The sequence below is a fragment of the Streptomyces sp. NPDC052012 genome (genome assembly GCF_040689265.1).
Classification (GTDB): Bacteria; Actinomycetota; Actinomycetes; order Streptomycetales; family Streptomycetaceae; genus Streptomyces.
In genome coordinates, this window is record NZ_JBFAXA010000033.1 from 1 (window position 1) to 56,599 (window position 56,599).

Consider the following 56,599-nt stretch of genomic DNA (forward strand, 5'->3'; position numbering starts at 1 on the left):
CTGGGCGGGTCCGGGGGGGCTTGGGTCGCGCCTCGGGGGGGGGGGTGTGTCGGGGCCGGGGCGGTGGTGTCCGTCCTCGGTCTGGCGCGGAATCGGTCACTCGAGAAGCGGTGGTGTTGACGCGCCAGCCGCTGCGGGCGGACACCACCGCCCCGTCCCCTTCCCGCCGTGGGCGAGTGCCGCCGCCCACGTCGTTGACGTGGGCGGCGGGTCCGCTACGGGTGGAAGCGCAGGATCTGCGGGTCGTGGTCGCTGATCTGGTCGTGGAACTCCGCGTTGATGTGCACGCTGTCGTACGAGAAGCGGCGGATCGACGGGCTGATCAGGATCTGGTCCAGGACCTGGCTGTTGCCCTGGTAGACGTACGAGTAACGCTCGCTCCTGGGCAGCGACTTGACCGCCGACCAGAGGGTGCCCTTGCCTTCGAGGATCTCGGTGGTCTCGGAGAACTCGAAGTCGTTGATGTCGCCGAGGACGACGACGTCCGCGTTCTTCTGGGTCTTGAGGATCTTCGCGGTGAAGTCGTGGACCGCCTTGGCCTGGAGGTGGCGCTGGGTCTCCGAGGTGCGCGACGGCGGCTGGTTGTGACTGGTGAGGCTCTGGTCGCCGCCCTTCGAGGCGAAGTGGTTGGCGATCAGGATGACCGTGCGGCCCCGGAAGGTGAACTCGCCGGCGAGCGGCTTGCGGCTGTTGGCGAAGGCTTCGGAGGCCGGGTCGATCCGGCCGGGGGAGAGGGTGAGCGCGGCCTTGCCGTGGGTCCTGGTGACGTCGACCGGCGTGGTCGCGTCGCCGCCGGGGCGGTCCACGAAGGAGACGCGGTCGGGGTTGAAGAGGAAGGCCTGGCGGATGTTGCCGCCGGGCTCGCCGCCGTCCGACTTGTCGGCCGGGTCGATCGATCGCCAGTCGTAGCGCGGGCCGCCGGCCGCCTCGATGGCGTCGATGAGCTTCGCCATGGTTCGGTCGGCTGCCACCGTGCCGTCGTCGGTGGCGCCGTTGTTGTCCTGGATCTCCTCCAGGGACACGATGTCGGGCGACTGCAGGTTGTTCACGATCGCGGCGGCGTGGGCGGCGAAGGTGTCGTCGCTCGGGTCGAGGTTCTCGACGTTGTACGTGGCGACGGACAGTTCGCGGCTGGTCTGCTCGCGAGTCGTCTCGCGCTGGAGGCCGCGGGATTCCAGGGCGCCCAGCTCGGCGGCGACCAGGGTGTAGCCGCCGTACTGGTTGAAGTCCAGGGGGCCGGTGGTGGTGCCGGTGAGGGTGTCACCGACGTTCGCGTCCGGGAAGTCGGCGGCGCGGCCCAGGGACTGGATCTGCAGGCGGCCGGTGTTCTGGGAGTCGTAGGAGCCGTAGACCGTGCCACCCCGGCGGTTGCGGTTCTCCCACGGCTTCACCGTGACCCAGAGCTCCGTGTACGGGTCGGTCGCGCCGACCACACGGGCGTCGGACACCTGGACGTTCATGCCCTCCAGGGACTCGTAGTGGTCCAGGGCGTAGGTGCTGGGCTCGAGGGTGAGGTTGTTGATCGAGCCGTCGGGGGTGGGCGTGTAGGCCGAGGGGACGCTGCGGGCGTCGATTCTCGTGGGGGCCGGGAGCGCGTTGCCGGACGAGGTGACCGTGAAGGTGGGGCGGGTGATCTCCGTCAGGGACTGGTTGCCGGAGGAGGTGCCGCCGGGGACGTATTCGGTGACGGTGCCCGAGACCGTCACGGCGTCGCCCACGGCCACGCCCTTGGGGGTCGAGCCGGTGAAGACGAAGACGCCCTCGCTGGTGGCCGGGTCGGCGTCCGGGTTCGGGTCCTGGATCCAGAAGCCGCGGGAGGAACCGTAGGTGCGGATGCCGGTGACGATTCCGGTCACGTCGGTGACCTGCTGCCCCGCGTACGGGGATATGCGGGTGTCGCCCTGGAGGTCATGGATGCGTACGGAGTCGGCGTGCGCCGGGGTGGGCAGGACGAGGGGCGCCGCTGTGCACACCGCGGCGACGGTGAGCGCGGCGAGACGGGAGGACGACTTGCTCGGCAACGTGGATCCCTCCGGGGACGTGTGGAGCGCCGGGACGAGGGTGGTGACGCGCGTAGAAATCGGGCGGTCCAGTCGATTTCTACGCGCGTCAATCTCCAGCCAGGCCAGGGCACTTGTCAAGGTTTCGGCCATGTACGGTCGCTGAAGAGGAGATGAAGCGGGCGGCATGGGTGGAAATCCGTCTAGGCTGAGCGGCTGAGTCGTAGAAGGCGCCCTAGGAGAACCAGCCGATGTCAGACAGCTCCCCCCTGCCTCCGGTGCGCCTGCACCCCGAAGCGGAGCTGGCGCGCGACGCGCTGTCCACGCCGTTGCTCTCCCGGGCCGCCCGGCTCGCCCGCTGGGCCGGGCCCGAGGTCAGGGTCGACGCCGGGGGTGCGCTTGCCGACGAGCAGTTGCCCGCCGCGGCCGAGGCGCTGGGGCTGACCGGGGAGGACGCCGCCGCCGAGGCCAGTGAGGCGTGGCGGGTCGCCGTGGACACCGGGCTCGTCGAGGTCGTGGACGAGGAGGAGGGCACCGTCCGGGCGGGCGCCGATCTGGCGCTGCTCACCGGCGGATCGCCGCAGGACGTGCTGGGCGTGTGGCTCGCCGCGCTGGAGGCCGTGCTCGCCGACGCCAGTACCCCCGATCTGGGCGGGCTGGTCGACGCCATCGCCGAGGGAGAGGGGTCGGGAGTCCTCGATCTGGACTCGCTCGACTGGGATCCGGAGGCCGAGGCGGAGTTCCTCGACGGGGTGCTCGGCAACCTGTACCTGATGACCGTCGGTGACCCGGGGCCCGCCCCCACGCCGGTGCCGCTGCCCGCGCTGGCCGCGTCCGTGCTCGTGCCCGACGACATGGCGGAGCCCACCAACGACGTGCTGGAGCAGGTGTCCGACGCGATGATGCGGCTGGACGAGCAGTTCCGGCTGCTGGAGCCGGTCGGGCTGGTGGACTACCAGCCCGTCGACGAGGCGCTCATGGCCGACGCCGAGGAGGAGCCCCTCGACGACACCGACGTAACCCGCTACGGCATGGTGCGGCTGACCCCGCTCGGCCTGTACGGGCTGCGCGCCCGGCTGCTGGAGGCCGGTTTCGACGCGCCGGCCGTCGGAGACCTCGCGGACAAGGGCGCCGACGCGCTGCTCGACGGGACCGCCGTGTTTCCGCCGGCGGCGGCCCACGCGGAGACCGAGCAGTGGCTCGCCCGGCGTGAACCGCTCGCCGCCGCACGGGAGTTGCTGGCCGCGGCGCGCGGCGCGGACGAGGGTGCTCCGCTGCGGCGGCTGCGCTGTCAGCAGGCGCTGTCGCTGGTCGGCGGTTCCGCCGAGCCCGCGCTGCGGGAGGTGCTGGACGACCCCGAGCTCGGCGGGCTCGCCCGGGTCTGGCTGACCGAGCACGGCGCGAGCGACGTGCCGCCGCCGACCGAGTCGATGATCTTCTGGCTGACCATCGACACGGTGGCTGCGCAGCTTGCCGCCGAGGGCAACTCCGAGGAGCTTCAGGCGCTGGTGGAGGGGTTGGCCCGTCAGCACAGCGGGTTCTTCGCGACCGCGTGGCGGGTGGAGCATCCGGCCACGGCGGATGTGCTGGAGGCGATGGGGCGGCTGCACCCGGACAAGAAGGTGGCGAAGGAGGCTCGGAAGGCTGCGTTCAAGGCGCGGTCACAACAGGGGGGTTGAGGTTCGTAGCGCGGTGCGGGTGCGCTGTGACTTGCCGCGCCCGCGCGGCGGAGCCGCATACGGATACAGTCCCGCGCCCCTTTGGGTGGTGTTCAACTGGTGTTCAGCCGTGGGCGGGAGCGTGGCGGCGCACCAGGCCGCCGTCCTCGACAGGAGACACCCATGTCGTTCACCCGTAGGGACTTCGCCAGAACGTCTGTGATCGCCGGGGCCGGGGTCGCGCTGGCGGGAAGTGTCGCGGCCCTCGGGTCCGCGCCCCACGCCCTCGCGACCGCCGAGACCGAGACCTCGGGAGACGAGAAGGCGGCTGAGGGCGTCGGCTACGGGCCTCTGCTGCCCGACCCGAAGGGGCTGCTCGCCCTGCCGGCGGGGTTCACGTACCGGGTGCTCACCCACAGCGGCAAGACGAAGCTCGAGTCGGGGGAGTTCACGCCCGGCTCGCACGACGGCACCGCCGCCTTTCCCGGGCCCCGCGGCAGCACCCTCCTGGTGAACAACCACGAGATGGACGGGCCCCGCTCCGAGTCCGAGCACCCGGTGCCGCTCGCCGACGGCCTCGTCTACGACCCGGCCGCGCCCGGCGGCTGCACGGTCGTCGAGGTGCGCCGCGACGGCAGCGTCGCCGAGTGGGTCGGCATCGCCGGCACCGCCAACAACTGCGCGGGTGGCAGCACCCCGTGGGGGACCTGGCTCACCTGCGAGGAGAACGCCGACCGGGCCGGTGAGAACGGCATGACCAAGGACCACGGCTACGTGTTCGAGGTCGACCCCGCCGACCGGCGCGCCAACCGCGACCCCAAGCCGCTGAAGTTCTTCGGCCGCTACGAGCACGAGGCCGTCGTCATCGACCCCAAGCGCGGCCACGCCTACCTCACCGAGGACGCCGACGAACCCAACGGGCTGTTCTACCGCTGGACCCCGCCCCACGGCTTCCGCCACGGCCCCGGACGCCTGCGCACCCTCGCCGACGACGCGGGTGTCCTCCAGGCGCCCAAGTGCTACGACTCCGGGGGCCGTTTCGTCGACGACCTCTCGCGGGCCACGAAGACCGGCACGGTGTACGGCGTCGACTGGGTCGACGTACCCGACCGGGACGCCAGGGCCACGTCGGTGCGGGAGCAGTTCGGGGACGGCGAGGTCACCCGGGCCCGCAAGCTGGAGGGCATGTGGTGGGGCGACGGCGGGGCGTACCTCGTCTCCTCCTACGCCCGTGAGGAGAGCCCCGCCCAGCACGACGGGCAGGTGTGGTTCTACGACCCCAAGCGCCGCACCCTGACCCTGAAGGTCCGCTTCGGCGTCAACCCCGACCCGTCGAAGGACGGAGCACCGGACGGGCCCGACAACATCACCGTCTCCCCGTACGGCGGTCTGGTCATCGCCGAGGACGGCGAGGGCGTCCAGCACCTGTTCGGCGCCACCGACAGCGGGCGTACCTATCCGATCGCCCGGAACGAACTGAACATCGGCAGCGAGGAGGAGCCCGAGTTCAGCGAATTCACCGGCGTCACCTTCTCGCCCGACGGAAAGACCCTGTACGCCAACATCCAGGACCCCGGCATCATGCTCGCCATCAACGGGCCGTGGAAGCGGCAGAAGCGCCGGTGAGTCATTCGCTCGCTCGTCCCGGGGCCGACCTCCCAGAGTGATGAACGTGCAGGTACGCAGGCAGGACCTACTTCCACTCATAACGGGGCGGCCGCGGGTTCGAGTCCCGCCACCGGCACAACTCGCCCGTGGAGCTCAGGGTTAGAGCACCTTGTCGGTTCCGCCGACCTCGATCTCTGGACACCAGTACATCACGCACCTCCCGGTGCGCCGGCGGCGGTTACTTCCTTGTCACGGATTCCCGGCCGCCGCCCACTTGATCTCGGGAGGCGCGGCACAAGGTGGGTGTCCGGTGCGCGGGCAGCGGATGGGGCGGAAGCGGAAGACGCGTCCGGCATTCGGTCCGCACTCCGGTGCGGCCGGGGTCTTTCCGTCGCCCCCATTGACATCTAACATTTCAGTCCATGGAGGCCCTTCAGCCCGTGCGCCGCACCCTGCTCAGGGACCGTGCCTACGAGGCGATCCGCGACGCCATCGTGGCCGGGGACATCGAACCCGGAGCGGTGGTGCGGGACGCCGAGCTCGCCGAGCGACTGGGGCTGTCCCGGGCACCGGTGCGCGAGGCGTTCGCGCGGCTCGTGGACGAGGGGCTGCTGGAGAGCAAGCCGCAGAGCTACACCCGGGTGACGCCGCTGGTGGCCGCCGACGTCCGGGACGCCGCCGCCGTGGTCGGCGCCATGCACGAGCTGGTCACGCGGGTCGCGGTGCCGCGGCTGTTCGCCGCCGACATCGAGGCGATGCGGGCCGCCAACGAACGGTTCGCCGCCGCCGTCCGGGCCGGTGACGTGGACGGCGCCCTGCGCGCCGACGACGACCTGCACGACGTGCTGGTGCGGGTGAGCGGCAACCGGGCCGCCGCCGCGACCGTCGCCCGCTACACCCCCCTCATCCGCCGACTGGAGCGCCGGCGCTTCGGTGAGGGCGGCAGCTGCCGTTCGGCGGGACTGCACGAGCGGCTGATCGAGGCCTGCGCGGCCGGTGACGTGGACGAGGCGGTCCGGGTCACGGCGGAGATCTGGCGGGGGCTCGAAGAACTCGCCGACTGAGAACCGACCCCGGGAGGACCCGTGTCCCTTGCATCCCTTTCCTCGTACGAGCGTTACCCGCTGCTCTTCGGGCCCTCGCCCGTGCATCCGCTGGAGCGGCTGACCGACCGTCTCGGCGGGGCCTCGCTGTGGGCCAAGCGCGAGGACTGCAACTCCGGGGTGGCCTACGGCGGGAACAAGACCCGCAAGCTGGAGTACCTGGTCGCCGACGCGCTCGCGCAGGGCTGCGACACGCTCGTGTCCATCGGCGGAGTGCAGTCCAACCACACCCGCCAGGTCGCCGCGGTCGCCGCCCGCGCCGGGCTCAAGTGCGTGCTGGTGCAGGAGAGCTGGGTGGACTGGCCGGACGCTGTGTACGACAAGGTCGGCAACATCCTCATCAGCCGGCTCGCCGGGGCCGACGTACGGCTCGTGCGGGCCGGGTTCGGCATCGGGTTCAAGGAGAGCTGGGAGCAGGCGCTCAGGGAGGTCGAGGAGTCCGGCGGCAAGCCGTACGCCATCCCGGCCGGCGCCTCCGACCATCCGCTCGGCGGGCTCGGGTTCGCCGGCTGGGCCTACGAGGTCGCCGAGCAGGAGCGGGAGCTGGGCGTCTTCTTCGACACCGTGATCGTGTGCTCGGTGACCGGATCCACCCAGGCCGGCATGGTCGCCGGGTTCCGGGCGCTGGAGGAGGCGGGCGGCAGGCAGCGGCGCGTGATCGGCATCGACGCCTCCGCCAAGCCCGTCGCCACGCGTGAGCAGATCGCGCGGATCGCCCAGGGCACCGGCCGGCTCATCGGCGTACGGCGGGAGCTGACCGAGGCGGACGTGGAGCTGGACGAGCGCTATCACGCGGGGGTGTACGGGATCCCGGACGAGACGACGCTGGAGGCAATGCGGCTCGCGGCACGGACGGAGGGGATGGTCACCGACCCCGTCTACGAGGGGAAGTCCATGGCCGGGCTGATCGATCTCGTGTCGCGCGGGGAGATCGGACGGGAGTCGACCGTGCTGTACGCGCATCTGGGCGGGCAGCCGGCGCTGAACGCGTACAGTGCGCTGTTCTGAGCGGGGGTGCGCCGGCGCCTCGGTAGGCTACGGACGGGAGTTCCCGGCCGAGGAGTGACGGATGGCGCAGGTCAGGTCCATGCGCGCGGACGCTCGGCGCAATCGTGAGCGGTTGCTGAAGGCTGCGGTGGAGGCGTTCGCCGCGCAGGGCGAGGGCGCCTCGCTCGACGACATCGCCAAGCAGGCGGGCGTCGGCTCCGGCACGCTCTACCGGCACTTCCCCACCCGGCGAGCGCTGCTGGAGGCCGCCTACGCCGACCGGATCGACGCGATCGCGGCGCGGGCCGGTGAGCTGGCGCAGCGGCTGCCGCCGGGTGAGGCGCTGGTGGAGTGGCTGGACGAACTCGGTGTGGGCATGATCCGGGTGCGGGGGCTGCGGGCGTTGCTGAGCTCGTCGGTCGGGGGTGACGGCGGGCCCGCGGAGAGCTCCTCTTCCTCCTCCGATTGCTGCGGCCCGTTGAGGAGTGCTGTGGCGCGGCTGGTGGGGGCGGCGCAGGAGGCGGGGGTGCTGCGCAGGGACGTCGAGCCGATCGACGTACTGCGGCTGGTGCACGGGGTGGCGATGGCGTGCGAGGCGGTCGACGGCGAGGAGGCTCAGGCGCTGCTTCGCCGCTATGTCGGGTTGCTGATGGAGGGGCTGCGGGGCTGAGCCGCCGCCGGCGCCCCCGCGACGGGGGCGCCCTGCGGGTCGTGGCCGGGTGTCAGAGCGCCTGGGCGGCCGGCTTGACCATCCCCCTCACCGTGCGGGACTTCACGAAGTCGCCCATCGCCGTCATCTCCCACTCACCGGAGAACTGGCGGATGAGCTTGGCCATCATCACGCCCGTCTGCGGTTCGGCGCCGGTGAGGTCGAAGCGGACGAGTTCCTCGCCGGTGGTGCCGTCCAGGAGGCGGCAGTAGGCCTTGGCGACCTCGGTGAACTTCTGGCCGGAGAAACTGTTGACCGTGAAGACCAGGCCGGTGACGTCCTGGGGGAGACGGCCGAGGTCGACCGTGATCACCTCGTCGTCGCCGCCGCCCTCGCCGGTGAGGTTGTCGCCGGAGTGGCGGATCGCGCCGTTGATGATCTGGAGCTTGCCGAAGTAGCAGCTGTCGATGTGATTGCGCTGGGGGCCGTAGGCGATGACCGAGGCGTCGAGGTCGATGTCCTTGCCGCGGTAGGCGGGCTCCCAGCCGAGGCCCATCTTGACCTGGGAGAGCAGCGGGCGGCCGCCCTTCATCAGGGAGACGGTCTGGTTCTTCTGGAGGCTGACGCGGCCCTTGTCGAGGTTGATCTTTCCGGTGGAGGCCGCCGGGGCGGCGGGGGTGGTGGGGGCCGGGGGTGCCTGCGGGGTGGACATCGGCGGGGCCGGCGGGGTCACCGGGGGCTGCATGGCGGGCGGGGGCGGGGTGGCCGGCTGGGCCGGGGCGGTGGGCTGGGCCGGGGCTGCCGGCTCCTCGACCGTGACGCCGAAGTCCGTGGCGATGCCGGCGAGGCCGTTGGCGTAGCCCTGGCCCACGGCGCGGGCCTTCCACTGGCCGTTGCGGAGATAGATCTCGACGATGACGAGGGCCGTCTCCGAGCCGAGCTGCGGGGGTGTGAAGGTGGCGAGGACGGAGTTGTCGTCGGCGCTGCGGAGGGTCGCCGTGGGTTCGATGCCCTGGAAGGTCTGGCCGGGGGCGTCGGGGCTCGCCGTGACGACGATCTTCTCGATGCCGGGTGGGAGGGCCGTGGTGTCGACCGTGATGGCGTCGGGAGTGGTGCCGCCGCCGGAGCGGTACGTCACGCCGGGGCCGGTGGGCTGGTTGTAGAAGATGAAGTCGTCGTCGGAGCGCACCTTGCCGTCGGCGGTGAGCAGCAGGCCCGAGACGTCCAGCCGCACCGGGGCGGTGACGTCCACCGTCACTCGGGCGGTGGGGAGGGGGATGTTCGAGCCGGGGGTCATAGCTGTCATGCCGGGTGAACGAGCGGGGCGGTTTTGCCGTTCCCTTACCTGCGCGCCTGTGGTCCGATCGGGGCAGGGGAGCGCCGCCGCCGACCCCGCCAGGGGCTCCGCCCCTGGACCCCGACCTGTGCCCACCCGCCACCCGACCCGGTTGGTCGAGAGGTGACCGATCGGGGGGAGGGTGGGCTCGGTGGGTGGGTCATGGGGTTACCACGATCTTTCGGCCCACTCCTGCGGCGAAGCGGTTCAGGGCCTCCGGGTACTGGGACAGGGGGATGCGGTCGCTGATGAAGATGTCGGGGTCCAGGATGCCCGTGGCGAAGAGTTCGGCCGCTCGTTCGAAGCTGTGCAGGACCGCCATGGAGCCGGTGATCGTGATCTCCTGGTTGTAGATGCGGTACGGGTCGATGGTGACCCGGGTCGCGTAGTCCGCCACGCCGAACTGGAGGAACGTGCCCGCCTTGGCCACGCGGTCCAGGCCGTCCTGGATCGCCGCCGCGTTGCCCGTCGCGTCGATGACCAGGTCCCAGCCCTGGGGGCGGTTCAGTTCGTCGGCGGTGGCCGCCGAGGAGGAGACGCCCAGCTGGATCGCCGTTTCCAGGCGGGCGGGGTTGATGTCCACCATGTCCACGCTCGCCGCGCCCGTGCGCTTGGCGAGCTCCAGCATCATCAGTCCCATCGTTCCCGAGCCGTAGATCAGGACGTGTGCCCCGAGGCGGGACTGAAGGACGTCGTAGCCGCGGATCGCGCAGGACAGCGGTTCCACCAGGGCCGCGTCCTCGGTGCGGACGTGGTCGGGGAGTTTGACGCAGTTCGCCACCGGGGCGACCGCGTACTGGGCCGCGCCGCCCGCCGTCGTCACGCCGATCGCCGCCCAGCGTTCGCACAGGTTGTTGTGGCCGGTGCGGCAGTAGCGGCACTCGTAGCAGTACAACGACGGGTCCACGGCCACTCGGTCGCCCACCGACAGCTCCGTGACCTGCGTGCCCACTCCGACCACCGCGCCCGCGAACTCGTGGCCCGGCACGATCGGCAGCTTCGGGGCGAACTCGCCCTGCAGGATGTGGAGGTCGGTGCCGCACAGGCCGCACGCCGCGACCTCCACGACCACCTCGCGGGGGCCAGGCGTCGGGTCGGGGACCTCGGCGACGACGGCGCGGCCCACGGACTCGATGACGGCGGCCTTCATTTCACGGCTCCCAACGACAGGCCCTGGACGAGTTTGTCCTGGGCGGCGAACCCCGCGGCGAGCACCGGCAGGGAGATGACGAGCGACGCGGCGCACACCTTCGCCAGGAACAGGCCCTGGCTGGTGATGAAGCCGGTCAGGAAGACGGGGGCCGTCTCGGCGACGACGCCCGTCAGGACCCGGGCGAACAGCAGTTCGTTCCAGCTGAAGATGAAGCAGATCAACGACGTTGCCGCGATGCCGGGGAGGGCGATGGGGGCGACGACCCGGGCCAGGATCGTCGGCAGCCTCGCTCCGTCCACCCGTGCCGCCTCGATGATCGCCACCGGCACCTCCGCGAGGAACGACTGCATCATCCACACCGCGATCGGCAGGTTCATGGAGGTGTAGAGGATGACGAGGAGCCAGATGTTGTCCAGCAGGCCGGCGTTCTTCGCGAACAGGTAGATCGGCAGCAGGCCCGCGACCACCGGCAGCATCTTGGTGGACAGGAAGAAGAACAGGACGTCGGTCCACTTCTTCACCGGGCGGATGGACAGGGCGTACGCCGCCGGGAGGGCCAGCAGGAGCACCAGCACCGTGGACGCGATCGAGGCCACCGCCGAGTTGATCAGGGCCGGCCAGGGGCTCGCACCGCCGCCCGCGCCGAAGAACTCGCGGTAGCCGTCCAGGGTGAGAGCGGCCGCGAAAGAGGGCGGGTTGGTGGCCGCGTCCTCCTCGGAGTGGAAGGAGGTCAGCGCCATCCAGGCGACGGGCAGGAAGAACGCGATCCCGGCCAGCCAGGCCAGCAGGCCGAGGCCCGCACCCTTACGGCGGACGCGTACGGCGATGCTGCTCATGCGCGGGACACCTCCTCGCGGAACAGGGACGACACCACGCGCAGGGCGAAGGTCGCGATGACGATCGAGCCGATGACGACCAGGACGCCGGCCGCCGAGGCGAGGCCGTTCTCGTGGGCCTGGTAGAAGGTCTGGTAGACGGTGTAGGGCAGGTTGGCGGTGCCCAGGCCGCCGGACGTGATCGTGAAGACCGCGTCGAAGTTCTGCACGATGTAGATCGAGCCGAGCAGCGCCCCGAGTTCGAGGTAGCGGCGCAGGTGGGGCAGCGTGAGGTGGCGGAAGATCTGCCAGTCGCTCGCGCCGTCGACCCGGGCCGCCTCGATCTGCTGCTGGTCCCGGCTCTGCAGGCCGGCCAGCAGGATCAGCATCATGAACGGCGTCCACTGCCACACGAGCGCGGCCTCGACGGCGAGCAGCGGGGTGCTGGAGATCCAGTCGGGCTGCGGGCCGCCGACGTAGTGCAGCAGGCCGTTGAGCAGGCCGTACTCGGGGTTGTAGAGGACGTGCTTCCACAGCAGCGCCGCCGCCACCGGGACGACCAGGAACGGGGCGATGAGCAGGGTGCGGACCACGCCCCGGCCGCGGAACCTCCGGTCCAGGAGCAGGGCGAGCAGCAGGCCGAGGACCAGGCTGGCCAGGACGACGGCCACGGTCAGCACGATCGTCGTCCACACCGACCGGCGCAGGTCCGGATCGGTGAGGACCTCCTGGTAGTTCTCGAGGCCGGCGAAGTGCCGGGCGTCGGGATAGAGGGAGTTCCAGTCGAAGAACGAGATCACCAGGGTGGCCACGAAGGGCAGCTGGGTGACCACGATCATGAAGACCAGGGCGGGCATCAGCGGGGCGCGGGTGGCCCAGGCGCGCAGCCGTGCGGAGGGGCGGCGGCCGGTGGTGAGCGGTTCCGGGGCGGCCACGGGGGCCGTTGTCGTCGCGGTCATCGTCCCTCGTACTCCTCGGAGATCTCTTCTGCGAGCTGCTGGGACTTCTTCAGGGCCGCATCGACGGACTGGCGTCCGGCGATGGCCGCGCTGATCTCCTGGGAGACCTTGGTGCCGAGGTCGGTGAACTCGGGGATGCCGACGAACTGGATGCCGGGCGCGGGGCGCGGCTGCACGCCGGGGTCCTCGGGCCGGGCCTGCTCGATGGCCTTCTTGGTCATCTCCTGGAAGGCGGCGGCCTCGGCGCGGTAGGCGGGGTTGGCGTAGGTGGAGGCGCGTTTGCCTGCCGGGACGTCGGACCAGCCGATCTCGTCGCCGACGAGCTGCTCGTACTCCTTGCTGGAGGCCCAGGAGACGAACTTCCAGGCGTCGTCGGCGTTGCGGGATGCGTTCTGGATGCCCCAGGCCCAGGTGTAGAGCCAGCCGGAGGACTCGGTCTTCTCGACGGGGGCGGGGGCGTAGCCGACCTTGCCCTTGACGGGGGAGTTCGCGGACTCGAGGGAGCCGGCCGCGGAGGTGGCGTCGTACCACATGGCGACCTTCCCCTGGGTCATGTTGTTCAGGCACTCGGCGAAACCGGCCTGGGCGGCGCCGGACTCGCCGTGCTCGCGCACGAGGTCGACATAGAACTTTGTCGCCTCCTTCCACTCGGGGGAGTCGAGGCGGGCGTTCCAGTCCTGGTCGAACCAGGTGCCGCCGAAGGTGTTGACGACGGTCGTCAGCGGGGCCATGACCTCGCCCCAGCCGGGCAGGCCGCGCAGGCAGATGCCCTTCATGCCGGGTTCGGCGCCGTCCGCCTTCGCGGCGAGGTCGGCGACCTGCCGCCAGGTGGGGCGGGCGGGCATCGTCAGGCCCTTCGCCGCGAAGACGTCCTTGCGGTACATCAGGAAGGACGACTCGCCGTAGAAGGGCTGGCCGTAGAGCTTGCCGTCCTCGCCGGTGAGGGACTGCCGCATCGGCCCCAGGACGTCCTGCTCGTCGTACGCCGGGTCCTCGGCGACGTAGGAGTTCATCTCCTTCAGCCAGCCGTTCCTGGCGTAGATCGGTATCTCGTAGTTGGACAGGGTGGCCACGTCGTACTGGCCCGCCTGGTTGGCGAAGTCCTGGCTGATCTTGTCGCGGACGTCGTTCTCCGGCAGCACGGTGAAGTTCACCTTGATGCCGGTGTCCTTGGTGAAGTGGGCGGCGGTCAGCTTCTGCAGCTCGACCATCTGCGGGTTGTTGACCATCAGGACGTTGATGGAGTCACCGCCGGATCCGGCCCCGCCCGCTCCGACCCAGCAGCCGGAGAGCAGCGGGGCGAGCAGCGTCCCTGCGGCGGCCAGGGCGAGCGGGGCTCGCGGTGGCCGTCGTCGTCGGCTCTGGGTGCGCATGGATCGCTCCTGCACGTAGAGGGGATGTATCAGGCGATAAGGGGCACTGCCGGGCGTGCGGCGCCCGTGAGGGGATGTGCAGGTGTGGGGGCTGTCAGACCCGGAGAACCTGGGGCCCCAGCAGGGAGTAGCGGTGGGCCTCCGCCGCCGGGAGCAGGGTGCTGGTGACGATCGCCTCCAGCGCGCCGACCTCCGCGAACCGGCAGAAGCTGACGGCGCCGAACTTGCTGTGCACGCCCGCGAACACGGTGCGCCGCGCGGCCCGGATCGCCTGCGCCTTGACCTCGCTGACCGCCGGGTCGGGCGTGGTCAGACCGTGTTCCCGCGAGATGCCGTTGGCGCCGATGTACGCCAGGTCGATGACGAAGCCGGCGAGCATCTTCGTCGTCCAGTGGTCGACGGTGGCGAGCGTGCCCGAACGGACCCGGCCGCCGAGCAGCAGGACCGAGATCGTGCCGGTCTCCGCGAGTACGCCCGCGACCGGCAGGGAGGCGGTGACCACGGTCAGCGGTCGGTCCCTGGGCAGGGCCTCGGCGATGAGCTGGGGGGTGAAGCCCTCGTCGACGAAGACGGTCTCGGCGTCGCCGAGCAGGTTCGCGGCGGCGGCCGCGATGCGGCGCTTCTCGGGGACATGGCTGGTGGAGCGGAAGGCGAGCGTGGTCTCGAAGCCGGCGCTCTCCACCGGGTAGGCGCCGCCGTGGGTGCGGCGGACCAGGCCGTGGTCCTCCAGGGCGCGCAGGTCCCGGCGGACGGTCTCCTTGGCCACGCCGAGGTCGGCGGCGAGTGCGGTGACGTCCACGGAGCCGGTGGCTCGCGCCATGCGGACGATCTCGCGTTGGCGTTCTTCGGCGGTTCTGGTCATGTCGTCACCCGCCCTTCCTCTGCAGTGCTGCCCGTTCGGGCTCGTGAGGGAATTTCTACAGCGGGGGTGTGGTGGTGACCAGGTCTGTTACGGAGGTGATGGTGCCCGGGTGTGCCCGTTCGGGCGTGGGGGTGAGGTGCGGGGCGGGAGGCGGTCGTGGAGTGGCTGCGGGTGCGTCGTGGCTGGTCGCGCAGTTCCCCGCGCCCCTGGGGTGCTGCCGGACCGCTTCTCGAGCGATGCCCGGAGATGCGGTCGGGCGAGCCCGTTTCGTGCCCGCCCGCTTCCCCTCGCGATCGTTTTCGGTCAGTGCGGCCAGATCGGGGGGTCGGTCACGAAGTGGCCGCCGAGGCAGGCGTGGGACGGGTCGGCCGGGTCCAGGTCACCCTGTTCGGCGATGAGCTTCTCGGCGTACGGCTCGGAGTCGTCCTGCGGGTCGTAGCCGAGCGCGCGCGCGGAGGTCAGGTCCCACCACAGGCGGGTGTTGGCGGAGGAGCCGTAGACGACGGTGTGGCCGACGTTCTCGGCGGTCAGGGCCGCGTGGAAGAGGCGGGCGCCGTCGGCGGGGCTCATCCACACCGAGAGCATGCGCACGCTGGTCGGCTCGGGGAAGCAGGAGCCGATGCGCACGGAGACGGTCTCCAGGCCGTGCTTGTCCCAGTAGAACTGGGCGAGGTCCTCGCCGAAGGACTTGGACAGGCCGTAGAAGGTGTCGGGGCGGTGCGGGGTGTCGACGGGGATCAGCGGGTCGGCGCCCTGGGGGCGGGGCGTGAAGCCCACCGCGTGGTTGGAGGAGGCGAACACGATGCGTCCGATGCCCTCCTCGCGGGCCGCCTCGTACAGGTTGTAGGTGCCCTCGATGTTCGCCTTGAGAATCTTCTCGAAGGGGGCTTCCAGGGAGATGCCCGCGAGATGGATGATCGCGTCGACGCCGCGGACCGCCTCGCGCAGGGCGTCCTTGTCGGCGAGGTCGGCGACGATCGCGCCCGGCTCGCCGTCGATGGGGCGCAGGTCGAGCAGGCGCAGGTCGTAGCCGTGGTCCGGGAGCAGGTCCCGCATCAGCGTGCCGAGTCCGCCGGCGGCGCCGGTGAGCAGAACGGTGCGGGGAGCGGGCATCCTCGGATCTCCTTGCATCGCCAGCCGTGCACAAGGCTGCACGGCATTCATATTCGTGGACACGCTAAGGAGTCGGGCCGCGGCCCGTCAAGGGTGGTCGCCGCGTGGTGGAACGTCGAAATCCGCTGGTCTGGCGCGGGTTCGCGCGCTTGACCGGCCTCCTGGTGGCGGCTTAGCGTGGAGTGGTTCAGAAATATAGACGCCAATCAAGGATATGGACCAGGGAGAGCTTGTGACCCCAGCCCCTCTCGCCGCCAGGCTCAGTATCCCCAGCGGGCCGCTGTTCTTCCCGGTCACCGCCTACGGGCCCGACGGGAGCGTCGACCTCGACACCTACCGCCTCCATGTGCGCCGCGGCGTGGAGGCCGGGGCCGCCGCCGTGTTCGCCTGCTGCGGCACCGGGGAGTTCCACGCGCTCACCCCCGAGGAGTTCGAGTCCTGCGTGCGCGCGGCCGTGGAGGCGACCGAGGGGCGCGTCCCGGTCGTCGCCGGCGCCGGCTACGGCACGGCGCTCGCCGTGCACTACGCCCGCCTCGCCGAGCGCGCCGGCGCCGACGGGCTGCTCGCCCTGCCGCCCTACCTGGTCCGCGCCCCCCAGCACGGACTGCTGCGGCACTACCGGGAACTCGCCGCGGCGACCGACCTGCCCGTCGTCGTCTACCAGCGCGACAACGCCCTCTTCACACCGGACACCGTGGTCGAACTCGCCCGCACCGACGGCGTCATCGGACTCAAGGACGGCCAGGGCGACCTCGACCTGATGCAGCGCATCGTCAGCGCGCAACGCACCGAGGCCCCCGGCGACTTCCTCTACTTCAACGGGCTGCCCACCGCCGAACTGACCCAGCCCGCCTACCGCGGCCTCGGCATCACCCTCTACTCCTCCGCCGTCTTCTGCTTCGCCCCCGAACTCGCCCTCGCCTGCCACCGGGCGCTGCGCACCGGCGACAAGACCACGACCCGCCGCCTGCTCGACGGCTTCTACCGGCCCTTCGCCGAACTGCGCGCCCAGGGCCACGGGTACGCCGTCTCCCTCGTCAAGGCAGGTGTGCGGCTGCGCGGACTCGACGTCGGCGAGGTCCGGCCGCCGCTCGCCGAGCCGGCCGAGGATCATGTCAAGCAGCTCGCTCAGCTGATCGAGCGGGGACACGCGCTGCTCGAGGAGGGCATGTGACCGGGCGCATGAGAGCCTCGGCCTTCGTCTATCCCTGGGACGTCAACGGCGACCCCGACGCCCCCGCGCGGATCGCCGGGCTCGGCGTGGCGCAGGTGACGCTCGCCTCCGCCTATCACTCCACGCGCGCTCTGACCCCGCGCCATCCGCGCCATCGCGTCGTCACCGCCGAGCACGCCGCCGTGCTGTATCCGCCGGGTGACCGCTGGAGCGGACGTACGCTGCGCCCGTACCCCGCCGGTGACTGGGCCCCCGGCGACGCGTTCGGCGAGGCCGCGGACGCCCTCGCGGGCGCGGGTCTCGAGGTGCACACGTGGGTCGTGCTGGCGCACAACTCCCGGCTCGGGGCCGAGCATCCGGACACCTCGGTGGTCAACGCCTACGGCGACCGCTATCCGTGGGCGCCGTGCATCGCGCAGCCCGCCACGCGTGCGTACCTCGTCGACCTGGCCGCGGAGGCGGCCGTGCGGCCCGGGGCGCGCGGCACCGAACTGGAGTCGCTGGGCTGGTACGGGCTGGCGCATCTGCACGCCCACGACAAGACGGCGGGGGTCGGGCTCGGGGACGCCGGACAGTATCTGATGTCGCTGTGCTTCTGTCCGGCCTGCCGGGAGGGGTACGGCCGGCAAGGGCTCGATCCGGAGGCGCTGGCCGACGCGGTGCGCTCCGCTCTGGAACCGGTGTGGCGAGGGGCGCCGTCCGACGGGGGGTGGACGGGGGTCGAGAAGCTGCTCGGGGCTGAGACGGCGGGCGGCACGCGTGCGTGGCGTGACGCCACGGCTCGCTCGCTTCAGGAGGCCGCCGTGAGGGCGGTGCGGGAGGCCGCGCCCGAGGGGTTCCGGGTGTTGTTGCACGCGGACCCGGTGTCGTATCACTGCGGGGCGAATGCGGGGGTGGATCCCGCGCACATTCTGTCCGTGGCGGACGGGGTGGTCGTGCCGTGCACGGGGGGTGCGGGGGCGGTCGCGCCGTTTGCCCGGGAGGCTCGGGACGGGCCTGTGATCGCGGCGAACCTCACCGTTGTCTCCGGGATGGGGGGTAGTCCCGGCACGCTGGCGGAGGACGCTGTGGAGGCGTGTCGGCTGGGGGCGACGGAACTGCGGCTGTACCACGCGGGGCTGGCTTCGGACGGGGACCTGGATGCGGTGAGGGTGGCGTTGGGTCGTCATTAGCTGCGGGTGCGTGGGGGCTGGTCGCGCCCGCGCGGCGGAGCCGCACATCTATACAGCTCCGCGCCCCTTGGGCTGGATCCGTCGTCCTGCCCCTGTGCCCAGCCTCGTTGCCGTTGCCAGCAGGGCGAGTCCGAGCAAGACCAACAGCAGGCGGTGGTCGGTCAGTTCCACCAACGCCGCACCCGCCGCCAGTCCCGCCACATTCGGCGTGAACACCACCGTGTTCGCCGTAGCGGTGACCCGGCCCAGCAGCGTGCCCGGGGTCTCGCGCTGCACCGCCGTCAGCGTGGCGATCAGGACCGCCGGCAGGCCCGCGCCGATCGCCGCGCTGCACGCCAGTGCCAAGACGTCGTCCGGTACCGCGCGCAGCGCCACCGCCGCGGCCAGCAGGGCGATGCCCCAGGCCGCGAGACGACGCTCGCCCAGGTGCCGCAGCGCCGGGCCCGAGCACAGGCCGATCACCACCGAACCGGCGCCCTGCACCGCGTACAGCACGCCCGCGTACGCGGGGGAGCGGCCGAGGTCCTCGACGACTGCGTAGGTCAGCGCCCCGCTCAGCCCCGCGCACAGCATCGTCACGCCGCCCGCCAGGGCCAGCGGGCGCAGCACCGGATGCGAGCGGAGGTACCGGACGCCCTCGGCGGTCCGGCCGCGCCTGCCCCCGGCCGGGGGTGCGGGGCGCTCCTCGCGTACCCGCAGGCAGGCGTACAGCACCGTGGCGACGACGAAGGTCAGCGAGTCCAGCAGGGCGACACTCGCCCCGCCGTACGCCGCGTAGACGCCCGCGCCCGCGAGGGGGGCCAGCAGCTTCATGCCCTCGGTGGCGGTCATGCGCAGCCCGTTGAAGTCGCCGAGCAGCGAGCGGTCCACGGCGGTCGCCACCAGCGCCGACTCGGCCGCGTCGTGGACCACGCCCGCCGCGCCGTACACGAACAGCACCGCGAACAGCAGCCACAGGGCTTCCGGCGAGTCCACCGTGAACAGGGTGAGCAGCAGCGCGGCCAGCAGCAGGTTCGTACCGATCAGCAGCGGCTTGCGGCGCACGCGGTCGGCGAGGGTGCCCAGGAGCGGGCCGGCCAGGGTCGGTGCCCACATCGCGAGCATGCACAGGGCGGCGAGACCGTCCGAGCCGGTGAGGTCCTTGACCCACACGCCGGAGGCCAGCCAGAGCGCGGAGGTGCCGAAGCCCGACACCACGACTCCGGCGAGATAGAGACCGGCGTTGCGGTCCCGCAGGACGCGCACCACGGTCCACTTCGTCATCGTCGTCATGCCTGGTCATCGTGGGGCTAAGGACCGGTCGAGCGGATCCGGCAGGTGCCTTAGACGGGGGCCGGGCGAGCGATGAGTTTCCGGGCCGGGATCGGTCTTCCTTCCAGGACCCGCCTGACGAGACGCTGAGGAGCAGTCGCATGACCGACACCGGCACCACCCTCGACCTCGGACCGCAGACGCAGGTCGTCGCCCGGCTCGCCGAGGGCGTCACCGACGAGCAACTGGGGGACCGGACGCCCTGCCCGGAGTACCGGGTGCGCCACATCCTCGGACACCTGCTCGGGCTGTCCGTCGCCTTCCGGGACGCGGCCCGCAAGGATCTGGGGCCGACCACCGACACCAGCCCCGGGGCCGCCGTGCCGGACATCGGTCCCGGGTGGCGCGAGGAGCTGCCCAAGGTGCTCGACGAACTCGCCGAGGCGTGGCGGGACCCGGCGGCCTGGACCGGGATGACCCGCGCGGGAGCTGTGGATCTGCCGGGGGAGGTCGCCGGTGCCGTCGCCGTCGACGAACTGGTCGTCCACGGCTGGGACCTGGCCCGCGCCACGGGCCAGAGCTATGCGCCCGATCCCGCCGCGCTCCGGATGGCGCACGACTTCCTGGCCGCCGCCGCGGCCGAGGGCGACCGGGGCGAGGGCATCTTCGGGCCTGTCGTGCCCGTGCCCTCCGGCGCCCCGCTGCTGGACCGCGCGATCGGCCTGAGCGGACGGGACCCGCACTGGGCGTAGACCCCGAACCGGACACCGGCGGAACCACCTCGTAGAAAACGCTTGCTCTTTCTCTGCCGGAAGCATTGACGAAACACAGGGGCGCTCTTACGGTCATCGCGTCGTACTTCGTACGTCATATATGAGACGCGATACGCGAGATCCGAGAGGCGCGCATGACCTCTGTGCCCACGCCGATCCCCTCCCGCACGCAGTACGTGCTGGAGGAGATCAAACGCCGCATCCTCACCGGCCGGCTCACGCCGGGCCAGGCGCTCGTCGAGACCGAGCTCGCCGCACAGTTCGGGGTGTCCAAGACCCCGGTGCGCGAGGCGCTCAAGACCCTGGCCGGCACCGGTCTGGTGGTGATGAGCCAGTACAAGGGCGTCACGGTGCGCATGGTCGACGCGGACATGGCGCGCGAGGTCTACGACGTGCGACTGCTCCTTGAGCCGGAGGCGCTCAAGCGCGCGGTGCGGCGCGGCGCCTCCCTCGAGGCCGCCCGTGACGCGCTGACCCGCGCCGACGAGGCCACCGACACCGCCGAACGCTCCCTCGCCAACCGCGAGTTCCACCGCGCGCTGTACCTGCCGTGCGGCAACCCGCTGCTCGGCCGGATGCTCGACGAGGTCCGCGACCAGGCCGCCCTCGTCTCCGCCGTCGCCTGGGCCGCCGACCCCTCCTGGGAGCGGGAGGCCAGCGAGCACCGCGAGATCCTGCGGCTCGCCCTCGGCGGCGACGCGGACGGCGCGGCGCGCGCCCTGCACTCCCACATCGCGTCGTTCGTGCGACGGGCCTTCCCCGAGGCGGACATCGACACCCCTCAGGCCCCGGAACCCCGGGCCGCCCACCAGGCCCGGGAAGAAGGCGGTCAGGCATGACAGCGACGTTCGAGACCCAGCGGGCCGCCCTGGCCGACGTGGTGGCGATCCCGGTGACCCCGTTCGCCGAGGACGGCTCCGTCGACCCCGGCACCTACCGGGCCCTGCTGCGGCGCCTCCTCGACGGCGGTGTCACCACCCTCACCCCCAACGGCAACACCGGCGAGTTCTACGCCCTGACCCCCGAGGAGCGCCGGCTGGTCACCGAGCTGACCGTCGAGGAGGCCGGCGAGGGCCCGGCGATCCTGGTCGGCGTCGGACACGACGTGCCCACCGCGGTCGCCTCCGCGCACCACGCCCGGGAGCTCGGCGCACAGATGGTGATGGTCCATCAGCCCGTCCACCCGTACGTCTCGCAGAGCGGCTGGGTCGACTACCACCGCGCCATCGCCGAGGCCGTGCCCGAGCTCGGCGTCGTCCCCTACATCCGCAACGCCCAGCTCACCGGCGCCCGCCTCGCCGAACTCGCCGACGCCTGCCCCAATGTCATCGGCGTGAAGTACGCGGTGCCGGACGCGGCGCGGTTCGCCGCGTTCGCCCGGGACGCGGGACTCGACCGGTTCGTGTGGGTGGCGGGGCTCGCCGAGCCGTACGCGCCGTCGTACTTCTCGGCGGGCGCCACCGGCTTCACCTCCGGGCTGGTGAACGTCGCCCCGTCCGTCTCGCTGAACATGATCGAGGCGCTGCGCGCGGGGGACTACCCGGCCGCCATGAAGGTCTGGGAGCAGATCCGCCGCTTCGAGGAACTGCGCGCCGCCAACGGCTCCGCCAACAACGTCACCGTCGTCAAGGAGGCCCTCGCCTCCCTCGGGCTGTGCCGCCGCGAGGTGCGCCCGCCGAGCAGGCCGCTGCCCGAGAGCGAGCGCGCCGAGGTCGCCGCCATCGCCGCGGGGTGGTCCATATGAGCGCCCCCCGCAAGCCCGCGCGGGAGCTGCGCAGCCACCAGTGGTACGGCACGGACGGGCTGCGTTCCTTCAGCCACCGCGCCCGCACCCGCCAGCTCGGCTATCTGCCCGAGGAGCACCTGGGCAAGCCCGTCATCGCGATCCTCAACACCTGGTCCGACATCAACCCCTGCCACGTCCACCTGCGCGACCGCGCACAGGCGGTGAAGCGGGGCGTCTGGCAGGCGGGCGGCTTCCCGCTGGAGTTCCCGGTCTCCACGCTCAGCGAGACCTTCCAGAAGCCGACCCCCATGCTCTACCGCAACCTCCTCGCCCTGGAGACGGAGGAGCTGCTGCGGTCCTACCCGGTCGACGGGGCCGTGCTGATGGGCGGCTGCGACAAGTCCACCCCGGCGCTGCTGATGGGCGCCGCCTCGGTGGACCTGCCCACCGTCTTCGTGCCCGCCGGGCCGATGCTGCCCGGCCACTGGCGGGGCGAGACCCTCGGCTCGGGCACCGACATGTGGAAGTACTGGGACGACAAGCGGGCCGGACTCATCGGCGACTGCGAGATGCAGGAGCTGGAGAGCGGCCTGGCCCGCTCTCCCGGTCACTGCATGACCATGGGCACGGCCTCCACGCTCACCGCCGCCGCCGAGGCCCTCGGCGTCACCGTCCCCGGCGCCTCCAGCATCCCGGCCGTCGACTCCGGGCACGACCGGATGGCCGCCGCGGCCGGACTGCGCATCGTCGAACTGGTCCACCGCGACCGCACGTTGAGCGACATCCTCACCGCCGAGGCGTTCGAGGACGCGGTGACGACGGTTCTCGGCCTGGGCGGCTCCACCAACGCCGTGATCCATCTGATCGCCATGGCCGGCCGCGCGGGGGTGAAGCTGACCCTCGACGACTTCGACCGCATCGCCCGCACCGTCCCCGTGCTCGCCAACGTACGGCCCGGCGGCCAGACGTACCTGATGGAGGACTTCCACTTCGCGGGCGGACTGCCCGGGTTCCTCTCCCGCATCACCGACCTGCTCCACCTGGACCGGCCGACCGTCTCCCACGACACGATGCGCGAACAGCTCGCAGGCGCCCGCGTGCACGACGACGACGTCATCCGCACCCGGGACAACCCCGTCGCGAGCGAGGGCGGAGTCGCCGTGCTGCGCGGCAACCTCTGCCCCGACGGCGCCGTCATCAAGCACATCGCCGCCGAGCCGCACCTGCTCGAGCACACCGGTCCCGCGGTCGTCTTCGACGACTACAGGACCATGCAGCGCACCATCAACGACCCGTCCCTCGGCATCACCGCCGACAGCGTGCTGGTGCTGCGCAACGCCGGCCCCAAGGGGGGTCCCGGCATGCCCGAGTACGGCATGCTGCCCATCCCCGACCACCTGCTCAAGCAGGGCGTACGCGACATGGTGCGGATCTCCGACGCCCGGATGAGCGGCACCAGTTACGGCGCCTGCGTACTCCACGTCGCCCCCGAGTCGTACGTCGGCGGGCCGCTCGCCCTGGTGCGCACGGGGGACCTGATCACCCTCGACGTCGAGAACCGCACCCTGCACCTCGACGTGGACGACGAGGAGCTTCAGCGCCGCAGGGCCGAGTGGACACCACCGCCCGTGCCCTACGAGCGCGGCTACGGCGCCCTGTACCTCGACCAGATCACCCAGGCCGACACCGGCTGCGACTTCGAGTTCCTCGCCCGGCCCGGCCGGGTGCAGGACCCGTACGCCGGCTGACCCGCGCCCGCCCCCTCGGAGGAGCCCGGCCCGCAGCTTCGGAAAACGCTTCACCCCGCACCGCCCGGCACCACTCCGCACCGCCCCGCACGACGTACCGAGAACGGAGAACAGTCATGGCCCAAGCCGCAGCCGTGGCGAAACCGCCCGCGCCACCCCGGCGGCGCCGTGCCTCCGCCACGCCCCGCAGGCTTCCTTATCTGCTGATCGGTCCTGCCGCCCTGCTGATGCTGGGCTTCATCGCCTACCCGGTCATCAGCGTCTTCTACTACAGCCTGCAGCACTACAACCCCACCAAGCCGTGGCGGAACGGCTACGCGGGCTTCGACAACTTCGTCCACGCCTTCACCGAGGACCCGGTCTTCTGGGACACCCTCGTCTTCAGCGCCAAGTGGGTCTTCGTCGAGGTCAGCCTCCAGCTGCTGTTCGGCCTGGCGCTCGCCCTCATCGTCAACCAGACCTTCGTCGGCCGGGCCATAGGCCGCGCCCTGGTCTTCTCCCCGTGGGCCGTCTCCGGCGTGCTGACCTCCGCGATCTGGGTGCTGCTCTACAACTCCCAGACCGGCATCACCCGTTACCTCGCGGACATGGGCATCGGCTCCTACGGCACCAGCTGGCTGTCGGACACCGGCACCGTGTTCTGGGCCGCGATCGTCGCCGACCTGTGGCGCGGTGTGCCGTTCTTCGCGATCCTCATCCTCGCCGACCTCCAGTCCGTCTCGAAGGACCTCTACGAGGCCGCCGAGGTCGACGGGGCCAGCCGCATCAAGCAGTTCTGGCACATCACCCTGCCGCATCTGAAGGACGCCATCATCCTGTCCACGCTGCTGCGCGCGGTGTGGGAGTTCAACAACGTCGACCTGCTCTACACCCTGACCGGCGGCGGGCCCGCGGGCGAGACCACGACCCTGCCGCTGTACATCGCCAACACCTCCGTCGACGCCCACAACTTCGGCTACGCGTCGGCCCTCACCACGGTCGCGTTCGTGATTCTGCTCTTCTGCTCGATCGTCTATCTGCGGCTGAGCAAGTTCGGAGGCGAAAGCAAGTGATCACCAAAGAGGCCGTCCCGGCCGCCCCCGCCCCCGCGCACGCCGCCCCCGTACCGCCCCGCCCGGCGAGGAAGAGGCACCGGGCCTGGGACGAGGCGCCCCGCTGGCAGATCTACCTCCCCCTCGGCATCTACCTGCTGTTCACCCTCATCCCCTTCTACTGGATCCTGCTCTTCGCGCTCCGCCCGGCCGGCTCGACCTCGCTCGTGCCCTGGCCGATGACCTTCGAGCACTTCGAGAAGGTGTGGACGGACCGGTCCTTCGGCACGTTCTTCTACAACAGCGTGCTGGTCGGCGTCGCCACCCTGATCATGACCACGCTGGTCGCCCTGGCCGGCGGCTACGCCCTCGCCCGGTTCGACTTCAGGATCAAGCGGGCGTTCATGCTGGCGCTGCTGTGCTCCCAGTTCGTGCCGGGCGCGCTGCTGCTGGTGCCGCTGTTCGAGATCTTCGCCGAACTGCAGATGATCAACTCCCTCGGCAGCGTCATCATCGCCGAGACGGTCTTCCAGCTGCCGCTGTCGATGATCCTGATCAGCAACTTCATCAAGAACGTGCCGTACTCCCTGGAGGAGGCCGCCTGGGTCGACGGCTGCAACCGGATGAGGGCGTTCCGGGTGGTCGTCCTGCCGCTGCTGCGGCCCGGACTGATCGCTGTCGGCTCCTTCGCCTTCGTGCACTCCTGGAACCACTTCCTGTTCGCCCTGATGTTCCTCAACAACCAGGAGAAGCAGACCATCCCGGTCGGCCTGAACACCCTGATGAGCGCCGACAGCGTCGACCTCGGCGCGCTGGCCGCGGGCGGCATCATCGCCGCCGTCCCCGTGGTCGTCGTCTTCGCCTTCATCCAGAAGTGGCTCATCACCGGCTTCAGCGCGGGGGCGGTGAAGGGATGAGCGAGCGCCACGCCGTCGTCGCCCCGGCCCCGGCCGGACTGCTCCGCGGCCCCGGCCGCGAAGGGGCCCGCGGCGCGGGAGCGAGGAGGATCCGATGAGCACACCCGTCGCGTCCGCCGCACCCACCACGCCCGTCCCCGTCGTCCTCGCCGGTGCCCGCGGCCACGGCCGCTGGCACGTCGAGAACATCCGGCGCCTGGAGGCCGAGGGGCTCGTCCGCCTCGTCGGCATCTGTGAGCTCACCCCGCTCACCGAGGACGAGTTCGGCGGCGAACTCCCCGCCCAGTCGGACGACTTCGGCGCCCTGCTGGACTCCACCGGCGCCCGCGTCGCGGTGATCTGCACCCCGATCCCCACCCACACCGACCTCGCCCTCACCGCCGCCCGGCGCGGTGTGCACCTCCTGCTGGAGAAGCCCCCGGCGCCCTCCTACGCCGAGTACCGGCGCATGGCCGACGGGGTCGCCGCGGCCGGCGTCGCCTGCCAGATCGGCTTCCAGTCGCTGGGCTCGCACGCCGTGCCCGCGATCCGCGACCTGGTCGCCGAGGGCGCCATCGGCACCCCGGTCGGGATCGGCGGAGCCGGCGCCTGGGTGCGCACGGAGGACTACTTCCGCCGGGCACCCTGGGCGGGCCGGCGCCGGCTGAACGGCGTCGACGTGATCGACGGGGCGCTCACCAACCCCCTCGCCCACGCCGTCGCCACCGCCCTCGCCCTCGGCGGCAGCACCCGCGCCGAGGACGTCACCCGCGTCGAGACCGAGCTGCTGCGGGCCAACGACATCGAGTCCGACGACACCTCCTGCGTCCGCGTCACCACCGCCCTGGGCCGGCCGGTCACCGTCGCCGCGACCCTGTGCGCCGAGCGCGCCGACGAACCGTACGTCCTGGTGCACGGCACCAGCGGACGGATCACCTTCTGGTACAAGCAGGACCGGCTGCTGCTGCAACGCGCGGACCACGGCCCGCAGGAGTTCGAGTACGGCCGCACCGACCTGCTGGAGAACCTCGTCGCCCACCTCACCACCGGCGCGGACCTCCTCGTCACCCCCGAGGAGACGGGCGCCTTCATGAAGGTCGTCGAGGCGATCCGGCAGGCCCCCGACCCCGCCCCGCTGCCCGCCGGCACCTGGCACCGCGTCCCCGGCGAGAACCGGCGGGTCGTCCCCGGCATCGACGGCCTCGTCGCGGCCGCCGCCGACACCCTGTCCCTCTACTCCGAGCTGGGCGCCCCGTGGACGCGCCGCACCCAGCAGCTGCCGAAGGCGGTGAGCACCCCATGACCGGCAACGACTCCCCGGTCCTGCGCGTCGCGGGCCGACCGGTCGGCCGGTACGTCACCCGGCCCGAGCTGCCCACCCGGCTCTCCCCGCGCCCCTATCTGCACCCCGTCACCACCCTGGCCGGCACCACGGTCACCGAGCTGAGCCCCGCCGACCACACCCACCACCTCGGCGTCGGTGTCGCCGTTCCCGACGTCGAGGGGCACAACTTCTGGGGCGGACGCACCTACGTCCGCGACCAGGGCCCCACCGAGCTCGACAACCACGGCTCCCAGCGGCACAGCTCCTTCCAGCTGCGCGACCCCGACGGCTTCGTCGAGGAGCTGCGCTGGGTCGCCGCCCCCGGCGAGCTGCTGCGCGAGCGCCGCACGGTCGCGGCCACGGAACTCAGCGGCACCGCCTGGGCCCTGGACCTCACCTTCTCCCTCACCAACGTCACCGGTCAGCCCCTCTCGATCGGCAGCCCCGCCACCAACGGCCGCCCCGGCGCCGCCTACGGCGGCTTCTTCTGGCGGGCGCGCAAGGAGCACGCCGCACCGGACGTCTTCACCGCGGACACCGAGGGCGAGAGCGAGGCGCACGGCCGCACCGCCGACTGGATCGCCCTGGCCGGCTCGACCTGGACGCTGGTCTTCGCCGGCGCCACCGAGGCGACCCGCCGCGACCCCTGGTTCGTGCGCACCGCGGAGTACCCGGGCGTCGGCTCCTCCCTCGCCCACGAGGCCCGCCTGCCGGTCCCGCCCGGCGAGACCGTCGTCCGCCGGATCGTCACCGTCGTCGCCGACGGCCGCCTCGGCCGGGACGAAGCGGCGGCCCTGGCCCGCAAGGCGGTGAGCCCATGAGCGCCGAGCAGAGGGACCTCACCTACCGCAACCCGGTCCTCGACGCCGACTGGTCCGACCCGGACGTCGTCCGCGTCGGCGACGACTTCTACCTGACCGCCTCCAGCTTCGGCCGCGCCCCCGGGCTGCCGCTGCTGCACTCCTGCGACCTGGTCAACTGGACGCTCGTCGGGCACGCCCTGGAACGCCTGGAACCCGAGAGCGAGTTCACGACACCCCGGCACGACTGCGGTGTGTGGGCCCCGTCGCTCCGGTATCACGACGACCGGTTCTGGATCTTCTGGGGCGACCCCGACCAGGGCATCTTCCAGGTCAACGCGCCCGAGATCAGGGGGCCGTGGACCCGCCCCCATCTGGTGAAGGCCGGCAAGGGCCTGATCGACCCGTGCCCCCTGTGGGACGACGAGACCGGCGAGGCCTACCTCGTGCACGCCTGGGCCAGGTCCCGCTCCGGCGTCAAGAACCGCCTCACCGGCCACCGGATGCACCCGCACGGCACCGAACTCCTCGACGAGGGCAAGGTGATCGTCGACGCGGACCGCATCCCCGGCTGGTTCACTCTGGAAGGCCCCAAGCTCTACCGGCACGACGGCTGGTTCTGGATCCTGGCGCCCGCCGGGGGAGTGGAGACCGGCTGGCAGGGTGCCTTCCGCGCACGCGAGTTCTTCGGCCCGTACCAGGAGAAGGTCGTCCTGGAGCAGAAGGACACCGACGTCAACGGGCCGCACCAGGGCGGCTGGGTGCGCACCCCGTCCGGCGAGGACTGGTTCCTGCACTTCCAGCAGCGCGGGGCGTACGGCAGGGTCGTCCATCTCCAGCCCATGCGGTGGGGCGAGGACGGCTGGCCGGTCCTCGGGGACGCAGGAGCCCCCGTGACCGAACACCGCCGCCCGGACCTGCCCGCGCAGCCGCCCGCCGCGCCCGCCACCGACGACGACTTCCCCGGCGGACGCCACGGCCGGCAGTGGCAGTGGACGGCCAACCCCCGGGACGGCTGGACCACCCAGCACTCCGGAGACGGCCTCCGGCTCGGCTGTGTCCGCTCGGCCGACACGCACGACCTGCGGAAACTGCCCAACGTGCTCACCCAGCGGCTGCCCGGCATGCCCTGCACGGTCGAGGTGGAGCTGCGGCTGGACAGCGAGGAGCCCGGGGCGCGCGCCGGACTCGCGGTCCTCGGGGACGCCTATTCCTGGATCGGGCTCCAGCGCGGCGAGGACGGCGCCGTGCACCTGGTGCACCGGTTCGCCGAGGCGGTCGCCGAGCAGGAGCGGGACGCGGATCGTCCGCGGCCGGCTCCCGAGGGCCGGGCCCGGCTGCGGATCGACATCGGCGCCGGGGCGCGCTGCCGCTTCTCCTGCGACACCGGGGACGGTTGCCGTCCCTCCGGGCAGGTCTTCGCCGCCACTCCGTGGCGCTGGGTCGGTGCGCTGCTCGGTCTGTTCGCCCTCGCGCCCACCGGCCAGGGACACGCCGGCGCGGCGACGTTCACCCGGTTCAGGATCAGCGCTTCGTAATCACCTTCGTCTGTCAGCCCGTTGGGAGCCGCAATGACGCAACTCCGAGGCAAGCGCTTGCCGATGGCGGGACCGGTCGCCGGTCCCGGCCGGGGCAGGGTGGTGGCCGCGGTGCTCGGTCTCGTGACCGCGCTGGGGCTGGGGCTGGTGGGGCAGGCCGACGCCGCGCCGGGCGCCGGGACTGCCGGGGACGGGGCGGGGCGCTGGAGCGACACCCCGCACGGGTTCGCCTCGCTCGCCGGCGGCACGAGCGGCGGCGCGGGCGGCAAGATCGTCACCGTCACCGACCAGGCCGCGCTTCAGCGGTACGCGGCGGCCGAGGAGCCGTACGTCATCCGCGTCGCGGGCACCATCACCGCCCAGCCGTTCGGCGCGCACATCACCGTGGCGTCCCACAAGACGATCCTCGGCGTCGGCACCGGCGGTGAGCTGGTGCAGGGGGAGCTCCGCCTGAACCCCGGCACCCACAACGTCATCATCCGCAACCTGACGATCCGGGACTCCGCGATCGAGGGCAACTGGGACTGCAAGGACACCGACTTCGACGGCGTGCAGATGGACACGGTCCACCACGTGTGGATCGACCACAACCGCTTCTCGAACATCTGCGATGGTCAGCTCGACATCCGCAAGGACAGCGAGTACGTGACCGTCTCCTACAACCGGTTCACCGACAACAACAAGACCTTCGGCATCGGCTGGACGGACAACGTCCGCACGCAGATCACCATCGACCACAACTGGTTCGCGAACACCAAGCAGCGCAACCCGTCCGTCGACAACGTGGCCTACGCGCACCTCTACAACAACTACCTGACCGCCCAGGCCGACCCCGGCGACCCCGTGTGGACGTACGGGAACTGGGCGCGGGGCGCGACCCGGATGGTCGTCGAGAACAGCTACTACCGGGACGTCCAGCACCCCTATCAGGCCGACGCGACGGCCGAGCTGGTGGAGCGCGGTTCGATCACCGTGAACACCACCGGCCGGCACGACGAGTGGGGCGACGCCTTCGACCCACGGGACTTCTACGACTACCGGCTCGACCCGGCGCCCGCCGTACCGGCGCTGGTGCAGCGGTTCTCCGGTCCGCAGGAGCGGATCGGGACCACCCCTTGACTCCCCCCACGTGAACAGCACGTCATCTCGCACGACCTCGCACGTCTCGATCACCTCGTTCGCTGGATCCAGAAGAAGAGAGCCGACCCATGAACATCAGCAATCGCAGAAGCAGCACAGGCAGGCGCCGCGTCCCGGCCGCCGTCGCCCTGGGTGCCGTGCTCGCGCTGACCGCCACCGCCTGCGGCGACGACGGCAGCGGGGCGGGCGGCGACAAGGGCGCCGAGGGCAGCGGCAAGGGCAAGATCGTCTTCTGGGACAACAACGGCGGTGTCCGCACCGACATCTGGAAGGAAGTCATCGCCGACTTCGAGAAGGCCAACCCGGACATCGACGTCGAGTACGTCGGTATCGCCTCCACCGAGTACCAGTCCAAGGTCGACACCGCCATCCAGGGCGGCGGCCTGCCGGACGTCGGCGGCGTCGGCGCGGCGATGCTCGCGGGCTTCGCCGCGCAGAACGCGCTCGACCCGCTGGACGAGCGGCTGGAGAAGTCTCCGCTGAACGGCAAGCTCAACAAGGACATGGTCGAGTCGCTGCGCGCGGCCGGCGGGGGCGACGACAAGCTCTACTCCCTGCCGACCTCGGCGAACAACGGCGTCCTGTACTACCGGACCGACCTGTTCGAGAAGGCGGGGCTCGAGGAGCCGACCACCTGGGACCGCTTCTTCGAGGCGGCGGAGAAGCTGACCAACAAGGGCAAGAACGAGTTCGGCTACACCATCCGCGGTGGCGCGGGCTCCATCGCCCAGGCGCTGGACGCGATGTACGGCCAGTCCGGCATCACGTCGTTCTGGGACTCCTCGGGCAAGAAGACCACGGTCAACGACCCGAAGAACGTCGAGGCGCTGGAGAAGTACGCGGGCCTGTACAAGAAGGTCACTCCCGCAGCCGACCTGAACAACGACTTCACCAAGATGGTCGCGCAGTGGGACTCCGGCACGATCGGCATGCTCAACCACAACCTCGGCTCCTACCAGGACCATGTGAAGGCGCTGGGCACGGAGAAGTTCCGGGGCATTCCGCAGCCGACGGGGCCCGGTGGCAAGCGGGTGCAGGTCTCCAACCCGGTGGACGGGCTCGGGCTGTTCAAGAGCTCGAAGAACAAGGAGGCCGCCTGGAAGTTCATCGAGTACGCGACCTCGCACGAGGCGAACTCGAAGTTCAACGAGTCGGCGGGGCAGGTGCCGGCGAACTCGGACGCGGCGAAGGACGCGTGGATCCAGAAGGCGGAGCCGACGAAGCTGGCTGCGGATGCGCTGAGTGATGGCTCCACGAACATCGTTCAGCTGCCGTACTACCTGCCGGACTGGAACACGATCTCCAAGGCGGACAACGAGCCGAACTTCCAGAAGGTGCTCAACGGGGATTTGAGCGCGAAGGAATTCCTGGACACGTTGGCCGAGCAGTTGAACGAGGCTCAGGCGGAGTGGGATCAGCAGATGGGGTGAGTTGCGGTCGGATTCGCCGTGGGGCGGCCTGTTGTCTTCGGGCTGCGGGTCGTCCCTGGCTGGTCGCGCAGTTCCCCGCGCCCCTGAGGGGCGCTTCCCTGGCCCTCTCTCGGAAGGTACAGCCTCGTGTCTCTTGGCCGCAGACAAGTAGCCCTCGCAGGTCTCGCCGTTCCTCTCGCCCTTGCCACGACCGGTACCGCCCATGCCGGCCCCGGTCGTAAGTCCCGCACGCTCTACATCGCCGGGGATTCCACCGCCGCGCAGAAATACGCCGATGCCGCTCCCGAGACCGGGTGGGGAATGGCGTTGCCGTTCTTTTTGCATCGGGACGTGCAGGTCGCCAATCATGCCGTCAATGGGCGGAGTTCCAAGAGCTTCGTCGATGAAGGGCGGCTCGATGTGATCCTCTCCGCGATTCGGGAGGGGGATCTGCTGGTCGTCCAGTTCGCGCACAACGACGAGAAGGCGGCCGATCCCGCTCGGTACACCGAGCCTTGGTCGACGTATCAGGAGTATCTGCGGCTGTACATCGACGGGGCCCGGGCCCGTGGGGCTCGGCCCGTGCTCGCCACCCCTGTGGAGCGGCGGCGGTTCGATGCCGCGGGGACCGCCCTGCCCAGTCACGGGGAGTATCCCGCGGCCATGCGGGCGCTGGCGCGGGAGGAGCGGGTACCGCTGCTCGATGTGCAGGTGCTGTCGCTGGCCCTGTGGCAGGAACTCGGGGTCGAGGAGAGCACGAAGTACTTCAACTGGACGGCGACCGAGCAGGACAACACGCATTTCAATCCGCCGGGGGCCGTCGCCGTGGCCCGGATGGCCGCCCGGGAGCTCGTGCGCACCCAGGTGCTCGGGTCACGTGATGTGCGCCGGCTGGACGACGTGATCCCCGAGTCGTGGATCACCTGGCCGGAGGCCACCGCCTGACACCCCCTGACCTTCACGTCTTCAAGAAAGAGAGCCGCATCATGAACAGACCTGAATGGCATGGGCATGCCACAAGAGTCCTCTCGGTCGTCGGCTGCACCGCCCTCGTTCTGGGCCTGACCGGCACCGCCGCCCAGACCCACCCGTCCCCCTCCCGCGACCTGGGCCGGCAGACCCTGGGCGCGAACGACGGGTGGGCGGCCCACGGAACCGGCACCACCGGGGGTGCCGCCGCCGACGCCGAGCACGTGTACACCGTCAGCGACTGGGCCGGGTTCAAGGCGGCCCTCGCGGACGGCGGAGACGCGCCGAAGATCATCAAGGTGAAGGGGACCATCGACGCGGTCTCCGAGGGATGCGAGGCGTTCGCCGCGCCCGGGTACGACTTCGACGCCTACCTGGAGAAGTACGCACCGGAGACCTGGGGGCTCGAGCAGGACCTCAGCGCCGAGCCCGACGACAGCCCGGAGGGGCTGCGCAGGGCCTCCGCCGCACGGCAGGACGCGGCCATCAAGGCGAACATCCCCGCCAACACCACCATCGTCGGCCTCGGCCGCGACGCCGGGATCAAGGGCGCCAGCCTGCAGATCAAGGGCGTCGACAACGTCATCATCCGCAACCTGACGCTCGAGAGCCCCATCGACTGCTTCCCGCAGTGGGACCCGACCGACGGCGACAAGGGCAACTGGAACTCCGAGTACGACACCGCCGTCGTCCACGGCTCCACCCATGTGTGGCTGGACCACAACACCTTCACCGACGGCGAGCACCCCGACAGCGAGGCCCCCACCTACTTCGGGATGCTGTACCAGCAGCACGACGGCGAACTGGACATCGTCCGGGGCGCCGACTACGTCACCGCCTCCTGGAACGTCTTCACCGAGCACGACAAGACGATCCTCATCGGCAACAGCGACAGCGAGTCCACCGCCGTCGGTGACCGGGGCAGGCTGAAGGTGACCTTCCACCACAACCTCTTCAAGAACCTGGTCGAGCGCGCGCCCCGCGTCCGCTTCGGACAGGTCGACGTCTACAACAACCACTTCGTGGCCGACGACACCTACGCCTACAGCTTCGGCATCGGCAAGGAGTCCCAGCTCGTCGCCGAGCACAACGCGTTCACCCTGCCCGAGGGCATCAGCCCGGCCAAGATCCTCAAGCGGTGGAACGACTCACCGCTCACCGCCGCGAACAACCTCGTCAACGGCAGGCGCACCGACCTGATCGCCGTGCACAACGCGGAGATCCCCGAGGAGACCCTGCGCTCCGGCGCCGGCTGGACACCCGCCCTGCGCGCCCAGGTGCACCCGGTGCGGGCGGTCCCGGCACTGGTCAAGTCCGGTGCCGGCGCGGGCCGTATCCGCTGAATCGTCCACCTGGAGGCGGCCGGGGCGGTGCGTGTTCGGTCACCGCACCCGCCCCGGCCCGTAGCGAAGGAGCACCCCATGCCCCTGTCCCGTAGGGGATTCCTGCTCACCGCCGGTGCCTCCGCGGGCGCCGCGCTCACCCTGGCGCAGCCGCCCGCGCAGGCCGCCGGCCGGCGTCCGTTCGGCCGGTACGGTTCACCGGCCGCGCGACTGACACCCAGGACGCTGTACGTCCACCCGGGCGGCGCCGGTGACTTCACCACCGTGCAGGCCGCCGTCACCGCCGCGGCCGGTCCCGGGCACACCCTCGTCATCGCACCGGGCGTCTACCGGGAGACGGTGTCGGTCGACGCCGACCGGACCGACATGACCTGGCTCGGCGCCTCCGGCGACCCCCGTGACGTCGTCATCGTCTACGACAACGCGGCCGGCACCCCCAAACCCGGCGGCGGCACCTACGGCACCTCCGGCTCGGCCACCACGACCCTCAGGCCCGACGGGTTCACCGCCCACCGGATCACCTTCGCCAACGACTGGCTGCGCGCCGACCACCCGGGCTTCTCCGGCACCCAGGCCGTCGCCGTCAAGGTGCAGGGTGACCGCAGCGCCTTCCACCACTGCCGCTTCCTCGGCCACCAGGACACCCTGTACGCCGACTCGACGGCGCTCGGCACCTTCGCCCGCCAGTACTTCTCCCACTGCTATGCCGAGGGCGACGTCGACTTCGTCTTCGGCCGGGCGACCGCCGTGTTCGAGCACTGCCACTTCCGCACCCTGATCCGCACCGATCTCGCGGGTGCCCCGCACGGGTTCGTCTTCGCGCCCTCCACGGCCGGCGCCAACCCGCGCGGCTACCTGGTCACCAGGAGCAGGATCAGCAGCGAGGCCCCCGACGGCTACTACAAGCTGGCCCGCCCCTGGGTGCCCAGCTCCGACCCCACCGCCCGCCCGTCCCTCGTCGTCCGGGACACGCACCTCGGGTCCGGCATCGACGCGGTCGCGCCCTACACCAATATGGCGAGCGGCCATCCCTGGCAGGAGCAGCGGTTCGCCGAGTACCGCAACACCGGCCCCGGCGCCGTGATCACCGTGCCCGAGAACCGGCCCCAGCTCACCCGTGCCGAGGCCGCGTCCCACACCCGGGAGGAGTACCTCGGCGACTGGCGGCCGTATGCCCGCACCCGGTGACCTGCCCGCCTTCCACCCGCGGCTGAAGGAGGAGCTGACCTTTCCGCTGGCCTGGGGCGCCTCGCCGGTCCGGGACTTCGAGACCTGGCGGCGGATGGCCCGGGCCAAGGTGGAGGAGCTGCTGATCGTCCCGCCCCAGGACGGCACGCCGTTCGCCGCCGAGTTCACCGGTCGGTCGCACACGCCGGACGGCACACGGGAGTCGGTGACCGTATCGCTGACCCGTTACGCCCGGGTCCGCGGTGTCCTGCTCACCCCGCGGGGCACCGGTCCCTTCCCGGCCGTGCTGCTCCTGCACGACCACGGCTCCCGGTTCGACATCGGCAAGGAGAAGGCCGTACGGCCCTGGTACGACGCCACCCGGCTCCCCTCCGCCCGTGAGTGGGCCGACCGGCACTTCGACGGCCGCTTCGTGGGCGACGAACTCGCCCGTCGCGGCCATGTCGTGCTGTGCCTGGACGCGCTCGGCTGGGGAGAGCGCGAGCCCCTGGAGTACGCGCGGCAGCAGGCCCTGGCGAGCACGCTGTTCCACCTCGGCTCCTCGCTCGCCGGGCTGCTGGCCCGCGAGGACCAGCGGGCCGCCGCCTTCCTCGCCGGCCTGGACCGGGTGGACGCGCGCCGGGTCACCGCCCTCGGCTTCTCGATGGGCGGTTTCCGGGCCTGGCAGGTCGCCGCGCTCAGCGACCACGTCGCGGCGGCGGCGAGCGTGTGCTGGATGACCGGCCTGAAGGAGATGATGGCTCCCGGCGGCAACGCCCTGCGCGGACAGTCCGCCTTCCACATGCTCCACCCCGGGCTCGCCCGGCACCTGGACCTGCCCGACGTGGCGAGCATCGCCGCGCCGAAGCCCATGCTGTTCCTCGGCGGTGCACAGGATCCGCTGTTCACCGCCGAGGGTGTCCGCGCCGCCTACGCCCGACTGCGCGCCGTGTGGAGTTCCGTCGGCGCCGCCGACCGGCTGCGCACCGAGACCTGGCCGGGCGTCGGGCACGCCTTCCCGCGGCGCATGCAGGACGAGGTCTTCGCCTGGCTGGAGTCGGTCACCGCCTCACCCGCCTGACGGGCACGCGGCCCGCAGCCGCCCGTGACCCGGCGACCGGGCACGGGAACGCCCCCGCCGGTCGTCACCGGCGGGGGCGTTCGGCAGGCCGGCCGAGTGGGGGCTCAGTCCGGCGCCGAGCCGGCCGAGGGGGGCTCGACCGGCTCACTGCCGACCGGGGGGTGGCCGGCAGAGCACAGGGGTGGTGTCACTGGTAGCTGATGTCCGCGGAGGTGAAGCGGCAGTACGTGCCGTCCGGACCCGACCCGAGCTCCTTGGGCTCGTCACCCTTGTTGTTGCCCTGGAAGCGCGTGCACGTCTTGATCTTCTTGCCGCTGTCGCCGTGGATGCGGACCTTGCGCAGCGCGGCCGTGTCGCCGTAGTTCTGGTTGATGCCCACGATCGAGTTGGCGGGGCCGGTGACGTCCACGTCGTTGATGATGATGGTCCGCTTGTACTGCGTGGAGCAGTTGCCGCAGGAGCGCACCAGCTTGCCGAAGTTCTCCACCCGGAACCTGGTGACGACCAGCTTGCCGGCGCCGTTGAACTGCAGCACCTTGTCATGGGCGTTCTTCGCGCCGCCGCCGTACACCGTGTAGACGGAGTTCGCCGACTTGCCCTTGAAGCTGGCGGCGTCCTCGCCGACGTCCAGCCACCACACGTTCTGCAGCGTGCAACTGCCCTTGCAGTGCACGCCGTCGGCGGCCGGGGTGCCGATGATCACGTTCTTCAGGGTGGCGCCGTCGGCCAGTTCGAAGACCGGGTCCTGGCCCTCGTCCTGGCTGTCGCCGCCGAGCGCGCCGGTGCCGTAGAACTTCTTCATCTCGCCGTCGTAGACACCGGAGACGGGGATGGTCTTCGACACCGGCTTGCTGCCGGTGTCCTCGGGCCAGGAGGAGGCGGCGCCCGCGGTGGACAGCATCGTGGTGGTGACGATCGCCGCGCCCGTGATGCCGAGCGCGGAGACCCCGGCGATCACCGCCCGCCTTCTGGTGCTGCGGCGGCGGTGCGAGACGCGCTGTTCGGCTCGTGCAGTCATGCCCATTCCTTGCGGTGGGGGAGGTTCCTTGCGCCTCTTGGTCGCCACCGGTGGAGGAAGGGTTGCCGCGGGGGGCGGAATTTCTTCCGGCGTCCCTGTCTAGGAGTCCCCGTCGCCCCGCGCGGCGAAGTCGCCGCTCACCGTGAGCCGTTCGGAGCCGGCCGTCGCGGTCATCGTGTAGCGGTCGGACCCGGCGTCGCGGCCGCCGCGCCGGTGGTCGTACTGCGCGGCGAAGACCCACTCGCCGGGCGGCACCGTGCGGCCCTCCTCGAGCGTCCAGGTGTAGACGAGGAAGCCGTCCCGCTCGTCCACCGTGAGGCCGAAGTCGTCCTCCGGCAGGGAACGCCAGGCTCCCGTCGACACCACGTTGCCGGTCTGCGCGACCCGCAGCTGCACCGTGAGCCCGGTCAGGGGGACGCTCGTCTTCAGCGTGACATTGCTCTGCGCCCAGTAGTGGTTGCTGTGCGGGTCCACCGAGCCGTCCGACCAGAGCGGTCCGTTCTCGGCGCCGGCGTCGGCGGCCGGCGGACGGGCGGTCCTCGAGGCGGGCGGCGAACTCTCGCCGCGGTCCCCCTCCGAGGCGTCCGGTGAGGGATCCGCGGGCGGCACGGGTGCCTGGCTCGTGGCCTGAGGATCCGGTGACGTGGACGTGGACGGTGTGGTGGTCGGCGAGACGGCGACGTGGCGCTGTGCGGGCGCCTCGTCGCCCTTCACCGCGGACGCGACCGCGTAGCCGCCGACCGCGAGCACCCCGGCCACCGCGGCCGTCGCCCCCGCCACCCGCACCCAGCCGAACCCCGCAGGGCGTGCGACCCGGCGGTCGGGCCGGCCGGCCGGGGTGGCCATGCCGCGTTCGATCCGGGCCAGGATGCGCTCCCGGTCCGGCTCGTGCGCACCGGCCGCCTCGTGCAGCCGGGCGCGCAGTTCGTCGTGCACGTCCCGCCGCATCGTCATCGGTCCCTTTCCGCGGGAGCCGCCGCGGCATCCCGCCCGGACGCCGCACCGCCCGCCGCCGCGTGCACCCGCTGCGGCACCTGACGGGTGCCCAGCAGCCGCTGCAACTCGGCCATCGCCTTCGAGGTCTGGCTCTTCACCGTACCCACCGAGATGCCGAGGGCCAGCGCGGTGTCCTTCTCCGACAGGTCGAAGGCGTGCCGCAGCACCACACACGCCCGCTTGCGGAACGGCAGCCGGCGCAGCGCCTCCTGCACATCCACCACGCCCGCCACATCGGGGTCCTCGACCCGCTCCTCGCGGTGCGACCAGAACAGGGCGATCCGCCGCCGCTCGCGCACCGCGCTGCGGATCCGGCTGCGTGCCAGGTTCGCGACCACACCGCGGGCGTACGCCACCGGGTGCTCGGCCGCGCGCACCCGGTCCCAGCGGTGCCACAGCGCCAGCAGCGCGTCCGCCGCCAGATCGTCCGCGGCGTCCCGCTCACCCGTCAGCAGGAAGGCCAGCCGGGACAGTTCGGCGTGGTGACGCTCGAAGAAGGCGTGGAACTCCACGGAGGCGCGGTCGTCCACGACGGTGCCCACGGCTTGCTGCCTCCCCTCGCGGCGGCCGGGCGGTCCAGAGGGCCGGAGCCTAGCAGTGCACGTTCACAGAGTCGCACGGAGGGTCGAACGCCGTACGGAGGCCCGACATGCGATTCCGTAACACGAGGAACACCTGAACTCGACGCGGCGCGGGCACAATCCAGCCAGCATTCGCACACGATCACTCAGGATCGAGGAGCAACTCGCCATGTCCGACACAGACAAGCGGCCGCCCGCCGGGAACGGCCTCGACCGGTTCTTCCGGATATCCGCCCGGGGATCCACGCTCGGCCGGGAGATACGCGGCGGTTTCGCCACGTTCTTCACCATGGCCTACATCCTGGTCCTGAACCCCCTCATCCTCGGCAGCGCGAAGGACAAGTTCGGCGAGCAGCTCGACCCGGTCCAGCTCACCACCGCCACCGCCCTGGTCGCCGCCGTGATGACGGTCATCATGGGCGTCGGCGGCAACCTCCCCCTCGCGCTGGCCGCCGGACTCGGCCTGAACGCCGTCGTCGCCTTCCAGGTCGCCCCGCTGATGAGCTGGGACGACGCGATGGGCCTGATCGTCCTGGAGGGCCTGCTGATCTGCGTGCTGGTGGTGACCGGGCTGCGCGAGGCCGTCATGCACGCCATCCCGCGCGCCCTCAAACAGGCGATCAGTGTCGGCATCGGTCTGTTCATCGCCCTCATCGGCTTCGTCGACGCCGGCTTCGTCACCCGCATCCCGGACGCCGCGAACACCACCGTGCCGGTCCAGCTGGGCGGTACGGGCACCCTCACCGGCTGGCCGATGCTCGTGTTCTGCCTGGGCGTGCTGCTCACCATCGCGCTGCTCGCCCGCAAGGTGAAGGGCGCCATCCTGATCAGCATCGTCGCCATGACGCTGGTCGCCCTGGTCATCAACTCCCTCGCCGATGTGCGGACCTGGGGACTGACCACACCCGAGTGGCCGGACCAGGTGGTCGACGCCCCCGACTTCGGCCTGATCGGCGACTTCAGCCTGTTCGGCGCGTTCGGGCAGGCCGGTGCCGTCACGGTCGTCCTGCTGGTGTTCACGCTGATCCTGTCCGACTTCTTCGACACCATGGGCACCGTCGTCGGCGTCAGCGCGGAGGCCGGACTGCTGGACGAGGAGGGCAAGGTGCCGAACCTCGGCCGGGTGCTGCTCATCGACGGCGCCGCGGCCGTCGCGGGCGGCGCCTCCTCCGCCTCCTCGGCGACCTCCTACATCGAGTCGGCGGCCGGCGTCGGCGAGGGCGCCCGCACCGGCTTCGCCAACCTGGTCACCGGCGGCCTGTTCGCCCTCGCGCTGTTCCTGACCCCGCTGCTGACCATCGTCCCGCTCCAGGCCGCCGCCCCCGCCCTGGTCGCCGTCGGCTTCCTGATGATGACCCAGGTCAAGCACATCGAGTGGGACCGCTACGAGATCGCCATCCCGGCGTTCCTCACCATCGCCGTCATGCCGTTCACCTACTCGATCACCAACGGCATCGGCGCCGGGTTCATCGCCTACGTCGTCATCAAGACGGTGCTCGGCCGGGCGAAGGAGGTCCACTGGCTGCTGTGGGGGACCTCGGCACTGTTCCTCGTGTACTTCGCGATCGACCCGATCGAACAGATCCTCGGGGTCAAGTAGCCCGCACCGCACGGGACAAGAGGCACAAGGGACACAGAGACACAGCGACGGGCCGCCCCCGGGGGGAAGGGGGCGGCCCGTCCGTTCAGACGCCCGTTCGGGCGGTGAGGTTCACTCGCGTGCTCGGTCTGTTCCCGCGCGGGCTCAGTCCTTCAGCGCCGCTTCCATCGCGGCCTTGGCGACCGGGGCCGCCAGACCGTTGCCGCTGACCTCCGAGCGGGCCGCGTCGGACTGCTCCACCATGACCGCCACCGCGACCTCCTTGCCGGTGGAGTCGGACTTGGCGTAGGAGGTGAACCAGGCGTACGGCGTCTTGCTGTTGTTCTCGCCGTGCTGGGCGGTGCCCGTCTTGCCGCCCACGGTCGCGCCGGGGATCTGCGCGTTGGAGCCGGTGCCCTCGTCGACCACCGTCTGCATCGCCGACTGCAGCTGCTCGGCGGTCGAGGAGCTGACGATCCGCTTCGTCTCCGTCTCGTCGCCGTAGTCCCTGAGCACATCGCCGCCGCTGTCGGTGATCTGCGACACCATGTGCGGCGAGACCAGCTCGCCGCCGTTGGCCAGTGCCGCCGACACCATCGCCATCTGCAGCGGCGTGGCGGTCACGTCGAACTGGCCGATGCCCGTCAGCGCCGTCTCCGAGGGGTACATGTCCGACGGGTACACGCTCGTGTACGCCCGCACCGGCACGTCCTGCTCGTCGTCGTTGAAGCCGAACTTCTCGGCCATCGCGCGCACCTTGTCCTCGCCGAGGTCCACGGCCATCTTCGCGAAGACGTTGTTGCAGGAGTACTGCAGCCCCACCCGGATCGAGGCGTTCTCACAGGGCGCGTCCGGGTTCTCGTTGGTCAGGTTCCGGCTGGTGCCCGGCAGCGGGTACGGGTCGGGGCTGTCCGTCCTCTCGTCCACCGACGCGTACAGCCCGTCCTCCAGCGCCGCCGCCGCGACCACCAGCTTGAACGTCGAGCCCGGCGGCAGCGGCTGGCGCAGCGCCCGGTTGGTGAGCGGCTTGTCCGGGTCGGAGGTGAGCTTCTTCCACGCCCCGCCCGCGGTGTTGGCGTCGGTCAGCGACGTCGGATCGTACGACGGGGTCGACACCGCCGCCAGGATCCGGCCCGTCCTCGGGTCGATGGCGACCGCCCCGCCCTTCTTGTCGCCGAGCGCCTCGTACGCCGCCTTCTGCACCGCGGGGTCGATGGTCGTCACCACGTTGCCCGGGTCGGCCCGCTTGTTCGTGACGGTGTCCATCACCGTCTTCAGGCGGCTGTCCGTGCCGTTGAGCAGATCCTGGTAGATCCCCTCCAGCTGCGTCGGCGCGTAGGCCTGCGAGGCGTAGCCCGTCACCGCGGCGTACAGCGGGCCGTTGTCGTACGTGCGCTTGTACGCGAGGTCGCCTCCCTTCGTCCGCGCCGAGCCGGTGACCGACTCACCGGCCACGATGATGTTCCCGAGCGGCTCCGCGTAGGTCTCGATCGCGTTGCGCCGGTTGTCCTTGTCGTCCGCGAGTGCCTGGCCCTCGTAGAACTGCACCCAGGTCGCCCTGGCCAGCAGGGCGAGCACCAGGAGCAGCGCGAAGACCGACGCGCGCCTGATCGTCTTGTTCATTCCGTCCGGACAGACGAACGACAGGGGGCGAATCGTTCCCATCCGACCCGGTTTCTCATCGGGCGTTCATAAAGCCAGGTGAGGGGGCCCGACGACGGAGCCCGCCCGGACGCACGTCACGAGCCGCGCAGGAAGCCCGCCTCGTACGCCGCGATGACGGCCTGCGTACGGTCCCGGGTGCCGGTTTTCGCCAGCACCGACGCCACATGCGTCTTCACCGTGGCGGGTCCCACCTGCATCCGGCGGGCGATCTCCGCGTTGGTCAGCCCGGCCGCCATGTGCCGCAACACCTCGCTCTCCCGGGCGGTGAGCCGCGCCACCCACTCCGGGGGCGCGGGGGCCGCGTGCGCGTGCTCGGTGGCGAGCCTGCGCACCGCCGCCGGGAACAGCAGCGTGTCGCTGCGCGCCACCAGCCGCACCGCCCCCACCAGCGCGTCCGCCTCCGCCCGCTTCAGCAGGAAACCGGCGGCCCCCACGCGCAGCGCGTCGTACACGTACGCGTCGTTCTCGAAGGTGGTGACCACGACGACGCGGGGCGGCTCGTCGAGGCCGGCGAGGATCTGCTCGGTGGCCCGGATGCCGTCGATCTCCGGCATCCGCACGTCCATGAGCACCACGTCGGGCCGCTTCTCCCGTACCACCGCCACCGCCTCGGCGCCGGTGGCCGCCTCGCCGACGACCTCGAGATCCGGCTCGGCGGAGAGGATGGCCCGCAGTGCCGTGCGCACCATGCGCTCGTCGTCGGCGAGGACGACACGGATCGGCGGGGTGCTGGTCATGGGTGGTCCTTCCCTCGCCCGGGTGGTCTCTGATGTCCGGTGGCCGTCCGGAGCGCGGCCGGTCATCCGCTCTCGCGCAGCGGCAGCCGCACCCGCAGCCGCCAGGTGTCCCCGGCGGGCCCCGCCCGCATCGTGCCGCCGAGCAGCCGGGCGCGCTCCTCGATACCGGCCAGACCGTGGCCGCCGCCCGGACGCGAGGGGGCGGCGGGTTGCCCGAGCGGGTTCTCGACGGTGATCTCCAGACGGCCGTCGCGCACGTCCACGGACAAGGCCGCACAGACGTTCTCGCCGCCGTGCCTGAGTGCGTTGCTCAGCCCCTCCTGCACGATCCGGTAGGCCTCGCGGGACAGCACCGGCGGCAGGTCCTCCGGGGCGGTCCCGATCGTCGCGGTCACCTCCACCCCGCTCGCCCGGGTGCGGCGCAGCAGGTCGTCCAGGTCGGCGCCGAGGGTGGGCGCGGGCGCGGTGCCGGGGCCGTCGCCGTCCCGCAGCACGCCGAGCACCGCGTCCAGTTCGCCCACCGTGCGCCGGGTGGTCGCCTCGATCGCCGCGAGGGCCTCGCGGACGAACTCCGGGTCGGTGTCGAGGACCCGGCGCGCCGCGCTCGCCTGGAGGGTGACCGCGCTGAGCGCGTGCCCCACCGAGTCGTGCAGCTCGCGCGCCAGGCGGTTGCGCACCGCCAGATCGGCCGCGCGCTCCTCGGCGGCGGCGAGCCGGTCCTCGGGCGTCGGCCCGAGCAGCGCGGGCGCCCACCGGGCCAGCAGGGCGCCGGCCCCCGCGGAGACCCCGGCCAGCGCCAGCAGCGACGCCACTCCCGCGACCGGCGTGAGCGCCAGCGCCCAGGTGTGGTCGAGGAATTCCGGGAACCAGGGCGCCCGGTCCGTCAGCCACGAGTAGAACGGCAGCACGATCAGCACCACCGCGAACGGCGGCAGCGCCAGCGACATCCCGGAGACGATCCCGCCGATTCCCACGTGCAGCGTGAACCACATCGCCGTGCGGCCGCGCGCCGCCCAGCTGCGGGCCGGTTCGTACGCCAGCCGGTCCGCGTCGATCCCGCACAGCACCCGCACCGCCGCGGCCTCCAACGGCCGGGTCAGCGGGAACAGCGAGGTGACGGCGGCGATCGGCAGTCCCACGCCGAACGCGGCCAGTTGCAGAGGCAGCGGACCGAGCACGGAGTCGTCCACGGCCGGACCGATGATCACCTCTCCGACCAGCACGAACGGCATGGCGAGCGCGCCGCCCAGGACCAGATGGACCCAGCGCAGCCGCGCCCGCCGCCCGAACAGCGCCCGGAGGAAGGCGCTCACGGGGTGGGCCGGGCGGCCCTGGAGCGAAGGACGAGGAAGCGCACGGCCAGACCCGCCACGAGGATGCCGACGATCATCTGGCCAGCGTAGGTGAGATGCATCAGCGCGGTGGGCCGTTCCGCGGCGTCGTCCGTGACGGCCAGGGAGGCCACCGACTGCCAGCCCGCCCAGCAGGCGATGGCCGCGGACGTGATCCAGGCGAGGGCGAGCGGCACCTTCACCGGCACCGCCCGGCCGCGGCGGAAGGCGAGCATCAGGCCGGCCGCCGCGGCGCAGGCCAGGAAGACGGTGGACTGTGCCTCCACCACGTGGAAGTCGCTGCTCCGGTCGGCGATCAGGTCGTCGTTGAGGCCGGCCATGGCGCCGCAGGCCCACAGCAGGTGGGCGGTCAGCGGCAACAGGGCGAGCACGGCCGCGGCGACGGCGACCGTCTTCTGGGCGGGAGTGCCGAAGCCGGCACACGGCAGGTCCCACAACCGGCCCTGCCACAGCCGGCCCCAGCGGTCCCGGGCGTACAGCGCGAAGAGCGCCCCGAGGGCCAGGCCCTGCACGATGAAACCGCCGTAGACGACACCGAACACCCAGCTGTGCAGGAAGGGTTCGCCCCCGTCGTCGGTCGCGTCCACGCTGCCGCCGAAGGCGCTGACGACGAGCTGGACGGGGAAGCCGGTCATGATCGGGGTGAGCAGCCCGGTCGCCACCCACACGGGGACCGCCAGCAGCCACGCGGGCAGCCGGAGCCCCCACGGCCGGGTCAGGACCAGCGCCAGCACGATCACACACGCGTCCATCAGGACGGTGACGCCGTTGGCCACGGTCACGGCGGTGCGGTGCTCCAGCAGCACGCTGCCGTCCGGGATCCCGACGTGACTCCCGGCGAGCCAGGCGATCTTGAGGCTCAGATAGGGCAGACACGCGGCGACGGCGACGGCCCGCAGGACCCTGCGGGCTCGGCCCGGAACAGCAGCGGGGCTGCCGGGCTGCGCGGAGAAGGCGACTGTCTCGGTCATGCCCCCACACTCCCGCGCCCGCCGCCCCGCGCACGTCGTGCCGTCCGACGATCCGCCTCCGCCGCACGGGGGAGATCAGCGGGCTCAGGCGTCCAGCGTCAGCACCAGCTCGTCGATCTCCGCACCCCGCGCGGGCGCGTACGAGGTGAGGCTCGCGGAGACCTCGAAGCCGCACTTCTCCAGCACCCGCCGCGATCCGGCGTTGTCGGCGGCCAGGCGTGCGTGCAGCGGGCGTTCGGTCACCTCGGTCAGCAGCGCCCGCAGCGCGGCCGTGGCGATGCCCTTGCCCCAGTACGCGCGGTCGATCCAGTACGTCACCTCACGCTCGCCCGGCTCCCCGTACACCGCCGCGTGGCCCACCACGTCCCCGTCGCCCAGCACGGTGCGCGTGACGACGGCCGGGGAGGAGAGGATCTTCGCCCAGTGGGCGTCGAAGGCGTCCCGGTCGGCCGGGTCCTCGGGGGTGAAGGCCGCCATGCGCAGGGCCTCGGGGTCGTTCAACTGCCGGTAGAAGACGGGCAGATCGCTGTCGTGCACCTCGCGCAGGGCGATGTCCATGGGTCAGAGCCTCCGGGTGGCCAGGGTGAGCCGGTCGCGTGCGTCGAACAGGGCGTCCTTCACCATCTGTTCGTGGGCGGGGGTGAGACGCGCGACCGGCACCGAGCAGCTGATCGCGTCTCGCGCGGGGGTCCGGTACGGGATCGCCACGCCGAAGCAGCGCAGGCCGAGCGTGTTCTCCTCGCGGTCCACGGCGTATCCCTGCTCCCGGACCTGCTGAAGCTCCTCGATGAGCTTCTCACGGTCGGTGATGGTGTTCTCGGTCAGCGCGGGCAGCGTCTCGGGGAGCATCTTGCGCACCTGCTCGTCGCTGTAGGTCGCGAGGATGGACTTGCCCAGCGAGGTCGAATGGGCGGGCAGCCGCCGGCCGACCCGGGTGAAGGGGCGCAGATAGTGCTGCGACTGCCGGGTGGCCAGGTAGACCACGTTGGTGCCGTCGAGCCGGGCCAGGTGGATGGTCTCCGTGGTGTCGTCCGAGAGCCGGTCCAGCGTGGGGCGGGCCGCCGCGACCACCTCGTCACCGTCGATGTAAGAAGTGCCGACGAGCAGCGCGCGCACGCCGATGCCGTAGCGCGTGCCCGTCGCGTCCGTCTCCACCCAGCCGAGGTCCACCAGGGTGCGCAGCAGCATGTAGAGGCTGGACTTGGGGTAGCCGACGGCCTCCTGGACCGCGGCGAGGGAGTGCATGCCCGGGCGGCCGGCGAAGTACTCCAGCAGCTCGACGGTCCGCACCGCCGACTTGACCTGCGCTCCGCCGCTCGTCTCGCCTGCCGACATCGCCCCTGACCCCTTCGTTCGCCGAGAAACTATGGATATAGTCTCCACGCGTATTCACCAATAGAGACAGCGTTCAGTATATCGAACGTCCCTAGATCTGGAGGGACCCGCGGTGGCAGCAGCACCAGTGTGGAGTGTCGACCCCCGAACCGGGAAGCAGCGTGAACAGGTTGCGGTCGAGGCCACGGCCCAGGAGGTGGACGCCGCCGTCCGGGCCGCCCACGAGGCGCGGGACACCCTGGCCGACCGCGGCGTCCGCGCGGCCTTCCTGCGGTCCTGCGCGGACGAGCTGGAGGCGGCCAAGGACGTGCTCGTCGAGACCGCCGACGCCGAGACCGCCCTCGGGCCGGTCCGGCTGAACGGCGAACTCGCCCGCACCTGCTACCAGCTGCGGGCCTTCGCCGGCATCGTCGACGAGGGCGCCTTCCTCGACGTCGTCATCGACCACCCCGACGACACCGCCACCCCGCCCGTCCCCGACCTGCGCCGCTACAAGGTCCCGCTCGGGGTCGTCGCCGTCTACTCGGCGTCCAACTTCCCCTTCGCCTTCTCCGTCCCCGGCGGCGACACGGCGAGCGCGCTCGCGGCGGGCTGCCCGGTCGTCGTCAAGGCCCACCCCGACCACCCGGCCCTGTCCGAGCTGGTCGCCAAGGTGCTGCGCCGGGCCGCCGCGCGGCACGGGCTGCCCGAGGGTGTGCTGGGCCTGGTGCACGGCTTCGAGGCCGGCGTCGAGCTGATCAAGCACCCGCTGGTCGCCGCGGCGGGCTTCACCGGGTCGGTGCGGGGCGGCCGCGCCCTCTTCGACGCGGCGGCGGCCCGTCCGGTGCCGATCCCGTTCCACGGCGAGCTGGGCTCCCTGAACCCCGTGGTGGTCACGGAGGCGGCCGCGGCCGAGCGGGCGGAGGAGATCGGGGCGGGGCTGGCCGGTTCGATGACGCTGGGCGTCGGCCAGTTCTGTGTGAAGCCGGGGCTGGTGCTGGTGCCGTCCGGCGCGGCGGGCGACGGCCTGGTCAAGTCGCTGACCGACGCGGTGAGCAATGCGGGCGGCGGGGTGCTGCTCGACCACCGGATGCGGGACAACTTCGTCGCCGGGGTCGCGGAGCGCGCGGAGCTGGCGGGCGTGGAGTCGCCGGTGACGCCGGGGGCGGGGAGCGAGCACACGGTCAGCCCCGGGTTCCTGACGGTGCCGGCCGAGAAGCTGACCTGCGAGGGGGAGCACGACCTGCTGCTGGAGGAGTGCTTCGGTCCCGTCACTGTCGTGGCCCGCTACGAGGACGACGCCGAGGCGCGGGCGGTGTTGTCGCGGCTGCCGGGGAATCTGACGGCGACGGTTCAGCTGTCCGCCGAGGAGGCGGCGGGGCAGGGCCGGGGAGCGGAGATTCTTGCCGAGCTGACTCCGCTGGCCGGGCGTGTGCTGGTGAATGGCTGGCCGACGGGGGTTGCCGTCGCTCCTGCGCAGCACCATGGGGGGCCGTATCCGGCCACTACCTCTACGTCTACTTCGGTGGGCGCTACGGCGATCGAGCGGTGGCTGCGGCCGGTGGTGTACCAGAACACGCCGGAGGCGTTGCTGCCGGAGGAGTTGCGGGATGGGAATCCGCTGGCGCTTCCTCGCAGGTTCAACGGGCGTTTGGAGCGGTAGCGCCGTCGGGGTGCGGTGGCCTGCGGAGTGCCGGTTCGTTGTGGCTGGTCGCGCCCACGCGGCGGGAGCCGCACATTGACAGAGCCCCGCGCCCCTGAGGGTGTTGTGCTGGGCCTGTGATAATCGGCTGATGGATGTTGAACTCACCGAACTGCCGTTTCCGCTCCGTACTTATGGGCCCGACGGGCACTGGTCCTACGAGGACGGGGTGCTCACCGGGTGGGCCGGGGCGCGGCAGGATCGGTTCGTGCCGCCTACGGGGGAGGGGCTGGAGTCCGCTGCCGACGCGCCGCGGTTGCTCGGGGCGCCCGAGGGGGACTTCCAGCTCATCGCCCGGGTGACCGTCGGCTTCGGGGCCGCCTTCGACGCCGGGGTGCTCTATGTGCACGTGGGGGAGCGGGCCTGGGCCAAGCTGTGTCTGGAGAACTCGCCGGATGTGCCGACCGTCTGCACGGTGGTGACCCGAGGGCACTCCGACGACGCCAACTCCTTCACCGTGGACGGCAGTTCCGTGTGGCTCCGGGTGAGCCGCACCGGGCGGGCCTTCGCCTTCCACGCCTCCCGGGACGGCAAGCGCTGGACCTTCGTCCGGCTCTTCACCCTGGGCGACGAGAAGGAGACGGGGGCGGCCCTGGTCGGCTTCATGACCCAGTCGCCGATGGGGGAGGGCTGTGTGGTGACCTACGACCACATAGAGTTCCGGCCGAGCTGGCCGAGCGACCTGCGCGACGGAAGCTGACATGCCCGACTCCTTGGCGATCAGGCCCGCCCGGCCGGCCGAGGCCGTCGGCACCGCCCTTCACGCGGCCTGTGTGCGGCATTGGCAGGCCGACGGCAGCCGCGGGGCGGTCCTCGACGGGGGAATGAAGTCCGCTGGTTGAAGGTTCACGTACTCGGCGGAGGGTGTCTCCGCGTCCGTACGAGCTGGAGAGTGCCCCCACATGCGCGTCGAGATCTGGTCCGATATCGCTTGTCCCTGGTGTTACGTCGGGAAGGCTCGATTCGACAAGGCGCTGCGTGCCTTCGCGCACCGGGACGACGTCGAGGTGGTGCACCGGTCCTTCGAGCTGGATCCGGGGCGGGCCAAGGGAGACATCGAGCCCGTGATCACCATGCTCACCAGGAAGTACGGCATGAGCGGGGCCCAGGCCGAGGCCGGGGAGGAGAACCTCGGGGCCCAGGCCGCCGCCGAAGGGCTGCCCTACCGGACGCGGGGGCGGGACCACGGCAGCACCTTCGACATGCACCGCCTGCTGCACTTCGCACGCGAGCAGGGGCGTCAGGAGGAGCTGCTCGATCTGCTCTACCGGGCCAACTTCGCCGAGGAGCGGTCCGTCTTCGACGACGACGAGCGGCTCGTCGAGCTCGCCGGTGAGGCCGGTCTCGACACCGAGGCGGCTCGCACGGTGCTCGCCGATCCCGAGGCGTACGCCGCCGAGGTGCGGGACGACGAGCGGGAGGCCGCGCAACTCGGTGCGCGCGGCGTGCCGTTCTTCGTGCTCGACCGCACCTACGGCGTCTCCGGCGCCCAGCCCGTCGAGGTGTTCGCCCAGGCGCTGACCCAGGCCTGGGGCGAGCGTACGCCGGTGCGGCTGATCGAGGGTGGGGAGGCCGAGGCGTGCGGGCCGGACGGGTGCGCCGTGCCACAGTCGTAGCAAAGGCCCAGGTCAGGGCGTATCCATAAGCGTTGCTTAGGGACATCACGCAGAATTATGCAATGGACGGGGGGTTTCCGGGGCCGCAGAGTGGAGCCATGGAGACCTTCGAGAATCTCGTCCGTGCCGAGTTCGCCCCGAAGCACACCTACCTCAACACCGCGAGCAACGCGCTGCTCCCGGCCCGTGCCGTGACCGCCCTCGACCGGGCCGCACGGCTGCGGGCCGAGGGCGGTGCGCTGGATCCGCTGTTCGCCGACGTCGAGGCCTGCCGGGCCGCGTACGCCCGGCTGGCCGGGGTGCCCGCCGAGCGGGTGGCGGCGGGGGCCACGGTCGCCCTGTTCACCTCGCTGATCGCGGCCTCGCTGCCGCCCGGCGCCGAAGTCCTCACCGCGGAGGACGACTTCACCTCCGTGCTCAACCCCTTCCACGCCCGCGGCGACCTCAAGGTGCGCGCCGTGCCGCTGGAGCGGATCGCCGACGCCGTGCGGCCGGGGACCGCGCTCGTCGCGGTCAGCGCCGCGCAGTCCGCGGACGGCAGGATCGCCGACCTGGCTGAGCTGCGCGAGGCGGCACGAGCGCACGGGGCGCGGACGTACGTCGACTTCTCGCAGGGCGCCGGATGGCTGCCGCTGGACGGCGACGCCTACGACTACTCCGTGGCCATCACCTTCAAGTGGCTGCTCGGCCCGCACGGGGCCGCCTTCCTGGTGGTGCCGGAGGACTTCGGCGACCTGGCGCCGGTGCAGGCGAGCTGGGTGGCGGGCGAGCGGCCGTGGGACAGCTGCTACGGTCCGGTCACCGAACTCGCCCACTCCGCCCGGCGGTTCGACTCCAGCCCTGCCCTGTTCACCTACGCGGGCCTGCGCGCGTCCCTCGAACTCGTCGAGGAGATCGGCGTCGACACCGTCCGCGCCCACGACCTCGCCCTCGCCGACCGCTTCCGCGCGGGGCTCGCCGAACTGGGCCACGAGCCCGTGCCCGCACCCGGCTCACCGATCGTGTCCGTGCCCGGACTCGGCCGCCTCCAGCCGGAGCTGGCGAAGGCGGGGATCGCGGTGTCCGACCGGGCCGGGAACCTGCGCGCGTCCTTCCACCTGTACAACACGGCCGCCGACGTGGACCGGCTGCTGGACGCGCTGTCCGGCTGAGCGGCAGGACGCGGCCGACGGCACGGCAGCGGGCCGGTGCCTCCCTGTCCCACACGAGGAGGCCCGGCCCGCGGTCTGTGCAACGCCGTTACCTCACCGGCGTGAAGTCCCGCGCCCCGATGAACTCGGGCCGCCTGACGGGCGCCGCGAACGGCTCCACCGCGGCGTTCTCCACGCTGTTGAACACGATGAAGACATTGCTGCGCGGGAACGGGGTGATGTTGTCCCCGGAGCCGTGCATGCAGTTGCAGTCGAACCAGGTCGCCGAGCCGGCCCTGCCGGTGAACAGCTTGATGCCGTGCTCGGACGCCATCGCGGTCAGCGCCTCGTCGGACGGCGTGCCCGCGTCCTGCATCTGCAGCGACTTCTTGTAGTTGTCCTTCGGCGTGGCCCCCGCGCACCCGAGGAACGTCTTGTGCGACCCCGGCATGATCATGAGCCCGCCGTTGGTGTCGTAGTTCTCGGTCAGCGCGATCGAGACCGACACCGTGCGCATCCGGGGCAGACCGTCCTCGGCGTGCCAGGTCTCGAAGTCCGAGTGCCAGTAGAAGCCACTGGCCCCGAAGCCCGGCTTGACGTTGATCCGCGACTGGTGGACGTACACGTCCGAGCCGAGGATCTGCCGGGCACGGCCGACGACGCGCTCGTCGCGCACCAGACGCGCGAACACCTCGCTGATCCTGTGCACCTCGAAGACCGAGCGGATCTCCTTGGACTTCGGCTCGACGATGGAACGCTCGTCCGCGCGGATCGCCGGGTCGGTGACGAGCCGGTTCAGCTCGTCCCGGTAGACGGCCACCTCGTCGTCGCCGATCAGCTGGTCGATGGCGAGGAAGCCGTCACGCTCGAAGGCGCCCAGGTCGGCCGGTGTGATCGGGCCGGGTGCGTCGGGCGCGCCCCAGACGACGGGGTCCTGGCGCGGGGTGAGCACCTCGGCGGTGCCCCGCGTCGGGTACAGGTCGGGGACCTGCGTCTCGGTGGTGGTGGTCGCGGTGGTCATGGAACCTCACACCTCCTCGGTGAGCAGCGGGTAGACGCCGTTCTCGTCGTGGTCCTCCCGTCCGGTCACGGGCGGGTTGAACACGCAGATGCAGCGGAAGTCCTCCTTGACGCGCAGCGTGTGCCGCTCGTGCCCGTCCAGGAGGTACATGGTCCCGGGCGTGATCGTGTGGGTCCGCCCGGTCTCGTGGTCGGTCAGCTCCGCCTCGCCCTCGACGCAGACGACGGCCTCGATGTGGTTCGCGTACCACATCGACGTCTCCGTACCCGCGTACAGGATCGTCTCGTGCAGGGAGAAGCCGACCTTCTCCTTGGCGAGGACGATGCGCTTGCTCTCCCAGGTGCCGGATGCGGACTTCACATGCCGGTCGGTGCCTTCGATCTCCTTGAAGGAACGGACAATCACGGTGCTGCGATGCCTCCTAGATGGTGGTGGTACCCGTCCGGTGACGGTGGTTCAGGCGGTCTCGCGGACGGCGCGGGCCAGCGTGGTCAGGCCCTCGTCCAGCTCGTCCGGGGTGATGGTCAGGGCGGGGAGGAGTTTGACGACCTCGCTCTCCGGGCCGGACGTCTCGATCAGCAGCCCGAGTTCGAAGGCGCGCCGGGCGACCCGCTCCGCGCGGGACTTGTCGTGGAACTCCATGCCCCACACCAGGCCGCGGCCCCGGTACTCCTTCACGTCGGCGAGGTTCTCCTCGGTGATGGCGATCAGCGCCTGCTCGACCTGCTCGCCGCGCGCCCTGGTCTGCTTCTCCATCGCCGCCCCGTCGGCCCAGTACGCCTCCAGCGCCGCGGTGGCGGTGACGAACGCGGGGTTGTTGCCGCGGAAAGTGCCGTTGTGCTCACCCGGCTCCCAGACGTCCAGCTCGGGCTTGAACAGGCAGAGCGACATGGGCAGTCCGTAGCCGCTGATCGACTTGGACACGGTGACGATGTCCGGCGTGATGCCCGCCTCCTCGAAGGAGAAGAACGCGCCGGTACGGCCGCAGCCCATCTGGATGTCGTCGACGATCAGCAGCATGTCCTGTCGCTCGCACAGCTCGGCCAGCGCCCGCAGCCACTCGGCCCGGGCCACGTTGATGCCGCCCTCGCCCTGCACGGTCTCGACGATCACGGCGGCCGGCTTGTTCAGACCGGAGCCCTGGTCCTCCAGGATCCGCTCGAACCACAGGAAGTCCGGGACCTGGCCGTCGAAGTAGTTGTCGAACGGCATCGGCGTGCCGTGCACCAGCGGGATGCCGGCGCCGGCCCGCTTGAAGGCGTTGCCGGTCACGGCGAGCGAGCCGAGCGACATGCCGTGGAAGGCGTTGGTGAACGACACGATCGCCTCGCGCCCCTTCACCTTCCGCGCCAGCTTCAGCGCGGACTCCACGGCGTTGGTGCCCGTCGGGCCCGGGAACATGACCTTGTACGGCAGGTCGCGCGGGCGCAGGATCCAGTTCTGGAAGGACTCCAGGAACGCGCGCTTGGCGGTCGTCGACATGTCGAGCCCGTGCGTGACGCCGTCGCGCTCCAGGTAGTCGATCAACGCCCGTTTCAGGACGGGGTTGTTGTGCCCGTAGTTGAGTGAACCGGCTCCGGCGAAGAAGTCGAGGTACTCGTGGCCGTCCTCGTCGTACATGCGGCTGCCGTGCGCGCGGTCGAAGACGGTGGGCCAGCCGCGGCAGTAGCTGCGCACCTCGGACTCGAGGGTCTCGAAGACGCTGAGGTCGGGCTGGGTGATGGTCACGACGAATCGCTCCTCGGTGGCGTGGGAGGTCAGAGGAAGTCGGGCGGTCGGGATGGTCGGTCGGTGAGCGCTCGGGGTCGCTCGGCACTCGGTCGGCTGTCGGGCGCCTGTCGCTCAGCGGTCGGTCGCGCGGTGGTCGGCCGCGCGGCGGTCGGTCGGTCAGGCCGAGAGGGGACCGATGCGGTAGAGCACCTCGGGGTCGTGCGGTCCGTCGGGGAACTGGCCCGTCTCGAACAGCACCTCGCGCTCCAGCCGGGCGCCGTGGCGCTCGGCGAACGCGGTGAACAGGCGCTCGGAGGCGGTGTTGCCCGGCGTGATGGTGGTCTCCACGGTGGTCACCCCGTGCTCCGCGGCGGTCCGGGCGGCCAGTCCGTCCAGCAGAGCGGCGGCCAGGCCCCGGCCGCGGTGCGTCTCGTCCACCGCCACCTGCCAGACCAGCAGGGTGCGCGGGCTGTCCGGGCGTACGTATCCGGTGACGAAGCCGATCGCCTCACCGCTGTCGTCGCGGGCGACGGCCGACGTGGCGGCGAAGTCCCGGCACCACAGCAGATAGCTGTACGACGAGTTCAGGTCGAGGACCTTCGAGTCCCTGGCTATCCGCCACAGCACGGCTCCGTCCGCCACAGTGGGGCGGTCGATTTGCAGGTCTGCTTGTGCGGCAGTCATGGAATTTGAACTTACCCAGGTAAATTCAAAATTGCATCGCCTGGCGGGGTTACGCACGAGCGGGATCTGTGTTATCGCGCGTGCGTGCGTGTCCGCGTGAGAGGTCGGCAGAATGCCCCGTTTTCCTGCGGAAATACGGGACGGATCGGGCGGGCTGTGGAACCGATCACAACTGGGTAACTCCCGCGCCGGGTGCCCGGAATGCTCCGGTTCTCGTTCTTGAAATTGTTGTGTTTAGGTTCGGGAGAACGGGGCAGAAGAGAATGGGAAGCTGTCCAGGAATGTAATAGCGAAATAAGCGAGAGAATGCCGCAATAATGGGGCGGAATTCACGCTCCGGTCACTCCGTCGATACGCTCCCGCAGGAGATCGGCATGGCCGTTGTGCCGCGCGTACTCCTCGATGAGATGGATCAGCACCCACCGCAGACTGACCTCCGCACCGGCGACGGGCCCGTCCACGATCCGCCCGGTGTCCTCCAGTCCCCGCCCGGCACACAGCTCCCGCCCCCGCTCGACCTCGCGACGCCAGATGTCCAGCGCCTCGTCGAGCCCCCGGGCGGGATCCAGCGCGTAGCCCGACGGGTCCTCGAACACCGGCGGCACGTCGAGCCCGGCGACCACCCGCTGGAACCAGTTCCGCTCGACCTCGGCGAGATGCTGCACCAGCCCGAGCAGGGACAACGCGGACGGCTCGACGGCCGCGAGCCGCACCTGTGCGTCGTCCAGCCCCGAGCACTTGAGCACCAGGGTGCCCCGATGAAAGTCGAGCCACCCCTCCAGCATCAGCCGCTCATCACCGGTCAGGGGAGGCACAGCCCGCCCGTCAGGCATGCGCGGCGGGACTTCGGAAGAGATCTCAGCCATGAGGGCAGCATGACACGCCGGTTCCGACCCTCAGCCCGTCCGGGGGCGCGGCCCCCAGGGGTCGGGAACGGGAAGGGGCGGCGGGGGCGGAACCCGAGGACCTCAGCCCCCACTCACCGCGGCCAAGCCCCCTCCGCGGCCCGCAGCGCCCCCTCCACATCCACCCGCAAGCCCTTCTCCCCGAGAGCAACCCCCAACGCCACCAGACTCGCCCGCACGGCCCCCCGCGTCGCATCCGCCCCGTAGTGATTGACCCGGATCATCTCCCCGGCCAGCGCACCCCCACCCGCACTCACCGGCACCGCCGGATCCGCAGCCACCGCCCGCGCCACCAGCTCCGCCGCCACGGTCCCCGCCGGCGCCCGCAGCGTCGTCGCGACCGGCGCCGCCTCCGCCGCGTCGTGGACATACGGCTCCAGCCCCCCGCCCAGGGCGACCGCCCCCGCCCGGGTCGCCGCCGCAGCACCCGCGTGCCGCGCCATCACCGCGTCGAGCCCCACCGCCTCGATCCGCTCCACACACGCCTCGAGCGCCAGCATCTCCAGCTGCGCCGGAGCGTGCAGCAGCGCCTTGCGGCCGCCGTCGATCCACCGCTCCTTCCAGTCCAGCAGCGACAGATACGACCGGCGCGGCGCCCGCGGATTCGACCCCATCCGCGCCCAGGCCCGCTCGCTCACCGACACCGCCGACACCCCGGCCGGACCGCCCATCGCCTTCTGCGCCCCGATCACGCACAGGTCCACGCCCCACGCGTCCGGCAGCACCGGCTCCGCGGCGACCGAGGCCACCGCGTCCAGGTAGAACAGCGCCCCGTGCGCCCGCACGACCTCGCCGATCTCCGCGACCGGGTTGGTGTTCCCGGTGGCCGCCTCCGCGTGCACCAGGGACACGAAGTCGATCTCCGGGTGCTCGGCGAAGGCGCCGCGGATCTGCTCGGCCGTCACCGCCGTGTGGAAAGGCACGGTCAGGTCGATCACCGTGGCCCCGCAGTCCCGCAGCCAGTCGCCGAAGGTCTGCCCGTAGGGGCCGGTGATGACGTTCAGGGCGGTCGTGCCGGGACCGGCACACGCGCGGATCGCCCCCTCCAGCGGCAGCAGCGCCTCGCCCTGCATGATCACGACGTCCTGCTCGGTGCGCAGCAGCCGGGCCACCCGGTCCTCGATCGAGGCGAAGTGCGCGGCGCTCAGCGGGGCCAGGTCGAGGAGGGGGTGGGTCACAGTGCTGCTCTCTCACTACGTGGGTCGGTCGACGCCTTTGAGGGTAGCCACCCACGAGGAACCGCCCGGACGCCCGGTTCTTAGGCCAGGCAGCTCCCAGGCCCTCGATTGGTTTGAGCGCCTCAAACATCTCCTTATAATCGGAACCTGTCATTCCCCCCACAGGAGGCCCCCGTGAAGACGCTCCCCCGGCGCCGGATGCGTATCCCCGCCGCCCTCACCGCGACGGCCGGGCTGGTGCTCCTGACCGCCTGCACCTCCACCGACGACGGAGGAAGCGGC

Annotated in this window: 53 protein-coding genes (1 of these 53 cut by a window edge); 29 read left to right on the plus strand and 24 right to left on the minus strand. The window is 71.4% G+C overall.

What is annotated here, in order from left to right:
- Positions 1-215 precede the first annotated feature (215 nt).
- Entirely contained in the window at positions 216-2,021 is a 1,806-nt protein-coding gene (locus AB0412_RS32710; protein ID WP_366406297.1) for an endonuclease/exonuclease/phosphatase family protein, read from the minus strand.
- Positions 2,022-2,251: 230 nt separating this feature from the next.
- On the opposite strand from AB0412_RS32710, the gene AB0412_RS32715 reads away from it, so the two are divergent.
- The 5 genes from AB0412_RS32715 (at position 2,252) to AB0412_RS32735 (ending at position 8,026) form a co-directional block, all read left to right on the plus strand.
- A complete protein-coding gene (locus AB0412_RS32715) occupies positions 2,252-3,679 on the plus strand; it encodes a hypothetical protein (protein ID WP_366406231.1) in 1,428 nt (475 codons plus the stop codon).
- A 162-nt stretch (positions 3,680-3,841) separates the two neighbouring features.
- Positions 3,842-5,284, plus strand: a complete 1,443-nt coding sequence (locus tag AB0412_RS32720) for an alkaline phosphatase PhoX (protein WP_366406232.1) — start codon at positions 3,842-3,844, stop codon at positions 5,282-5,284.
- 404 nt (positions 5,285-5,688) lie between these two features.
- Positions 5,689-6,330, plus strand: a complete 642-nt coding sequence (locus AB0412_RS32725; RefSeq protein WP_366406233.1) for a GntR family transcriptional regulator — start codon at positions 5,689-5,691, stop codon at positions 6,328-6,330.
- A gap of 21 nt (positions 6,331-6,351) precedes the next feature.
- Positions 6,352-7,377, plus strand: coding sequence for a 1-aminocyclopropane-1-carboxylate deaminase (locus AB0412_RS32730; RefSeq protein WP_366406234.1), 1,026 nt, complete (start codon positions 6,352-6,354; stop codon positions 7,375-7,377).
- A gap of 61 nt (positions 7,378-7,438) precedes the next feature.
- Entirely contained in the window at positions 7,439-8,026 is a 588-nt protein-coding gene (locus AB0412_RS32735; protein WP_366406235.1) for a helix-turn-helix domain-containing protein, read from the plus strand.
- Between the two features lie 52 nt (positions 8,027-8,078).
- Here the strand turns inward: AB0412_RS32735 and AB0412_RS32740 are convergent, their stop codons facing one another.
- The 7 genes from AB0412_RS32740 to AB0412_RS32770 form a co-directional block, all read right to left on the minus strand.
- Positions 8,079-9,302 (minus strand): TerD family protein, encoded by a 1,224-nt coding sequence (locus AB0412_RS32740; protein WP_366406298.1) that lies wholly within the window; start codon positions 9,300-9,302, stop codon positions 8,079-8,081.
- A 199-nt stretch (positions 9,303-9,501) separates the two neighbouring features.
- On the minus strand, positions 9,502-10,491 hold the full coding sequence (locus tag AB0412_RS32745; protein WP_366406236.1) for a zinc-dependent alcohol dehydrogenase family protein: 990 nt from the start codon (positions 10,489-10,491) through the stop codon (positions 9,502-9,504).
- Positions 10,488-11,330: a carbohydrate ABC transporter permease gene (locus AB0412_RS32750; RefSeq protein WP_366406237.1), complete on the minus strand. Its 843-nt coding sequence runs from the start codon at positions 11,328-11,330 to the stop codon at positions 10,488-10,490. The genes AB0412_RS32745 and AB0412_RS32750 overlap by 4 nt, the downstream gene beginning before the upstream one ends.
- Positions 11,327-12,268, minus strand: a complete 942-nt coding sequence (locus AB0412_RS32755; RefSeq protein ID WP_366406238.1) for a sugar ABC transporter permease — start codon at positions 12,266-12,268, stop codon at positions 11,327-11,329. Before AB0412_RS32755 ends, AB0412_RS32750 begins: the two co-directional genes overlap by 4 nt.
- Positions 12,265-13,641 (minus strand): sugar ABC transporter substrate-binding protein, encoded by a 1,377-nt coding sequence (locus AB0412_RS32760; protein ID WP_366406239.1) that lies wholly within the window; start codon positions 13,639-13,641, stop codon positions 12,265-12,267. Before AB0412_RS32760 ends, AB0412_RS32755 begins: the two co-directional genes overlap by 4 nt.
- A 94-nt stretch (positions 13,642-13,735) precedes the next feature.
- The gene (locus AB0412_RS32765; protein ID WP_366406240.1) at positions 13,736-14,503 is read right to left on the minus strand and encodes a DeoR/GlpR family DNA-binding transcription regulator; all 768 of its coding nucleotides are present in this window, start codon (positions 14,501-14,503) and stop codon (positions 13,736-13,738) included.
- Between the two features lie 303 nt (positions 14,504-14,806).
- The gene (locus tag AB0412_RS32770) at positions 14,807-15,616 is read right to left on the minus strand and encodes an NAD(P)-dependent oxidoreductase (protein ID WP_366406241.1); all 810 of its coding nucleotides are present in this window, start codon (positions 15,614-15,616) and stop codon (positions 14,807-14,809) included.
- A gap of 232 nt (positions 15,617-15,848) precedes the next feature.
- Here AB0412_RS32770 and AB0412_RS32775 point away from each other — a divergent pair, with 232 nt between their 5' ends.
- Positions 15,849-16,790, plus strand: coding sequence for a 5-dehydro-4-deoxyglucarate dehydratase (locus AB0412_RS32775; RefSeq protein WP_366406242.1), 942 nt, complete (start codon positions 15,849-15,851; stop codon positions 16,788-16,790).
- 8 nt (positions 16,791-16,798) lie between these two features.
- Positions 16,799-17,962 carry a hypothetical protein gene (locus AB0412_RS32780; protein WP_366406299.1) on the plus strand — a complete coding sequence of 388 codons (1,164 nt, stop codon included), beginning with the start codon at positions 16,799-16,801 and terminating at the stop codon, positions 17,960-17,962.
- 48 nt (positions 17,963-18,010) lie between these two features.
- On the opposite strand, the gene AB0412_RS32785 is transcribed toward AB0412_RS32780, so the two are convergent.
- Complete coding sequence (locus AB0412_RS32785) at positions 18,011-19,234, minus strand: MFS transporter (RefSeq protein WP_366406243.1); 1,224 nt, start codon at positions 19,232-19,234, stop codon at positions 18,011-18,013.
- A gap of 140 nt (positions 19,235-19,374) precedes the next feature.
- On the opposite strand from AB0412_RS32785, the gene AB0412_RS32790 reads away from it, so the two are divergent.
- The 15 genes from AB0412_RS32790 (at position 19,375) to AB0412_RS32860 (ending at position 36,158) form a co-directional block, all read left to right on the plus strand.
- Positions 19,375-19,965: a TIGR03086 family metal-binding protein gene (locus tag AB0412_RS32790; protein ID WP_366406244.1), complete on the plus strand. Its 591-nt coding sequence runs from the start codon at positions 19,375-19,377 to the stop codon at positions 19,963-19,965.
- A gap of 155 nt (positions 19,966-20,120) precedes the next feature.
- The gene (locus AB0412_RS32795; RefSeq protein ID WP_366406245.1) at positions 20,121-20,825 is read left to right on the plus strand and encodes a GntR family transcriptional regulator; all 705 of its coding nucleotides are present in this window, start codon (positions 20,121-20,123) and stop codon (positions 20,823-20,825) included.
- On the plus strand, positions 20,822-21,730 hold the full coding sequence (locus AB0412_RS32800; protein WP_366406246.1) for a dihydrodipicolinate synthase family protein: 909 nt from the start codon (positions 20,822-20,824) through the stop codon (positions 21,728-21,730). Before AB0412_RS32795 ends, AB0412_RS32800 begins: the two co-directional genes overlap by 4 nt.
- The gene (araD, locus tag AB0412_RS32805; protein WP_366406247.1) at positions 21,727-23,460 is read left to right on the plus strand and encodes an L-arabinonate dehydratase; all 1,734 of its coding nucleotides are present in this window, start codon (positions 21,727-21,729) and stop codon (positions 23,458-23,460) included. Before AB0412_RS32800 ends, araD begins: the two co-directional genes overlap by 4 nt.
- A 116-nt stretch (positions 23,461-23,576) precedes the next feature.
- A complete protein-coding gene (locus AB0412_RS32810) occupies positions 23,577-24,512 on the plus strand; it encodes a sugar ABC transporter permease (RefSeq protein WP_366406248.1) in 936 nt (311 codons plus the stop codon).
- Positions 24,509-25,408 carry a carbohydrate ABC transporter permease gene (locus AB0412_RS32815; protein ID WP_366406249.1) on the plus strand — a complete coding sequence of 300 codons (900 nt, stop codon included), beginning with the start codon at positions 24,509-24,511 and terminating at the stop codon, positions 25,406-25,408. Before AB0412_RS32810 ends, AB0412_RS32815 begins: the two co-directional genes overlap by 4 nt.
- Positions 25,409-25,502: 94 nt before the next feature.
- The gene (locus AB0412_RS32820; RefSeq protein WP_366406250.1) at positions 25,503-26,690 is read left to right on the plus strand and encodes a Gfo/Idh/MocA family oxidoreductase; all 1,188 of its coding nucleotides are present in this window, start codon (positions 25,503-25,505) and stop codon (positions 26,688-26,690) included.
- Entirely contained in the window at positions 26,687-27,532 is an 846-nt protein-coding gene (locus AB0412_RS32825; protein WP_366406251.1) for a PmoA family protein, read from the plus strand. Before AB0412_RS32820 ends, AB0412_RS32825 begins: the two co-directional genes overlap by 4 nt.
- The gene (locus AB0412_RS32830) at positions 27,529-29,049 is read left to right on the plus strand and encodes a glycoside hydrolase 43 family protein (protein ID WP_366406252.1); all 1,521 of its coding nucleotides are present in this window, start codon (positions 27,529-27,531) and stop codon (positions 29,047-29,049) included. Before AB0412_RS32825 ends, AB0412_RS32830 begins: the two co-directional genes overlap by 4 nt.
- A gap of 33 nt (positions 29,050-29,082) precedes the next feature.
- Entirely contained in the window at positions 29,083-30,168 is a 1,086-nt protein-coding gene (locus tag AB0412_RS32835; RefSeq protein WP_366406253.1) for a right-handed parallel beta-helix repeat-containing protein, read from the plus strand.
- An 89-nt stretch (positions 30,169-30,257) separates the two neighbouring features.
- Complete coding sequence (locus tag AB0412_RS32840; RefSeq protein ID WP_366406254.1) at positions 30,258-31,619, plus strand: sugar ABC transporter substrate-binding protein; 1,362 nt, start codon at positions 30,258-30,260, stop codon at positions 31,617-31,619.
- Between the two features lie 126 nt (positions 31,620-31,745).
- Positions 31,746-32,543, plus strand: a complete 798-nt coding sequence (locus AB0412_RS32845) for a rhamnogalacturonan acetylesterase (RefSeq protein ID WP_366406255.1) — start codon at positions 31,746-31,748, stop codon at positions 32,541-32,543.
- Positions 32,544-32,584: 41 nt separating this feature from the next.
- Positions 32,585-33,910 (plus strand): pectate lyase, encoded by a 1,326-nt coding sequence (locus AB0412_RS32850; protein ID WP_366406256.1) that lies wholly within the window; start codon positions 32,585-32,587, stop codon positions 33,908-33,910.
- A 78-nt stretch (positions 33,911-33,988) separates the two neighbouring features.
- Entirely contained in the window at positions 33,989-35,098 is a 1,110-nt protein-coding gene (locus AB0412_RS32855; RefSeq protein ID WP_366406257.1) for a pectinesterase family protein, read from the plus strand.
- On the plus strand, positions 35,082-36,158 hold the full coding sequence (locus AB0412_RS32860; RefSeq protein WP_366406258.1) for a dienelactone hydrolase family protein: 1,077 nt from the start codon (positions 35,082-35,084) through the stop codon (positions 36,156-36,158). The genes AB0412_RS32855 and AB0412_RS32860 overlap by 17 nt, the downstream gene beginning before the upstream one ends.
- 187 nt (positions 36,159-36,345) lie before the next feature.
- Here AB0412_RS32860 and AB0412_RS32865 read toward each other — a convergent pair whose 3' ends face one another.
- From AB0412_RS32865 to AB0412_RS32875, 3 genes are all read right to left on the minus strand, one after another.
- Entirely contained in the window at positions 36,346-37,176 is an 831-nt protein-coding gene (locus tag AB0412_RS32865) for a pectate lyase (protein ID WP_366406259.1), read from the minus strand.
- 99 nt (positions 37,177-37,275) lie between these two features.
- Positions 37,276-38,130, minus strand: a complete 855-nt coding sequence (locus AB0412_RS32870; RefSeq protein WP_366406260.1) for a hypothetical protein — start codon at positions 38,128-38,130, stop codon at positions 37,276-37,278.
- Entirely contained in the window at positions 38,127-38,714 is a 588-nt protein-coding gene (locus tag AB0412_RS32875) for a SigE family RNA polymerase sigma factor (RefSeq protein WP_366406261.1), read from the minus strand. Before AB0412_RS32875 ends, AB0412_RS32870 begins: the two co-directional genes overlap by 4 nt.
- 208 nt (positions 38,715-38,922) lie before the next feature.
- On the opposite strand from AB0412_RS32875, the gene AB0412_RS32880 reads away from it, so the two are divergent.
- Positions 38,923-40,353, plus strand: a complete 1,431-nt coding sequence (locus tag AB0412_RS32880) for an NCS2 family permease (protein WP_366406262.1) — start codon at positions 38,923-38,925, stop codon at positions 40,351-40,353.
- Between the two features lie 144 nt (positions 40,354-40,497).
- Here the strand turns inward: AB0412_RS32880 and AB0412_RS32885 are convergent, their stop codons facing one another.
- From AB0412_RS32885 to AB0412_RS32910, 6 genes are all read right to left on the minus strand, one after another.
- A complete protein-coding gene (locus tag AB0412_RS32885) occupies positions 40,498-41,955 on the minus strand; it encodes a penicillin-binding transpeptidase domain-containing protein (protein WP_366406300.1) in 1,458 nt (485 codons plus the stop codon).
- 116 nt (positions 41,956-42,071) lie between these two features.
- On the minus strand, positions 42,072-42,734 hold the full coding sequence (locus AB0412_RS32890) for a response regulator transcription factor (RefSeq protein WP_366406263.1): 663 nt from the start codon (positions 42,732-42,734) through the stop codon (positions 42,072-42,074).
- Between the two features lie 62 nt (positions 42,735-42,796).
- On the minus strand, positions 42,797-44,047 hold the full coding sequence (locus tag AB0412_RS32895; protein ID WP_366406264.1) for a histidine kinase: 1,251 nt from the start codon (positions 44,045-44,047) through the stop codon (positions 42,797-42,799).
- The gene (locus tag AB0412_RS32900; RefSeq protein ID WP_366406265.1) at positions 44,044-45,057 is read right to left on the minus strand and encodes a hypothetical protein; all 1,014 of its coding nucleotides are present in this window, start codon (positions 45,055-45,057) and stop codon (positions 44,044-44,046) included. Before AB0412_RS32900 ends, AB0412_RS32895 begins: the two co-directional genes overlap by 4 nt.
- Before the next feature lie 84 nt (positions 45,058-45,141).
- Positions 45,142-45,615 carry a GNAT family N-acetyltransferase gene (locus AB0412_RS32905; protein WP_366406266.1) on the minus strand — a complete coding sequence of 158 codons (474 nt, stop codon included), beginning with the start codon at positions 45,613-45,615 and terminating at the stop codon, positions 45,142-45,144.
- A 3-nt stretch (positions 45,616-45,618) separates the two neighbouring features.
- Complete coding sequence (locus AB0412_RS32910) at positions 45,619-46,392, minus strand: IclR family transcriptional regulator (RefSeq protein ID WP_366406267.1); 774 nt, start codon at positions 46,390-46,392, stop codon at positions 45,619-45,621.
- A 112-nt stretch (positions 46,393-46,504) separates the two neighbouring features.
- On the opposite strand from AB0412_RS32910, the gene AB0412_RS32915 reads away from it, so the two are divergent.
- The 5 genes from AB0412_RS32915 (at position 46,505) to AB0412_RS32935 (ending at position 50,840) form a co-directional block, all read left to right on the plus strand.
- Complete coding sequence (locus tag AB0412_RS32915) at positions 46,505-48,034, plus strand: aldehyde dehydrogenase (NADP(+)) (RefSeq protein WP_366406268.1); 1,530 nt, start codon at positions 46,505-46,507, stop codon at positions 48,032-48,034.
- 130 nt (positions 48,035-48,164) lie between these two features.
- Positions 48,165-48,773 carry a DUF1349 domain-containing protein gene (locus tag AB0412_RS32920; protein WP_366406269.1) on the plus strand — a complete coding sequence of 203 codons (609 nt, stop codon included), beginning with the start codon at positions 48,165-48,167 and terminating at the stop codon, positions 48,771-48,773.
- Between the two features lies 1 nt (position 48,774).
- Complete coding sequence (locus tag AB0412_RS32925; protein ID WP_366406270.1) at positions 48,775-48,915, plus strand: hypothetical protein; 141 nt, start codon at positions 48,775-48,777, stop codon at positions 48,913-48,915.
- A gap of 60 nt (positions 48,916-48,975) precedes the next feature.
- Positions 48,976-49,689: a DsbA family oxidoreductase gene (locus AB0412_RS32930; RefSeq protein ID WP_366406271.1), complete on the plus strand. Its 714-nt coding sequence runs from the start codon at positions 48,976-48,978 to the stop codon at positions 49,687-49,689.
- A 98-nt stretch (positions 49,690-49,787) separates the two neighbouring features.
- Positions 49,788-50,840, plus strand: coding sequence for an aminotransferase class V-fold PLP-dependent enzyme (locus AB0412_RS32935; protein ID WP_366406272.1), 1,053 nt, complete (start codon positions 49,788-49,790; stop codon positions 50,838-50,840).
- A gap of 88 nt (positions 50,841-50,928) precedes the next feature.
- Here AB0412_RS32935 and thpD read toward each other — a convergent pair whose 3' ends face one another.
- The 6 genes from thpD to AB0412_RS32965 form a co-directional block, all read right to left on the minus strand.
- Entirely contained in the window at positions 50,929-51,840 is a 912-nt protein-coding gene (gene thpD / locus AB0412_RS32940; protein WP_366406273.1) for an ectoine hydroxylase, read from the minus strand.
- Between the two features lie 6 nt (positions 51,841-51,846).
- Positions 51,847-52,245: an ectoine synthase gene (locus AB0412_RS32945; RefSeq protein ID WP_260828999.1), complete on the minus strand. Its 399-nt coding sequence runs from the start codon at positions 52,243-52,245 to the stop codon at positions 51,847-51,849.
- A 51-nt stretch (positions 52,246-52,296) separates the two neighbouring features.
- Positions 52,297-53,568: a diaminobutyrate--2-oxoglutarate transaminase gene (gene ectB / locus AB0412_RS32950; RefSeq protein WP_366406274.1), complete on the minus strand. Its 1,272-nt coding sequence runs from the start codon at positions 53,566-53,568 to the stop codon at positions 52,297-52,299.
- Positions 53,569-53,727: 159 nt separating this feature from the next.
- Positions 53,728-54,234 carry a diaminobutyrate acetyltransferase gene (gene ectA, locus AB0412_RS32955; RefSeq protein WP_366406275.1) on the minus strand — a complete coding sequence of 169 codons (507 nt, stop codon included), beginning with the start codon at positions 54,232-54,234 and terminating at the stop codon, positions 53,728-53,730.
- 329 nt (positions 54,235-54,563) lie between these two features.
- Positions 54,564-55,100 carry a DinB family protein gene (locus AB0412_RS32960; protein ID WP_366406276.1) on the minus strand — a complete coding sequence of 179 codons (537 nt, stop codon included), beginning with the start codon at positions 55,098-55,100 and terminating at the stop codon, positions 54,564-54,566.
- Between the two features lie 113 nt (positions 55,101-55,213).
- A complete protein-coding gene (locus tag AB0412_RS32965; RefSeq protein ID WP_366406277.1) occupies positions 55,214-56,317 on the minus strand; it encodes an aminotransferase class V-fold PLP-dependent enzyme in 1,104 nt (367 codons plus the stop codon).
- 174 nt (positions 56,318-56,491) lie between these two features.
- On the opposite strand from AB0412_RS32965, the gene AB0412_RS32970 reads away from it, so the two are divergent.
- Positions 56,492-56,599, plus strand: the start of a protein-coding gene (locus tag AB0412_RS32970; protein ID WP_366406278.1) for an ABC transporter substrate-binding protein. Its footprint extends 744 nt past the window's final position; the window shows 108 of its 852 coding nt (coding positions 1-108); its start codon is at positions 56,492-56,494; its stop codon lies beyond the right edge, outside the window.

Coding starts and splice junctions, on each gene's coding strand:
- AB0412_RS32715 (WP_366406231.1), top strand. CDS start 2,252: ATGTCAGACAGCTCCCCCCTGCCTCCGGTGCGCCTGCACCCCGAAGCG.
- AB0412_RS32720 (WP_366406232.1), top strand. CDS start 3,842: ATGTCGTTCACCCGTAGGGACTTCGCCAGAACGTCTGTGATCGCCGGG.
- AB0412_RS32725 (WP_366406233.1), top strand. CDS start 5,689: ATGGAGGCCCTTCAGCCCGTGCGCCGCACCCTGCTCAGGGACCGTGCC.
- AB0412_RS32735 (WP_366406235.1), top strand. CDS start 7,439: ATGGCGCAGGTCAGGTCCATGCGCGCGGACGCTCGGCGCAATCGTGAG.
- AB0412_RS32740 (WP_366406298.1), bottom strand. CDS start 9,302: ATGACCCCCGGCTCGAACATCCCCCTCCCCACCGCCCGAGTGACGGTG.
- AB0412_RS32745 (WP_366406236.1), bottom strand. CDS start 10,491: ATGAAGGCCGCCGTCATCGAGTCCGTGGGCCGCGCCGTCGTCGCCGAG.
- AB0412_RS32750 (WP_366406237.1), bottom strand. CDS start 11,330: ATGAGCAGCATCGCCGTACGCGTCCGCCGTAAGGGTGCGGGCCTCGGC.
- AB0412_RS32755 (WP_366406238.1), bottom strand. CDS start 12,268: ATGACCGCGACGACAACGGCCCCCGTGGCCGCCCCGGAACCGCTCACC.
- AB0412_RS32760 (WP_366406239.1), bottom strand. CDS start 13,641: ATGCGCACCCAGAGCCGACGACGACGGCCACCGCGAGCCCCGCTCGCC.
- AB0412_RS32765 (WP_366406240.1), bottom strand. CDS start 14,503: ATGACCAGAACCGCCGAAGAACGCCAACGCGAGATCGTCCGCATGGCG.
- AB0412_RS32770 (WP_366406241.1), bottom strand. CDS start 15,616: ATGCCCGCTCCCCGCACCGTTCTGCTCACCGGCGCCGCCGGCGGACTC.
- AB0412_RS32780 (WP_366406299.1), top strand. CDS start 16,799: ATGAGAGCCTCGGCCTTCGTCTATCCCTGGGACGTCAACGGCGACCCC.
- AB0412_RS32785 (WP_366406243.1), bottom strand. CDS start 19,234: ATGACGACGATGACGAAGTGGACCGTGGTGCGCGTCCTGCGGGACCGC.
- AB0412_RS32790 (WP_366406244.1), top strand. CDS start 19,375: ATGACCGACACCGGCACCACCCTCGACCTCGGACCGCAGACGCAGGTC.
- AB0412_RS32795 (WP_366406245.1), top strand. CDS start 20,121: ATGACCTCTGTGCCCACGCCGATCCCCTCCCGCACGCAGTACGTGCTG.
- AB0412_RS32800 (WP_366406246.1), top strand. CDS start 20,822: ATGACAGCGACGTTCGAGACCCAGCGGGCCGCCCTGGCCGACGTGGTG.
- araD (WP_366406247.1), top strand. CDS start 21,727: ATGAGCGCCCCCCGCAAGCCCGCGCGGGAGCTGCGCAGCCACCAGTGG.
- AB0412_RS32810 (WP_366406248.1), top strand. CDS start 23,577: ATGGCCCAAGCCGCAGCCGTGGCGAAACCGCCCGCGCCACCCCGGCGG.
- AB0412_RS32820 (WP_366406250.1), top strand. CDS start 25,503: ATGAGCACACCCGTCGCGTCCGCCGCACCCACCACGCCCGTCCCCGTC.
- AB0412_RS32825 (WP_366406251.1), top strand. CDS start 26,687: ATGACCGGCAACGACTCCCCGGTCCTGCGCGTCGCGGGCCGACCGGTC.
- AB0412_RS32830 (WP_366406252.1), top strand. CDS start 27,529: ATGAGCGCCGAGCAGAGGGACCTCACCTACCGCAACCCGGTCCTCGAC.
- AB0412_RS32835 (WP_366406253.1), top strand. CDS start 29,083: ATGACGCAACTCCGAGGCAAGCGCTTGCCGATGGCGGGACCGGTCGCC.
- AB0412_RS32840 (WP_366406254.1), top strand. CDS start 30,258: ATGAACATCAGCAATCGCAGAAGCAGCACAGGCAGGCGCCGCGTCCCG.
- AB0412_RS32850 (WP_366406256.1), top strand. CDS start 32,585: ATGAACAGACCTGAATGGCATGGGCATGCCACAAGAGTCCTCTCGGTC.
- AB0412_RS32855 (WP_366406257.1), top strand. CDS start 33,989: ATGCCCCTGTCCCGTAGGGGATTCCTGCTCACCGCCGGTGCCTCCGCG.
- AB0412_RS32860 (WP_366406258.1), top strand. CDS start 35,082: ATGCCCGCACCCGGTGACCTGCCCGCCTTCCACCCGCGGCTGAAGGAG.
- AB0412_RS32865 (WP_366406259.1), bottom strand. CDS start 37,176: ATGACTGCACGAGCCGAACAGCGCGTCTCGCACCGCCGCCGCAGCACC.
- AB0412_RS32870 (WP_366406260.1), bottom strand. CDS start 38,130: ATGACGATGCGGCGGGACGTGCACGACGAACTGCGCGCCCGGCTGCAC.
- AB0412_RS32880 (WP_366406262.1), top strand. CDS start 38,923: ATGTCCGACACAGACAAGCGGCCGCCCGCCGGGAACGGCCTCGACCGG.
- AB0412_RS32885 (WP_366406300.1), bottom strand. CDS start 41,955: ATGAACAAGACGATCAGGCGCGCGTCGGTCTTCGCGCTGCTCCTGGTG.
- AB0412_RS32890 (WP_366406263.1), bottom strand. CDS start 42,734: ATGACCAGCACCCCGCCGATCCGTGTCGTCCTCGCCGACGACGAGCGC.
- AB0412_RS32900 (WP_366406265.1), bottom strand. CDS start 45,057: ATGACCGAGACAGTCGCCTTCTCCGCGCAGCCCGGCAGCCCCGCTGCT.
- AB0412_RS32905 (WP_366406266.1), bottom strand. CDS start 45,615: ATGGACATCGCCCTGCGCGAGGTGCACGACAGCGATCTGCCCGTCTTC.
- AB0412_RS32910 (WP_366406267.1), bottom strand. CDS start 46,392: ATGTCGGCAGGCGAGACGAGCGGCGGAGCGCAGGTCAAGTCGGCGGTG.
- AB0412_RS32920 (WP_366406269.1), top strand. CDS start 48,165: ATGGATGTTGAACTCACCGAACTGCCGTTTCCGCTCCGTACTTATGGG.
- AB0412_RS32925 (WP_366406270.1), top strand. CDS start 48,775: ATGCCCGACTCCTTGGCGATCAGGCCCGCCCGGCCGGCCGAGGCCGTC.
- AB0412_RS32930 (WP_366406271.1), top strand. CDS start 48,976: ATGCGCGTCGAGATCTGGTCCGATATCGCTTGTCCCTGGTGTTACGTC.
- AB0412_RS32935 (WP_366406272.1), top strand. CDS start 49,788: ATGGAGACCTTCGAGAATCTCGTCCGTGCCGAGTTCGCCCCGAAGCAC.
- thpD (WP_366406273.1), bottom strand. CDS start 51,840: ATGACCACCGCGACCACCACCACCGAGACGCAGGTCCCCGACCTGTAC.
- ectA (WP_366406275.1), bottom strand. CDS start 54,234: ATGACTGCCGCACAAGCAGACCTGCAAATCGACCGCCCCACTGTGGCG.
- AB0412_RS32960 (WP_366406276.1), bottom strand. CDS start 55,100: ATGGCTGAGATCTCTTCCGAAGTCCCGCCGCGCATGCCTGACGGGCGG.